We start from the raw sequence: 57671 nt of genomic DNA on the forward strand, positions 1-57671 counted from the left end.
AGGAAATTTATTCATGTTATCGGCAGGACGAATATTTTCTTAGCTATACAGCGCAGCAGAAAAAGAAAGGTTCTGAGGTGATGATTTATGGGCCTAAAATAATAGCGCCGGAAAATGGCTTGAGTCAAAAAGTTTCTTAGTTTTCTCTTCTTTAGAACTCTCGGCTGTTCGGTAATTAGTGCGATTCGAGGGTGCTGCGACTACAGTGTTTAAACTTTCTGTAGGGGCGTACTGCATACAGTGATAAATTAAAGGTCGCATGTAGCGTGAAAGTGCAATACATGATTTTCCGCGCACATTGCATTCAGTGAAGCGGCCGCCGTAATGACTGCTGTTATCAGCCACCTCCCGCGACCACTGTGTGGTTAAAGTCGCATAGCATTCGTTATGAAGCGATCCGCGTGCGACGCAGTTTCTGTCGTAATAACACTAAGCGTTATCCTCGCTTCTTGTGCTCAAAACCATGTTCGGCATGCGCTTACCAGCTAGCCAAGACTCGTAGGTAGGGTAAAAGCTCCAAGCTTTATCATCTGCCATTTTCTCGACAGGTATAATCCCACTTAAAAGCTCATGCGCTGCTAAAGCTTTTTTCCCAGCCTCTTCGAATGCAAATCTCACCTTCCCTGGTGCATCATCGAAACCGTGATCGTCCGGAACAAATACAACACGAGTCTCACCTGTGTCGACAAACGAGACGTCGCGCATCGTTTCCCCGTCAGTCCAAACTGCATGGCGCTCTCCCTCGATGTACTCTGGCTCGGCATACCAGATTCTGTATCCACAAAGCATCCTACCACCACGTTCACGGATGTATTCCTTAACGTTTAAGTCGCAACAGCTCTGTCGACTCCAAAGCTCAGGTTCGCAATCCAGATATATTGGAGCAGAGTCGCTGAGCTGTTTTGCAAACTGTGATACACGATCGTCAATAGTTTTTGGTGTTGTAAGTCTATCGAACAAAGGATTCAAGCTCTGCGAATCCATGAGTGCCTTCATCATCGCCGCCGGCGAGGCAGGTTGAGAGATAGGATCTTTCGTTGGTCGCTGTTTAGCCTGAGCTACTCGCTCTTCCTTACTACCTCGTTGCTTAGCTTGACCCATGTGAAGCATCTCCTTGTCTAGATTGCGAGTGGGACGACGTTGGGTGGCAGGTCCTGGTGATACAGCGAATCAGCGATGTGCTGAAATGGCACCAGTGCATGCGAATACAATCGACCAGCTTGCACATCATCTGTCAATAGTGATTGAGCATCGCTAAGCGACCTTCGCGGATTTTCCTCGATTCGTGGGGGCAATCTATTGGTTGTAGAGCAGTTCCATGTCTCGTTTCTCGATTAGGGTGCAGCCGCTTCGCAGATAAAACATCTCTTTCGTGCAAACGATGATGGCTTTATGATCCAGCAAAGTGAGGTGCTCATAATACTCATGGGAATTTGGCGTCTGTTTAATGGCAGCGCCTTTTGGAGCTAAACTCAGGGAGGGTCATATGCCAACAACTCGTATCAAGGCCATTCACATTAAAAAATTCAGGGCGCTTGAAACCATCGATTTCGATGTGGGTACACAAATTACCGTTGTTTGTGGGAAAAATGGAACGTCTAAATCTTCGATTCTTGGTATAGCTGCACAAATATTCAGCTTTGAAGAGAATCCCATAGATGACACGTCAATTAATTTCAAAACAATATCCGGACAGTCATTCAAGTCATTTCCAAGCGAACACTTTCGATTTTCAGAAAAGTTTGATCCGCCTGGCTCAATGGATATTTCAGTCGACATAATTGATGGGTATACTGGGAAAAATGCTTCTCCCGAGCTTAGGTTATACAGGCGTGGAAAAAAAATTGCTCGCCCTGTTGTTCGCAACAATGACACCATCCCTGAGAAACAAACCAGTCGCAACTTAACGCATCCCGTAATTTACTTGAGTTTGAAGCGTTTAATGCCTATCGCACTTAGGGAAGGATATAAAGCCGTAGATCTGGAGTATTTGAATACTCATCGACTAAAGTTTGTAAAGTTGAATAATGAGCTTTTGGGGAAGCGTTCGAGGCATGTAACGGCTACTGGGGGTATGATCAACTCCGCGGTAGCCTTCGGTGATAATTACGACCAGGATTCTGTTTCCGCAGGGGAAGATAATGCTGGGCAGATTGTTCTAGCCTTAATGTCTTTTAGGAAGCTAAAAGATGAGTACAAAGATTATAATGGAGGTTTGCTTCTTATAGATGAAGCGGACGCTGGACTATTCCCCGCTGCACAAGCAAATCTAATTCAACTTTTAGTGAAAGAGTGCGAAGAGCTAAATATTCAAGTAATAATGACATCTCATTCGCCAACTATTATCGAGAAGGTCCATGAGCTCAGTAAGATCTACCAAAGAAAATTCAAAACTATTTATCTTAGCAACGCGCATGGCGCTGTAGAGGTCAAAGAAGATTATTCATGGACTGATATTTATTCTGATCTTATGGTTCAGACTATCGATGTGGCGCCAAATCTCTCGCTGCCAAAAGTTAATGTGTACTTCGAAGATCGCGAGGGTTACGATCTATTTAATTTGATTTTTTATCGAAGCCCGATAAAGCAGCTTATAACAACATTGGATGAAATCTCTTTAGGGTGTGGGAATTATTTGCACCTCATAAAACATAAAATCCCCGAGTTTACAAAGAAAAGCTTAATTGTGCTTGATGGCGACGTCGAAAATGCTGAAGCGGTCGGTAGTGTAATACTACTCCCTAGTCCATTAGCGCCAGACAAGATAATCTTCGAATTCCTTTACAATCTTCCAGCAAACGATCCGCTGTGGGTGAACAGGATAAATTTTAATAAGCCTGTCTTCGACCGTATTTCCACTGCAATCGTCGATGCATTAGAAATAGAAGAAGATGAAATCGATTTGATGAAGTATCTAAAAAAATATTACGAAATGAAAAAGGCAGACAAACAAAGCAAAGAAAAGCTGCGTACGATATTCAAGGAATTTTACAAGCATAAGGAGCTGCAAAAACTACTGAAGATTAGTACAAAAATACATAATCCTTGGAAGCGTTGGATTTCCGAAAACGCTGCTCAAACAGAACTTTTTCGCAAAGCTTTTAAAAATAAGCTTGTCGCGACTTTAGAGCAAGGTTATGGCGTAGAAAGAGCAAAATTATCCTTCATTGTCGATCTTTAAAAAATCCAGTCCTGAACTTCATAGGGGTGTATGGGATTTATTGCATAGAAGACGGTGAGCACGATCCGCCGAGGCAATCCTAGAACCGTCGAAGCCTGGTGCTCATCACAGCGTTTGCGAGGGTCCAAAGAGGAAGGTAGGAGAAGGGATTTATGATGTGAGAATAGCTAAAAAGGGCCCGGATGGGCCCTTTTTCAGGTGACGCTATTTTACTTTTTTAACCAGCTCTCAACCTCGTCAGCACCGTGCTTGGTTTTCCACTCCTTCAGCGTCTTGTGATTGCCGCCTTTGGTTTCGACCACTTCGCCGGTGTGCGGGTTTTTGTAGACCTTCAGAGCGCGAGGCTTACGCTTGCCAGGTGCCGCCGCTGGTGTTGAAGCGCGCTTCGTGCTTTGCGGATCCAGCAGGTTGATGATGTGCTTGAGGCTGAAGCCGTATTGGTTGAGCAACTCGCGCAGCTTGGTTTCGAACTCGATCTCTTTTTTCAGCGCGCCATCGCTCTTCAGTGCTTCCAAAGCCTGAAGCTGTTCGGCGAGGTGCTTTTCGAGCTGGCGGTATTCGGCAAGTTTGGACATGTTTGATTCCTACATTTGTTTGATGACAGTTTGAATGTTCGTGCGGCTCACAAGTTCAGCGCTATTCTGACAGTTTAAGATACTCTCGGATGCTGATGATCTCGGCTTTTATCAATTTCACGGTGAGAATCTCGACTTTCGTTTTTATGCGAGGTTTGTCCACGAATTCCAGCATTTCCTTTAAGGAGACTATTCGTGCATTCAGTAGGTCTTTCCAGTTGGGGGTGTTTCTAAGGTCAAATTGAATGATCATTTTGTAACCTGTGGAGGTTAAACAGCCTACCTGCGTAGGCTGTTTCGGTGGCTAAGCGCATTACAACGTGAGAACGTCTTGGATTGAGTATTTGGAGGCACGCTGCCACAAATCGGAGCTGGTCCAGTTGCGGAAATTTTCACCTTCTTCAGGAAGTACCAATTTCCTTAGACTGATTTGGTCGCCACCAACAAGATTGATGGCAGACCAGAGCTTGCCACCCATCTCCAGTAACTCTTGAGCTTTCTCGTTCCATTGCTCCTCGAGAACCGTCCGCGCCAGGAGCAACGCCCTTCTTTCGATGGTTTTGTGCTCTTTCCGCGCCTCGTCGATGTGTTGTTCCACGATGACGAGTTCCTGCTCCAGCGCGGCAATGATCAGAAGCTGCCGGCGATGGTGTTCGCTCGCAGTCGCCAGATTCTTTGCAGCTTTCTGGGCGTCGGCGTTGGCGGTTTTCTCGCCCTCGGTGTCGCCCCAGGCCACGGCTTGTGCATAAGCGGTCGCTGCATCGGTTTCGGCTTGCCGAGCCTTGGCTATGTCCTCTTCTGCCTGCTGCTGGATCTGCGCCAAGCGGGTGCTGAGGCTGTCGCGTTTCTCGTTGAGCTCTTGTTCGTCGGCTTTCCAGTTCGTCATCGATTCGACGTAGCCCGCCATCAGGGTTTCATGATTGACCAGTTGCTCGCGTCGCCGAATTCGAGCGTCTGCGTGGCTAGCGCGTGTTTTGCAGGAGTCGTAAGGGATTTTGAGGGTGTTGTACTGTTTTCGAATTTCATACAGTCGATCTGCATCGAGTTCGTCCTCGTTTTCCAAGAGCGCTTCCAATGGAGCTATTTGCACGTAGTGCTCTGCTGCTTCCCTCAATAGGTTATCGCGGTGGGTCTCCAGCTCAGCGATTTTGTCCAGCAACACGCGCTTCTTTTCGCATACGGCTATCGCTTCGCCGTTGGCTGCTAGTGGTAGTGAAAACCCTGTATTTCCGTGGCCATTTGGATCGCTGGCCAGCAGCTCGTGTTGTTCGGTGGAGGTTTGGAATTCGTTCATCTGTCTTGTTCCTTCAAAAATGGGTGTGGGTTGAATGAGCGGCTGGCGAGGCCGGGAATCAGCCGGCGCTACCTCGATCAGCGGACGTGCCTTCAGGCAGCCCGAGCCTCGCTCTCATCCGTTCCCGGAATCCTCTTCACGATGTAGCAACGTTGGGGCCCAAGGCCGGGCAGGCGGACCAAGCTCGATGCCTTGCCATCGCTGGCCGGCTCCAGCACGCCGCGCTGCAACAGCTCCTTGTTCACGGCGTTGATGTTCATGCCCCGGAAAATCTCGGAGCGCCACGCCTCGGGCAGCACGTAGTAGGTGTTGGTGGTGTGCATGGTGTCGCCCATGCCGTGTTCCAACGTTTTGCGAAACCCGAGGCGGTCGATGGTGCGCGGGCCGTGTTCGTCGATCTTCGCTGCCGCCGACTCCCAGCGGGTGAAACGGCTTTCGCCGAAGCGTTCGATGACCTGGCGCAGCCGCGCCAAGATCGCATCGCCCTCGAAGTTACCGGCGCCGCCGCGCTCGTGGAGCCAGGCGTTCAAGCACACCCGAGCGGCGGTGGTGGCCGTACCGTCCGGCCAGCCGGTGATGCCCATCGCGGTGGCCAGCTCACCAGCGGCCGCCGCAAGACCGAAGCGCGCTGCGGCACGGTGTGCCTGTCCACTGGCGGAGGCGGGGAGCGCTTGGGCAATAAAGCCTTCCAGCGTGCGGCGCAGGATTGCCGCCCAGCCGTGGCGCTTGCCGGGTTCGCACAGCGCAGTCAGGAACGCGGTAAGCGGTGTGCCGTAATAGTTCGCTACGCGAGCCTTGAGTGCGTCGGACAGGGCGGCGGCATCTTCGAAACCGTTGAGCGTGTCGAACATGCCAAGACCTTTGCTGGCATCCGCCGGAACGGCGAGCATCCGTACCTCCATGCCGGCTTTCAGCTCTTTGTTGGCTTCGGCCATGTGCTGGGCCAAGGTCTTCTCGCCGGTGGAGAGAAACAGCAGGCGCCATTCCTGCACCTGCCGGCCTGCTTGGCCTCGATCATTGGCGCGGGCCTTGCCGGTGCCGTTGCCGAGCATGTACACCGTTTCGCCGATAATGCGGGCATCACACATGCCGATTTCATCGAGCACCAGAAGTCCGTCCGAATGCGCGGCAGCGATCGACTCCAGCGCGTTGTCGGTCGATCGCCATGAGCGCACCAGACGCGGTCCGCCGTAGATCGAGGCGGCGACTTGTAGGTGAGTGGTCTTGCCACCGGAGCTATCGCCATACAGGTGAAAGCCGCCCGATTCATGGCCGAGCATGTGCAGCAGGGGACCGGCGAAGGCCACGCCGACGACAAACGCCAAGCGATGATTGCCGATGCACAGCGCGCCGATTTGCTGCTGCCATTGCTCCAACGTGCCCGCTTCGCTGATCGGCGGAAGCTGCGCGCCGGCCTCATAGAAGTGCAGGTGTTCCGCGTGCGTGCCGACCTGCTGCTCCGGCAACAGAAAGGCGTTGTCGTGCCAGCCTAAACGGGTGACCAGACGTGCACGTTGCGCACTGTCGAAGCCGCCGAGGTAACTCTGCAAATCGTTGCGTGCGTTGCGCCCCGAACGGCTGCCGGCCAAACGCAACCCCATGTCCACCAACGGGCCGAGCACGTCTTTGCCAAAGTCGCCGGTCATCGTGCGTGCCGGGATGTTCCAGCGTTTCTTGGTGCCGTCGGGGTCATCGAACTCGACCAGCAAGCCCCAGTTGTGGCCCTTCTCGTCACGGGTACGCGCAAGGATTGCCAGCGGCGAACACACCGGGCGCGCTTCGCCGTCGTCGCCGGCATAAAACACACCTTCGGGCGTCAGGCGAAAACCACCGGGCATCAAGTCATTTTTCGATTTGGCCGAGCGCTTGGCTGCTGCTTTAGGCTTCGGTTCCGGTTCGGGTTCTACCGCAGTAGCAACCGCCCTTTGCTCGATCATGCCGAACAGCTCGCCGCTGCTTTCCAGCTCTACGAAGTGCGCAGCGGTCCAGCCTTTGCCGAGTGCATCGGCGGCATCGTCGCCGTCATCCCATTGACCACCCTTGGCAAATGCGGCGCGGTCGTTCTTCAGCGTCGGCTTGCGTTTGAACACCTCCAGCGCGATGACCCGGACCGAAGCGGCGCCGATTTCGCGCAGCTTTTCGGCAACGGTAGCCATGCAGGCTTTACCGCTGTCGTCGTTGTCCGACCACAACACCACGTCGCGTCCCTTGAGCGGCGTCAGGTCGGCTTTGTGCCAGGAGTTTGAGCCATTCGGCCAGCAGGTGGCGACGTAGGTCGGCAACAGCTCGGCGGCGGCATCGGCCGCTTTCTCGCCTTCGCACAGAACCACCGCTGCGTCAGCGCGCTGGGCCAGTTCATCTAGGCGCAGCAGCGGACGCGGATCCGGCAGACCCTGCCAGCGCCATTGTTTGGTTTGGCTATCGGCGCGCTGACACCATGTCAGGGGCGCAAATACCTTCTTTGGCTGGCCGTCTTCATCCGGGCCGAGGTCGAAGCGATACAGCGCCATGAGCGGCTGACCTTGCGCGTCACGGTAGATCCAGACCTTGGACGGCACACCGTGATCACGGTGCTTGGCCGGACACTTGTTCATGGCCTCGGTCGGGATCGGTTGGATCGCATTCCATGTTGCTGCCTTGGGCTTACTCAGGGCAGCCTCGATCTTGGCGGCGCCGGGTGCAACGTTCAGCCAAGCCGCCAGTTTGTGGCAGGCCTCAACGTCGGTGCCGCCGTCCAGATAGCGCATCAGATCGATCAGGTCGCCGCCTTTGTCGCCGGTGGCAAAATCTGCCCAGGTGCCCTTGCTCAAATTGACCTTGAGCGAACCGGCGCGCTTGTCGCTGCGGGTTGGATTCGGAGCGGTGTATTCCTTGCCGCCGTCCACGCGCTTGCCGTTGGGCAGCCAATGCGACAAGACACGATCAATGTCTTTCAGCGCGGCGGCTTTCACGTCGGCAAAGCTCGGGCGTTTAGCGTTGTTCGGTCGTTGGCTCATGTGTCTGCCCTCGGCAGAAACAGCGCATCGTTGATGTCGTCAATCAGCGCTTTGGCCATCTCGCCCAGGTACAAGGCGGGCCAACTGAAACGCTCGCCTTGGTCACTCATGGCCGCGTCGAAAGTGAGCTGGTTCGCGTGATGTTGAAGCAACGACACCATCTCCAGTGCGTCTTCGACTGGCACACCGGCATTGACGCGAAACAGCTTGAGGTCAGTAGCGTTAACGCGGGAAAAGGTGGCGTGACTCAGCGTGGTGGAGGTGGTCATAGGGCACCGCCTTTCTGCACCGCAGGGGCCGAAGTGTTGTCACCGTGCATGGCCAGTGTTTTGATCAGGCCGAGGGTGCCGCGCACGTCCCAGAGGACGGCGGCGATGACGTGGTTGGCAAGGCGCGAGGATTCGTTCTCGAAGTGATCCTCCAGCAGCGTCAGCACTGAGTCAGCACGGTCAATCGCGCAGGTGATGGCGTCGATGGGCACGCCGGCTTCTGCGCTCGGATTCACGCAGAGCAGATCTTCGGGCAGGGCAAAACTCAGGGCGTTGTTCATTGAGCACCGCCTGCGGTTTCGAGCGCGCGGGCTTTGGCCATGTGAGCGTTGTAGCGGGAGAGGCGTGTAGCGAGGCTTGAGTTGGCGTGTAAAGCGGCGAGAGCCATTGCACGATGTGCTGCGGCGCGAATTTTGGACGGATTGAGGGCGTGTTGCATTTGTGAAGGCTCCTTGTACTGAGGAACCGCCACCGTCTGCCGCCAAGCAGATTAGGGTGACGGATTGCGCAGGATTGGCGGACCGGCGTACAAGGAGACCGGCGCACCCGAGGGTGCTCCTACGCAACCCGCCATAACACGGGAATGCGGGCACAAAAAAAGCGCCTGCAATCGTAATGGGGGCGCTGTTGCGCCTTGTACTGTAAGGGCCGCCAAGCCCAATCGCTGAATTTGCAGCGACGGCCAGAGAGTAACGTCCGTTTTTCCAAAGTGCAACTGCGCTGATGGCTTGCGGTTTTTTCAGGTGCGGCATAAATTGTTCGTGCATGTAGATTTACCTCAACGCCTCCGGATCGCCCCCGGAGGCGTTTTCGTTTCAGGCGTGGGCTTCCCAGCGCAGGGAGAGAAGGGGCAGAAATCCGCCGCTGAGCATGGAGCGGGCGTCTTCGTAGGCATCGATTTGCTGACCCTCGTCGACGACTACGGCCCCGATCTTTTCGCAGTGGAGGGAGAGGGCGCACCAGGTGCCGTCGGCCCAGCTGAGCACGCTTACAACGCGACCTTGCTTGTCCTGTTGGCTGCGGTAGCGTTCTAGACGCTGCATAACACGAGGCGAAAAGCCGATCTGACGTAGTACGGAGAAGGGGTGCATTAAGGCGTTGTTTGCAGTTTTGTGGCTCATGCAGCCACCTGGTCGCGCGCCTCAATGCGGCTCCGTGCCCACGCTTGAACCTCGGCAAGAACCCAGGCGACAGGGGCACCGCGTGCGTTGCTGTTGCTCAGTTTGACGGGCTGTGGAAAGCCGCAGTCGGTGCGCTGCATTAGTTTGTAGATGGTCGAACGTTTCATGCCCACGATGCCCTCAACTTCGGGCATGCGGATCAAAGTTGAAGTGGCATCGAAAAGTGGGCTGTGAGTCGTAGTGTTGGCGCGGAAAAGATCGGTGTTAGAAGCTTTCATAGGTCTTGCTCTCAACAGGTTAGGACTGAGAGCAATGATCTAGAAGCGACTCTGCTGTGAGCAGTTCACTTCCATTTGAAATGACATTGAAATTTCGGTCACACCACAAAATTGCGCTTGAGGATCTCCTCTACGCTTTTGCGGGTTAGAGCTTTTTCGGTTTCCGGTGTAACCCACTTGGCGCGCTGTTGGAGTGGTTTAGCTACCTCCCGTTCAAGCCAGGCATGCACCGCCGTGGTCACGTTTCGCCGTGACATTCCGCTAGACACGTAGTGTCGGCCTTGCCTAATAATTGCTGTATCCCGTGCGCCGATTTCTTCTTTGCGCTCCAATCCGCTGATGATGCCGCCCTTAGTGCGGATAGCCTTCTCGATTGCTCTGTAAGCGATAGGGGTCAGCTCGTCACTGATCAAGCAGGGTAGGGACGTTATGGGCTCCAGAAACAGCACGTACTGGTCCAGTACTTCTATACGTTCGTTAGGATCGACCTGTCTTTCCACAACCTGACAATAAAGATCCCACGGCCAATCCGTCGGCGGCTCGGCAACATGTGACCAAGCCTCTTGTTCGGTGGAGCGCATCCAATCAGCTAAGACGCTCAGCGCTTTTACTGCGCAGGCCATGACGTAGGCTGCATATGCCTCGCGTTCCGAGGCTGAATGGCACCTGCTGTATTGGCGAACCCAATGTGCAAGACGGTTTTTTTTGTCGGTTGAGGCGTACTGAAAAATAGCCTCCTCATGCAACGTTGTCTGGATGCACATGCTGCTCTGATCGCTGCTGATATCGCCGGTCTGAATGCGAATACAGCACTGATTGATAAGCTCGCAAGCGTCAGTAATCTGTTCATTGCAGAACTCGTAGAGCGGCTGTTCTGAGAGATATTGAATCAAGCCAGCGGTTAGCGCCGAGTGCAAGATTGGGTGGGTATCAATCATGCCAATGGCTCTCGAAGTGCGTTGCGTTGTCCCACGCCCTGCGAGTAGGAGGCGTAGCCAGCGAGATTGGCGCCATGGTCAAGTGTGAATGTCGGCCCGCAGCCGGCAATAGGCTTGATGTGGCGTTACACAATCGGTGTGCGTTACATCGAGTGTACGGAATGGCGTGCTGGAGTGTAACGGGGTTGAAAGCCAATGAATCCGGGCGTTTGGCCGGCGGCGTTACACGAGTAACACTCGTTACATGGATTTTGAGGGTGGTATGGATAGATGCATTCATACCGCTTTTCCAAAGTGTCCTTTGATCACCTTTTCGCTTGCTAACGCATCAAGGTGATCTGCATACCACTGCATCATTTTCACCCTGTGCTCAAAGTATTGGGCCTTGTTGTATACCCCTGATATTCCCTCTTCTTTGTGAGCAAGCTGCGCTTCGACATGCTCTTTCGGCCATCCGTGTTCCCTGAGTAGGGTGCTTGCTGTGTGACGAGTCCCATGACCAACCAACCGGCCTTTGTAACCAATCGTCGCGAAGACCTTGTTGATGGTGTTTTCACTGATCGTTGGATTCTTAGCGCCAACTCCAGGGAATAGCCAGCGACTGCGGCCGGTAAGGCAATGGAGCTCTTTGAGTGCGGAAAGAGCTTGCCTAGGGAGTGGGCACACAAAGTCCCTGCGCATTTTCATCTTGGCGGCAGGCGTCGTCCATATTGCTCTGTCAAGGTCGAACTCTTTCCACTCAGCTAACCGGACCATGCCAGGTCTGGATGCGGTCCAGATGCAGAGCCATGCCGCAGTTCGAGCCGTCAGCCTGCTTGGGGTATTTTTGAGTGCTTGGAGGAACTCTGCCAACTCAGGCTCCAGCAAATGCGGATGCTGCTGGGTTTTCGGGGCTTGAGCTGCAATATCTCGTAGACGGCTACCTGGATCGTTTTCCGTGAGGCCTAGACCGATGGCTCGTCCGAATATCTGATTGATCCACGTGCGGCATTTCTCTGCCACGTTGTGTGCATCCCGGGCTTCGAGAGATGCTTGGAGTTCTGCACAGTCAGTACGAGTGATTTCGTCAAGGGGCTTATCTCCCAGCGCTGGGAGTATGTCCTTGTCGAGGTAGGTGCGGATTTTGTTAAGCGTGGACGGGGCGAGTCCCTTTTCTTCCTTGGCCTTGAGCCAAGCTTCAGCTGCGGCTCGGAAAGTCCGGGTCTTGGCAGCATCAATCGCCGCTTTGGCAGAGCGCTTCTGTTCGAGAGGATCGGCCCCGCTACTTACGACCTTGCGCAGTTCAGCAGCTTTTTCCCGTGCCAACGCACCACTTACTTCTGGGTAACCCCCTAGCCCCATCCAAGCCCAATTGCCCGCCGGACGTTTGTAGCGGAGCTGCCAGGATTTGCCACCATCAGGCTTAACCCTGAAGTAGAGGCCGTTTCCGTCCAGCTCCCTGTATTCCTTTGATTCCGGCTCCAATCCCGCAAGTGTCGTGTCGGCGAGAGGTCGGCGCTTGATGTCTGCGCGCTTCATCCTTGTATCCCAAAGTTCGGTATTTTTCTCAGGATACAAGCAGGGATACAGGGATACAACGAATAAGGGGAGGCAGCGGTAGACAGACAGGCACAAAAAAACCGGCCAAGTGGCCGGTTTCTCTGGGTCTGAGAGGCTGGTAGAGACTCTCAGATACTGCTATGTGGTGCCCCGAGGGAGACTCGAACTCCCACTCCTTTCGAAAACGGATTTTGAATCCGCCGCGTCTACCAATTCCGCCATCAGGGCTCAATGGCGGCGAAGTATAGAGATGAGATTACCGTCGGTCAATCAGGTACATAGAGAATTTTCGATATTTCCGCTAGACTTTCCGGCCCTGCTAGACGAACCCCATCATGCGCGTTGCTGACTTTACTTTCGAGCTCCCTGATTCGCTGATCGCCCGCCACCCTTTGGCCGAGCGTCGCGGTAGTCGCCTGCTGACCCTTGACGGGCCGAGCGGCGCCCTCGCACACCGTCAATTCACTGATTTGCTTGAGCATTTGCGCCCGGGCGATTTGATGGTGTTCAACAATACCCGGGTGATTCCGGCGCGGCTGTTCGGGCAGAAAGCCTCGGGCGGCAAGCTGGAAATCCTCGTTGAGCGGGTGCTCGATTCGCACCGCGTGCTGGCCCATGTGCGTTCCAGCAAGTCGCCGAAGCCGGGTTCGAAGATTCTCATCGACGGCGGTGGCGAAGCCGAGATGCTCGCGCGTCATGACGCGTTGTTCGAGCTGGGCTTTGATGAAGAAGTGTTGCCGCTGCTCGATCGCGTCGGGCACATGCCGTTGCCTCCTTATATAGACCGCCCGGACGAAGGCTCGGATCGCGAGCGTTATCAGACCGTGTACGCCGAGCGTCTGGGCGCGGTGGCGGCGCCGACCGCCGGGCTGCATTTCGATCAGTCGCTGATGGAAGCGATTGCCGCCAAGGGCGTCGAGACCGCGTTTGTCACGTTGCACGTGGGCGCGGGGACGTTCCAGCCGGTGCGCGTCGAGAAGCTTGAAGATCACCACATGCACACCGAGTGGCTGGAAGTCGGCCAGGACGTGGTCGATGCAGTCGCAGCGTGCCGTGCGCGCGGTGGTCGAGTGATTGCGGTCGGCACCACCAGTGTGCGTTCGCTGGAAAGTGCGGCGCGCGATGGTGTGCTCAAGCCGTTCAGCGGCGACACCGACATCTTTATCTACCCGGGCCGGCCGTTCCATGTGGTCGACGCCCTGGTGACCAATTTCCATTTGCCGGAATCCACGCTGCTGATGCTGGTTTCGGCGTTTGCCGGTTATCCCGAAACCATGGCGGCCTACAAGGCTGCCGTCGACAACGGTTACCGCTTTTTCAGCTACGGTGATGCCATGTTCATCACCCGCAATCCCGCACCGACGGCCCCTAAAGACACAGGCCCAGAGGAAACAGAATGAGTCGCGAATGTCGAATGTCCTTTGAGCTCCTTGCCACCGATGGCAAGGCCCGTCGCGGTCGTCTGACCTTCCCGCGTGGCACCGTCGAGACCCCGGCGTTCATGCCGGTGGGTACCTACGGCACGGTCAAGGGCATGTTGCCGCGTGACATCGTTGCCACTGGCGCAGAAATCATTCTGGGCAACACCTTCCACCTGTGGCTGCGCCCTGGCACCCAAGTGATCAAGGAACACGGCGACCTGCACGATTTCATGCAGTGGAAAGGCCCGATCCTCACCGACTCCGGTGGTTTTCAGGTGTTCAGCCTCGGCGCGATGCGCAAGATCAAGGAGGAGGGCGTGACCTTCGCCTCTCCGGTCGACGGCGCCAAAGTGTTCATGGGCCCGGAAGAATCGATGCAGGTGCAGCGCGATCTCGGCTCTGACATCGTGATGATCTTCGACGAATGCACGCCATATCCGGCTGACGAAGACGTCGCGCGCGTATCGATGGAATTGTCGCTGCGCTGGGCTCAGCGTTCGAAAAATGCTCACGGTGACAACACCGCAGCGTTGTTCGGCATCGTGCAGGGCGGCATGCACCAGGATCTGCGCATGCGTTCGCTCGAAGGCCTCGACAAGATCGGCTTCGATGGCCTCGCTATCGGCGGTCTGTCGGTAGGCGAGCCTAAGCACGAGATGATCAAAGTCCTGGATTATCTGCCGGGCATGATGCCGGCTGACAAACCTCGTTACCTTATGGGCGTTGGCAAACCGGAAGATCTGGTTGAGGGTGTGCGCCGCGGTGTGGACATGTTCGATTGCGTGATGCCAACCCGTAATGCCCGCAATGGGCATCTGTTCATTGATACAGGCGTGCTGAAGATCCGTAACGCGTTCCATCGCCATGATGAATCGCCGCTGGATCCGACCTGCGATTGCTATACCTGCCAGAACTTCTCCCGCGCTTATCTGCATCACCTGGACAAGTGCGGCGAAATGCTGGGAAGCATGCTCAATACCATCCATAACTTGCGCCATTATCAGGTGCTGATGGCTGGTTTGCGCGAGGCTATTCAACAGGGTACATTGGCCGCCTTTGTCGATGCCTTCTACGCCAAACGCGGGCTCCCCGTTCCGCCTTTGGACTGAGTTTTCTGACCCCAAGATTCAACATTTGCAACTGGAGTGCTAAATGAGCTTTTTTATCTCTAACGCCATGGCTGACGCGGCTGCACCGGCTGCTGCCGGCCCAATGGGCGGCGGTTTCGAGTGGATTTTCCTGGTCGGCTTCCTGGTCATCTTCTACCTGATGATCTGGCGTCCACAGGCCAAGCGCGCCAAAGAGCAGAAGAACCTGCTGAGCAGCCTGCAGAAGGGCGACGAAGTGGTCACCACCGGCGGCATCGCCGGCAAGATCACCAAAGTGGCCGATGACTTCGTGGTTCTGGAAGTTTCCGACACCGTGGAAATGAAGTTCCAGAAAGGCGCCATCGCCGCCACGCTGCCAAAAGGCACGCTGAAAGCGATCTAAGGTTCCAACTTCTACTCAATCGACGGGGCGCGCAAGGCGCCCCGCGTTCATAACGGGCGGCGTGATGCTGAACAAATATCCTCTGTGGAAATACATTCTGATCCTGGCGGTGCTGGCGATCGGTCTGATTTATTCCGCTCCCAATCTATACCCCGATGACCCGGCCATTCAGATCAGCGGCGCCAGCACGGCCCTGCAGGTCAATCAGGCCGATCTGGATCGCGTAAGCACCGCGCTTAAAGAGTCCGGGATCAACGTCAAGGCAGCCACGCTGGCCGCCAACGGCAAGGGCGGTCTGATCCGTCTGAGCAAGGCTGAAGATCAGTTGCCGGCCAAAGACGTTGTGCGCAAGGCATTGGGTGATGACTACGTCGTCGCGCTGAACCTGGCACAGACCACCCCGCAATGGCTGCGCAATCTGGGCGCGCACCCGATGAAGCTGGGTCTGGACTTGTCCGGTGGTGTGCACTTCCTGCTGGAAGTGGACATGGACAAAGCCCTCGATGCACGCCTGAAAGTCTACGAAGGCGACGTCAAGAGCCTGCTGCGCAAAGAGAAGCTGCGCTATCGCAGTCTGCCGCAACTGGGCGGTGCCATTCAGTTGGGCTTCAGCGATGAAGACTCCCGCGAACAGGCCCGTGCACTGATCCGCAAGAATTTCAACGATTTCGACATTGTTCCGGCCGACCTCAACGGTCAACCGGTGCTGCGTCTGGCGATGACCCCGGCCAAGCTGGCGGAAATCCGTGAATACTCCATCAAGCAGAACTTGACCACGGTACGTAACCGCGTCAACGAGCTGGGTGTTGCCGAACCGATCGTTCAGCGTCAGGGCGCCAACCGCATCGTGGTTGAGCTGCCGGGCGTGCAGGACACTGCCGAAGCCAAGCGTATTCTCGGCAAGACGGCCAACCTTGAATTCCGTCTGGCTGCAGAGCCTGGCGCTTCGAAAGCCACTTCCGAAACCTTCGAGTTCCGTGAGGGCAATCGTCCGCCAGCGCAGATCGAGCGTGGCTTGATCATCACCGGTGACCAGGTTACCGACGCCAAGGCCGGTTTCGGCGAGCACGGCACACCTGAAGTGAACATCCGTCTGGATGGTCACGGCGGCGAGCTGATGAGCCGCGCGACCCGTTCGAACGTCGGTCGCAGCATGGCGGTGATCTTCATCGAGCAGCGTCCGGTCACCACTTACACCAAGCAAGTGGTTGATGGCGTCGAGAAAGACGTTGCCGTTCAAACGTTCAAAGAAGAGAAGAAGATCATCAGCCTGGCGACCATTCAGTCGCCGCTGGGTGCTCAGTTCCGCATCACTGGCCTGAACGGTCAGGGCGAATCGTCCGAACTGGCGCTGCTGCTGCGTGCCGGTGGTCTGGCTGCTCCGATGTACTTCGCTGAAGAGCGCACCATCGGCCCGAGCCTGGGTGCTGACAACATCACCAAAGGTATCGATGCGTCGCTGTGGGGCATGCTGTTCGTGTCGCTGTTCATCATCGCCATCTACCGCTTCTTCGGCATCATCGCCACCGTCGCACTGGCGGTGAACATGGTGTTGCTGCTGGCCCTGATGTCGCTGCTGGGGGCAACGCTGACCCTGCCGGGTATCGCCGGTATCGTGCTGACCATGGGTATGGCGGTCGACGCCAACGTGCTGATCTTCTCGCGGATCCGTGAAGAGATCGCCGCCGGCATGACCGTGCAGCGCGCAATCAACGAAGGCTTCGGCCGGGCATTCACCGCGATTCTCGACGCCAACCTGACCACGTTGTTGGTCGGCGGGATTCTCTTTGCCATGGGCACCGGCCCGGTCAAAGGTTTCGCAGTGACCATGTCCCTCGGGATCTTTACCTCGATGTTCACGGCCATCATGGTGACCCGCGCAATGGTCAACCTGATCTTCGGCGGACGTGACTTCAAGAAGTTGTGGATTTAAGGGGCTGCCATGTTACGTACAATCAACTTCATGGGCGTTCGCAACTTCGCGTTCGGCGTCACAGTGTTTCTCACGTTGCTGGCTATATTCAGTGTCGTGACCAAGGGTATGAACTGGGGTCTGGACTTCACCGGCGGTACGCTCATCGAGCTGACCTACGAGCGTCCGGCCGATGTGACCAAGGTGCGTGAAGAGCTGGTGACTTCGGGTTACCACGAAGCCATCGTGCAGAGCTTTGGTGCAACCACCGATCTGCTGGTGCGCATGCCGGGTGAAGACCCGCAGTTGGGCCATCAGGTCGCGGAGGCGCTGCAGAAGCTTGGCGGCGACAACCCGGCGACGGTCAAGCGTGTCGAGTTCGTCGGCCCGCAGGTCGGTGAAGAGCTGCGCGACCAGGGCGGCCTCGGCATGCTGCTGGCGCTCGGCGGCATCCTGATCTACCTGGCTTTCCGCTTTCAGTGGAAGTTTGCGGTCGGCGCCATCGTTTCGCTGATTCACGACGTGATCGTGACCATTGGTATCCTGTCGTTCTTCCAGATCACCTTCGATCTGACCGTACTGGCGGCGGTGCTGGCGATCATCGGTTACTCGCTGAACGACACCATCGTGGTATTCGACCGGGTTCGTGAGAACTTCCGTGTGCTGCGCAAGGCAACGCTGATCGAGAACATCAACATCTCGACCACGCAGACCCTGCTGCGCACCATGGCGACGTCGATCTCCACCTTGCTGGCGATCGCAGCGCTGCTGTTCTTCGGTGGCGATAACCTGTTCGGCTTCTCGATCGCGCTGTTTATTGGTGTTCTGGCGGGTACTTACTCGTCGATCTACATCGCTAACGTGGTGCTGATCTGGCTGAACCTGAGCACCGAGGATCTGATTCCTCCGGCGAACACCGAGAAGGAAGTCGACGACCGTCCATAACGGCCATCGTTTTCCCGGCTGTCAGCCCAAGAAAGGCGCGAGTTGAACTCGCGCCTTTTTTTATGCTCCAAGGCTGGGAGAAGCGCGGGCGCGTCCCGCATGTGATGGTCAGGAGGTTCATGTGAACAAGTCGTTGCTGGTTGGTGCGGTATTGGGTGCTGTCGGTGTGACTGCCGGGGGTGCTGTTGCCACCTACAGCCTGGTTAAAAGCGGCCCTGAGTATGCGCAAGTATTGGCCGTCGAACCGGTTAAAACACAGATCAAGACTCCACGTGAAGTGTGCAAGGACGTGACAGTGACGCGTCAGGCACCGGTAAAAGATCAACACCAGATTGCCGGTACCGTTGTCGGTGCGCTGGCAGGTGGTTTGCTGGGTAATCAGATTGGCGGCGGCACCGGCAAGAAAATTGCCACGGTGGCCGGTGCGGTCGGTGGCGGTTATGCGGGCAACAAGGTGCAGGAAGGCATGCAAGAGCGTGACACCTACACCACCACGCAAACCCGTTGTAATACGGTTAATGACATCAGTGACAAGGTTGTCGGGTACGACGTGCGTTACTCGCTCGATGGCAAGGAAGGCAAAGTGCGGATGGATCGCGATCCGGGCAATCAGATTCCGGTCGACAAGGAAGGCAAGCTGATTCTGTCGCAGAATGAGCCGGCTCAGTAAGGTCTGACTGTTTTAACAAGAAGCACCCTGCGGGGTGCTTTTTTTGTGCCCGCCATTTCTGGCTGTGCCGTGATCCCTTGTGGGGGGCGAGCCCGCTCGCGAATGCATTCTGACAGTCAACATTGATGTCGGCTGGCATACCGCATTCGCGAGCAGGCTCGCTCCCACATGAAGATTTTGGTGATCTGAAGATCGAATTCCAGGCATAAAAAAAGCACCCCGAAGGGTGCTTTTTGCGTTTCGCGAAAAGCTTAGCGCTTCAGCGAAGCCGGCAGGTGCGGCTGGATTGCCGTCAGAACTGCCTTGAAGCATTTGGTGTTGCCGGCAACGATGTGGCCTTTTTCAAGGAAGTCGTGACCGCCGGTGAAGTCGCTCACCAGGCCGCCGGCCTCTTGAATCAGCAGGGCGCCTGCAGCCATGTCCCACTCGGACAGGCCCGATTCCCAGAACGCGTCGAAACGACCGGCAGCGACGTAAGCCAGGTCCAGGCTGGCGGAACCGGCGCGGCGGATGCCGGCGGTCTGGCCAACCAGGGCGCGGAACATGCCCAGGTAGTTGTCGAGGTTGTCCATCTGGTCGTCACGGAACGGGAAGCCAGTACCCAGCAGAGCGCCGTCGAGGCTGGTGCGACCGCTGACGCGCAGACGGCGACCGTTCAGTTGAGCGCCGCGACCACGGCTGGCGGTGAATTCTTCCTGGCGAACCGGGTCCAGAACCACTGCGTGTTCCAGGCGGCCACGGTACTTACAGGCAATGCTGACAGCGAAGTGCGGAATGCCACGCAGGAAGTTGGTGGTGCCGTCCAGTGGATCGATGATCCACAGGTACTCTTCGCCTTCGATGCCGGTGCCGGCGTGCAGGCCAGTCTCTTCACCCTGGATCGAGTGATTCGGGTAAGCCTTGCGCAGGGCATCGATGATTTTCTGTTCAGCGGCGCGATCGACCTCGGATACATAATCCTTGGCGTCTTTTTCGTCGACCTTGATGGTATCCAGGCGCTCGATGGAGCGGAAGATCAGTTCACTGGCGCTGCGGGCGGCGCGCAGCGCGATATTCAGCATGGGCTGCATGGATGTGTCACCTAAGGTTGTTAAAGAAAGCCGCGCATTCTATCAGAACTTTTCTTCAGGTGAAGGACGCTGTTCGCTTTCATAGCTTAACGGTAGGCTGTTCTGTAAGATTTGCACCCCTTTCCTGTGTCCGAGAGCGCCTCCCTTGCTGCAGAACATTCGTGTCGTCCTGGTCAATACCAGCCACCCCGGCAACATCGGCGGGGCCGCGCGCGCCATGAAAAACATGGGTCTGTCGCGATTGGTGCTGGTCGAACCGCGGGTCTTCCCGCATCACGAAGCCGACGCTCGTGCTTCCGGTGCCGGTGACATCCTTGAAAATGCGCAAGTCGTCGCCACTTTGGAAGACGCCTTGGTCGGCTGCAATCTGGTGCTTGGCACCAGCGCCCGTGACCGGCGTATTCCCTGGCCGCTGCTGGATCCGCGCGAGTGCGGCACCAAAGTGGTCGAGGAAGCCGGGCAGGGCGCTGAAATCGCCCTGGTGTTCGGTCGTGAAGATTCCGGCCTGACCAATGAGGAGCTGCAGCGATGTCACTTTCACGTGCACATCCCTTCCGACCCTGAGTTCAGTTCGCTGAACCTTGGCGCGGCGGTGCAGGTGTTGAGCTACGAAGTGCGCATGGCCTGGCTGGCCGCCCAAGGTCAGCCGAGCAAGATCGAGAAAGAAGAAGTGGCTTCGGTGAAAAGTGCCGAGCTGGCGACCATGGATGAGCTGGAGCGATTCTATGAGCATCTGGAGCAGACGCTGGTCGCCATCGAATTCCTCGATCCGGAAAAGCCGCGGCACTTGATGGCGCGCCTGCGCCGGTTGTACGGACGCAGCTCGGTCAGCCGGGCGGAAATGAATATTTTGCGTGGCATCCTCACGGAAACCCAGAAAGCGGCCCGTGGTGAGCTTCTTAAGCGGAAGGACTAAATGATGTTTGAGCGTTTGCGTGAAGATATCCAGAGCGTATTCCATCGAGACCCGGCGGCGCGTAACGCTTTTGAAGTCCTGACCTGCTACCCCGGCATGCATGCGATCTGGATTCATCGATTGGCCGGCATGCTGTGGCGCAACGAGCTGAAATGGCTGGCGCGGCTGGTGTCGAATTTCGGTCGCTGGTTGACCGGGATCGAGATTCATCCGGGGGCCAAGGTCGGTCGTCGTTTCTTTATCGACCATGGCATGGGCATTGTCATCGGTGAGACCGCCGAGATTGGCGATGACGTGACCATTTATCAGGGTGTGACCCTGGGTGGCACCAGTTGGAACAAAGGCAAGCGTCATCCGACGCTGGGTGACGGTGTGGTCGTGGGGGCGGGCGCCAAGGTGCTTGGCCCGTTCACGGTCGGCGCCGGCGCCAAGGTTGGTTCCAACGCCGTGGTGACCAAAGAAGTGCCGCCGGGCGCCACTGTTGTCGGTATTCCGGGGCGCATCATCGTCAAATCCGACGAAGAGCAGGACGCCAAGCGCAAGGCCATGGCCGAGAAGATCGGCTTCGATGCCTACGGCGTCAGCGAAGACATGCCTGATCCGGTGGCGCGCGCCATTGGTCAGTTGCTCGATCACTTGCAAGCGGTGGACGGGCGGCTGGAGGGGATGTGCGGCGCTCTGAAGGATCTGGGCAGCAATTACTGTGCGAAAGATCTGCCTGAGCTGCGTGAAGAAGACTTCGCCTGCGTCAAAGGCAAAGACGAGTCCAAGGCCAGCTAGAGCCCCCTGTAGGAGCTGCCGAAGGCTGCGATCCCTTGATCTTCTAAAGAGCAAAATCAAAAGATCGCAGCCTGCGGCAGCTCCTAGAAAGGCTTGCGCCAGCCGGTGTGCCATTAAGCCGCAGACCCTGCTATCATTCGCGCGCTCTTTTGCGGGTAAACCTGACTAAAGTACTAGGTCTTAAAGTTGACTTAAATACTCGGGAATTGCATACTCGCCCCATTCTGAACTCCGTGGTAACTGTCCATGCGACTGACTACAAAAGGCCGATACGCCGTGACCGCCATGCTTGACCTGGCGTTGCACGCGCAGCACGGGCCCGTGTCCCTGGCCGATATCTCCGAGCGCCAAGGCATCTCCCTGTCCTACCTCGAACAGCTGTTCGCCAAGCTGCGCCGCAGCAACCTGGTTTCCAGCGTCCGCGGCCCGGGTGGTGGCTACCAGTTGTCCCGCGACATGCAGGGCATCCAGGTCGCTCAGGTGATCGATGCGGTAAACGAATCGGTTGATGCCACCAAATGCCAGGGCCAGGGCGATTGCCATTCCGGCGACACGTGCCTGACCCATCATCTGTGGTGCGATTTGAGCCTGCAGATTCACGAATTTCTAAGTGGTATCAGCTTGGCTGATCTTGTGACTCGCCGTGAGGTGCAAGAAGTAGCCCAGCGTCAGGACCAGCGTCGTTGCAACAGCAAGGCGCCACGCCTGGACAAGATTGAAGCGTCCGCCGTCGAATGACAGCCAAAGAGCTAGCGGCACGCCAGCCCTGATTTAGGAGATAGTCCATGAAATTGCCGATTTACCTTGATTACTCTGCGACCACCCCGGTTGATCCGCGTGTTGCGCAAAAAATGAGTGAATGCCTGCTGGTCGACGGAAACTTCGGTAACCCGGCGTCCCGTTCCCACGTGTTCGGCTGGAAGGCTGAAGAGTCCGTTGAAAACGCCCGTCGTCAGGTGGCCGATCTGGTCAACGCCGACCCGCGTGAAATCGTCTGGACTTCCGGTGCCACCGAGTCCGACAACCTGGCAATCAAGGGTGCGGCACATTTCTACGGCTCCAAGGGCAAGCACCTGATCACCTCCAAGATCGAGCACAAGGCTGTCCTCGACACCATGCGCCAACTGGAGCGTGAAGGTTTCGAGGTTACTTACCTCGAGCCGACCGAAGACGGTCTGATCACCCCGGCCATGATTGAAGCTGCACTGCGCGAAGACACCATTCTGGTCTCCGTAATGCACGTGAACAACGAAATCGGCACCATCAACGACATCGCCGCGATCGGCGAAATGCTGCGCGCCAAGGGCGTTCTGTTCCACGTCGACGCCGCTCAGTCCACTGGCAAGGTCGAAATCGACCTGCAGAAGCTGAAAGTCGACATGATGTCGTTCTCCGCCCACAAAACCTACGGCCCTAAAGGCATCGGCGCGCTGTACGTCAGCCGCAAGCCGCGTGTGCGCATCGAAGCGACCATGCACGGCGGCGGTCACGAGCGTGGCATGCGTTCCGGCACCCTGGCGACCCACCAGATCGTCGGCATGGGTGAAGCGTTCCGCGTAGCCAAGGAAGACATGGCTGCAGAGAACGTCCGTATCAAAGCCTTGAGCGACCGTTTCTACAAACAGGTCGAGCATCTGGAAGAGCTGTACGTCAACGGCAGCCTGACCGCCCGCGTTCCGCACAACCTGAACCTGAGCTTCAACTACGTTGAAGGCGAGTCGCTGATCATGGCGCTCAAGGATCTGGCGGTATCGTCCGGTTCGGCCTGCACCTCGGCATCGTTGGAGCCGTCGTACGTACTGCGCGCCCTGGGCCGCAACGACGAGCTGGCACACAGCTCGATCCGCTTCACCTTCGGCCGATTCACCACTGAAGAAGAAATCGACTACGCCGCGCAGAAAGTCTGCGAGGCCGTTACCAAGCTGCGCGCTTTGTCGCCGCTGTGGGACATGTACAAAGACGGCGTCGATATCTCGAAAATCGAGTGGGCGGCACACTAAATATAGAAGCCGCCAGATACAGATCCTGTAGCGACGCGGCGGTTTACGCAGCGCAGTTGCAGGGTCGCAAGAGCGGCCCTGATGAGTGAGGATTAGAATCATGGCTTACAGCGAAAAGGTCATCGACCACTACGAAAACCCGCGCAACGTCGGCAAGATGAACGCGGAAGATCCTGATGTCGGCACCGGCATGGTCGGCGCTCCGGCGTGCGGCGACGTGATGCGTCTGCAAATCAAGGTCAACGATCAGGGCGTTATCGAAGACGCCAAGTTCAAGACCTACGGTTGCGGTTCGGCCATCGCTTCCAGCTCCCTCGCCACCGAGTGGATGAAGGGCAAGACCCTGGACGAAGCCGAAACCATCAAGAACACCCAGCTGGCCGAAGAACTGGCCCTGCCGCCAGTGAAGATTCACTGCTCGGTACTGGCTGAAGACGCTATCAAAGCGGCTGTTCGCGATTACAAGCAGAAGAAAGGCTTGATCTGACTTTCTGGATTTGGCGACGAGTAAGGAGTCACCGATGGCTATCAGCATGACAGAAGCGGCTGCTCGACACGTGCGGCGCTCCCTCGACGGGCGCGGCAAAGGTGAAGGGATTCGTCTGGGTGTTCGCACCACAGGCTGTTCCGGCCTTGCCTACGTGCTGGAGTTTGTCGACGAGGTGGTTGCAGAGGATCAGGTGTTCGAAAGTCACGGCGAAAAAGTGATCATCGACCCCAAAAGCCTGGCCTACCTGGACGGCACCGAACTCGATTTCGTCAAGGAAGGGTTGAACGAAGGCTTCAAGTTCAACAACCCCAACGTACGCGGTGAATGTGGCTGCGGCGAAAGCTTCAACATCTGAGGCTTGTCGTGGGTATTCCTTGTCATTTCGCTTTATTCGAGCTGCAACCGGGTTTCCGTCTGGATCTCGAGCAGTTGGCCACGCGCTATCGTGAGTTGGCGCGCGGCGTTCATCCTGACCGCTTTGCCGACGCTTCCGAGCGTGAGCAGCGGTCGGCACTCGAGCAGTCTGCGCGGCTCAACGACGCCTATCAGACGCTCAAGAGTCCGGCCCAGCGCGCACGCTACCTGCTGACCATCAGCGGGCATGAAGTGCCGATGGAAGTCACGGTCCACGACCCCGAGTTTCTTCTGCAGCAGATGCAATGGCGCGAAGAACTTGAAGACCTCCAGGACAGTGCCGACCTCGACGGCGTCGCCGTTTTCAAGCGGCGCTTGAAGGTGGCTCAGGAAGAACTCAACGAAAGTTTCGCAGCTTGCTGGGATGACGCGGCGCAACGCGAACAGGCCGAACGCCTGATGCGGCGCATGCAGTTTCTCGACAAGCTCACCTACGAAGTGCGCCAGTTAGAAGAGCGCCTCGACGATTAACCCAGTGCCGCTCCGGTCGCACGCCTGATATACAGATAAGTCCTGATCACGATGGCCCTACTGCAGATCGCCGAACCCGGCCAAAGTCCTCAACCGCACCAGCGTCGTCTGGCTGTGGGGATCGACTTGGGCACTACCAATTCGCTGGTCGCTGCGTTGCGCAGTGGTCTTTCCGAGCCGCTGGCTGACGCAAACGGGCAGGTCATCCTGCCGTCCGCCGTGCGTTACCACGCCGATCATATCGAAGTCGGCGAGTCGGCCAAGCTGGCCGCCGCTTCCGATCCTTTGAACACCGTGCTGTCGGTCAAGCGCTTGATGGGTCGTGGTCTGTCCGACGTCAAGCAATTGGGCGAACAACTGCCATACCGCTTTGTCGGTGGCGAATCGCACATGCCGTTCATCGACACCGTGCAAGGCCCGAAAAGCCCGGTCGAAGTCTCCGCCGACATCCTCAAGGTGCTGCGTCAACGCGCTGAAGCGACCTTGGGTGGCGAGCTGGTTGGCGCGGTAATTACCGTTCCGGCGTACTTCGATGATGCTCAGCGCCAAGCCACCAAGGATGCGGCGAAACTCGCCGGTCTGAACGTGCTGCGTCTGCTCAACGAGCCGACCGCAGCCGCCGTGGCTTATGGTCTGGATCAACACGCCGAAGGCCTGGTGGCGATTTATGACTTGGGCGGCGGCACCTTCGATATTTCCATTCTGCGTCTGACTGGCGGCGTTTTCGAAGTGCTGGCAACCGGCGGCGACAGCGCGCTGGGTGGCGATGACTTCGATCACGCGATTGCTGGCTGGATCATCGAGAGCGCTGGTCTGTCCGCCGATCTCGACCCGGGCGCACAACGCAATCTGCTGCAAACTGCTTGTGCGGCCAAAGAAGCCCTGACCGATGCGGCCAGCGTTGAAGTGGCCTATGGCGACTGGAAAGCACAGCTGACCCGCGAAGCATTCGATGCGCTGATTGAGCCGATGGTCGCTCGTAGCCTGAAAGCCTGCCGTCGCGCCGTTCGTGACTCCGGTGTCGAGCTGGAAGACGTGCACGCCGTGGTCATGGTCGGCGGTTCGACTCGCGTTCCGCGTGTTCGCGAAGCCGTTGCCGAAGCCTTCGGTCGTCAGCCTCTGACTGAAATCGACCCGGATCAAGTGGTGGCCATCGGTGCCGCGATCCAGGCTGATACGCTGGCTGGCAACAAGCGCGATGGCGGCGAACTGTTGCTGCTCGACGTGATTCCGCTGTCCCTGGGGCTGGAAACCATGGGCGGCCTGATGGAGAAGGTGATTCCGCGCAACACCACCATCCCCGTCGCTCGCGCACAAGATTTTACGACGTATAAAGACGGCCAGTCGGCCATGGCGATCCACGTCCTGCAAGGTGAGCGCGAGCTGATCAGCGACTGCCGCTCGCTGGCGCGCTTCGAATTGCGCGGCATTCCGGCGATGGTGGCCGGTGCAGCGAAGATTCGCGTGACCTTCCAGGTCGATGCCGACGGTCTGCTCAGCGTTTCTGCCCGTGAACTGGGTTCGGGCGTTGAGGCGAGCATTCAGGTCAAACCGTCCTACGGTCTGACCGACGGCGAAATCGCCAAGATGCTGAAAGATTCGTTCCAGCACGCCAATGACGACAAAGTCGCCCGCGTCCTGCGTGAGCAGCAAGTCGATGCCCAGCGCCTGATCGAAGCGGTGCAGGGCGCTCTAGAGGCGGATGGCGAGCGTTTGCTCGACGCCGAAGAGCGCATGGTCATCGATCTGCAGTTGCAGGAACTGGCCGAACTGATGAAAGGCACTGATGGTTACGCCATCGAGCAGCAGACCAAGCGTCTGTCGCAAGTGACCGATGCTTTTGCTGCCCGCCGCATGGATCTGACGGTGAAAGCCGCTCTGTCGGGGCGCAATCTGAATGAAATCGAGGATATCTGATGCCGCAGGTCATTTTTCTGCCCCACGAGAAGTTCTGCCCGGAAGGCATGGTGGTCGAGGCTGAGCCCGGCACATCGATTCTCGAACTGGCCCACGAACACCACATCGAGATGGAAAGCGCCTGCGGCGGCGTGTGTGCTTGCACCACTTGCCACTGCATCATCCGCGAGGGTTTCGACTCGCTGGAAGAGGCTGACGAGCTGGAAGAAGACTTCCTCGATCGTGCCTGGGGCCTGGAAGCGCAATCGCGTCTGGCTTGCCAGGCGATCGTCGGTGAAGAAGATCTCACCGTCGAAATTCCGAAATATTCGCTTAACCATGCGGCTGAAGCGCCGCACTGACTGGTAAGACTGTCATGAGCTACGGTTGGAATGATGTTCAACGTATTGCAGAAGAATTGGCCGAGGCCAAGCCGGGCGTAGATCCGTTTTCTGTCAATTTCGTCGATCTGCAGCAATGGATCAAAGAGCTGCCGGATTTCGACAACACCTCTGGTCGCGTAGGCGAGAAGGTGTTGGAAGCGGTTCAGACGCTCTGGGCTGAAGAATTGGACTGATCGTCCTCGCAGGTTAGGCAATACCCAAGAACCCGCGTATAATTCGCGGGTTTAATTTTTCGCAAATTACCGTTTCTGGAGTTACACCATGGCTGTTCAACGCACTTTCTCCATCATCAAGCCTGACGCTGTTGCAAAAAACGTCATCGGCGAAATCACCACTCGTTTCGAAAAAGCCGGCCTGCGCGTTGTAGCTTCGAAACTGAAGCAACTGTCCAAAGCTGAAGCTGAAGGCTTCTACGCTGAGCACAAAGAGCGCGGTTTCTTCGGCGACCTGGTTGCTTTCATGATCTCCGGTCCTGTTGTTGTTCAGGTTCTGGAAGGCGAAAACGCTATCGCTCTGAACCGTGAGCTGATGGGCGCTACCAACCCTAAAGAAGCTGCTGCCGGCACCATCCGCGCTGACTTCGCTGATTCCATCGACGCCAACGCTGTTCACGGTTCGGACTCCGAAGCCGCAGCTGCTCGTGAAATCTCGTACTTCTTCGCAGCTACTGAAGTAACCACTCGCTAAGCATTGGCTTAAGAGTGAAGGTGAATCCATGACTACATCGACTGTAAAAACCAACCTGCTGGGTCTGACTCAACAGGAAATGGAAAAATTCTTCGACTCAATCGGGGAGAAGCGTTTCCGTGCCGGTCAGGTAATGAAATGGATTCACCACTTTGGCGTCGATGATTTCGACGCCATGACGAACGTCAGCAAGGCCTTGCGCGACAAGCTCAAGGCGATTGCTGAAGTCCGTGGTCCGGAAGTGGTCAGCGAGGACATCTCCAGCGACGGCACCCGTAAGTGGGTGGTGCGCGTGGCGTCCGGCAGCTGCGTCGAGACCGTGTACATTCCCCAGGGCAAACGCGGCACTCTGTGCGTTTCGTCCCAGGCAGGCTGTGCCCTGGATTGCAGTTTCTGCTCCACCGGCAAGCAAGGCTTCAATAGCAACCTCACCGCCGCCGAAGTCATCGGCCAGGTGTGGATTGCCAACAAATCTTTCGGCAGCGTCCCGGCAACCGTCGACCGTGCCATCACCAATGTGGTGATGATGGGCATGGGTGAGCCGCTGCTGAACTTCGACAACGTCGTCGCCGCCATGCACCTGATGATGGACGACCTCGGCTACGGGATCTCCAAGCGCCGCGTGACCCTGTCCACCTCGGGTGTGGTGCCGATGATCGATGAGCTGGCCAAGCACATTGACGTATCCCTGGCGTTGTCGCTGCACGCACCGAATGACGCATTGCGTAACCAATTGGTGCCGATCAACAAGAAGTATCCGCTTAAGATGCTGCTCGAGTCGTGCCAGCGCTACATGTCCGCCCTTGGCGAGAAACGTGTGCTGACCATCGAGTACACCTTGCTCAAGGACATCAACGACAAGGTCGAGCACGCGGTGGAAATGATCGCGCTGTTGAAAGATATCCCGTGCAAGATCAACCTGATTCCGTTCAACCCGTTCCCGCATTCCGGGTACGAGCGGCCAAGCAACAACGCGATCCGTCGTTTCCAGGATCAGTTGCATCAGGCCGGTTTCAACGTCACTGTCCGCACCACCCGTGGTGAAGACATCGACGCTGCATGTGGTCAATTGGTAGGGCAGGTGCTGGATCGCACCCGTCGCAGCGAACGTTACATCGCCGTGCGCGAGTTGAGCGCCGACAGCGATCTGGCACAGAACGCCGCGAACACAAATTAAGAGAGGATCTCTATGTCCCTGCGCTTTGCGCTGCTGTTGCTGTTGGCCAGCCTGTGTGCTGGTTGTGTCCTGTCGGGTGACTACAACCCGATGAAGACCAGCAAGGGCCGCGATGAAGCGCGGGCTGCCTACGTGCAACTGGGGCTGGGCTATTTGCAGCAGGGCATGACCGAGCGGGCCAAGGTGCCGCTGAAAAAGGCGCTGGAAATCGACGGTTCCGATCCTGACGCCAACGCTGCCCTCGGCCTGGTGTTTCAGTCCGAAATGGAGCCTGAGCTGGCCGACGAACACTTCCGCAAGGCTTTGTCCTCCCGTCCCGCCGATGCGCGCATCCTCAACAACTACGGCAGTTTTCTCTACGAACAACAGCGTTATAAAGAAGCCTACGAGCGTTTTGAACAGGCCGCCGCCGATACCCTGTATCCTGAGCGTTCGCGGGTGTTCGAAAACCTCGGCATGACGGCGGCAAAACTCGGTCAGCGTGATCTGGCGCAGCAGCAGCTGGAAAAGGCGCTGCGTTTGAACCGCCAACAGCCCCGCGCATTGCTGGAAATGGCTGAGTTGTCCTTCGAAGACAGGCATTATGTGCCCGCGCGAGATTATTACGACCGATTCAGCCTGCTGACCGAACAAAATGCACGTAGTCTATTGCTCGGCGTTCGGCTGGCAAAAGTGTTTGAAGATCGCGACAAGGCCGCCAGTTATGGCCTGCAATTAAAACGACTCTATCCCGGTACGCCGGAATATCAGCAATACCTGTCGGAGCAATGATGAAAGCGGCGCATCCCGAAGTTGTAGCAGCGAATCGCGTTAACCCCGGTGAGACCCTGCGCCAGGCCCGCGAAAGCAATGGCTGGTCGCTGGCCGAAGTGGCCCTCAAGCTCAACCTCACCGTGACTTCCCTGAGCAATCTTGAAGCCGGCGCTTTCGACAAGCTGCCGGGGCATACCTTCGCTCGCGGTTACATTCGCGCCTATGCCAAATTGCTCGGCATGGACCAGACCGTGCTGGTTCAGCAATTCGACCAGTCCACCGGCACCGATTCCCAGGGCAGCAACGTGCATGCCCTCGGCCGTATCGAAGAGCCTGTGCGGGTCTCTCACACCATTTTGCGTATTGTCAGCCTGCTGTTGCTGATCGCGGTCATCGGCGGCGGTTTCGTCTGGTGGCAGGATCAGACGTCGCAGCGCACCAAGGACCTGACGTCTCTGGCGCCTGAGCACGTTGAAGTCGAAGGTGCTGACGGCACCACCCAGATTCACCCGATCGACGAGCCGGAAGACCAGGCTGTCGAGGAAAACCAGGCCGACAGTTCGACGGCACTGGCGCTGCCTCAGTCTGAAACCACCGCTGAGTCCACCGGTGCCGAAGCTGCCGTGCCAGCGACTGCTCCGGCAGCACCGGTTGCTCCGGGTGCAACGCCGACCGCCCCGGTTCATACGCCAGCGCCGGTTGTCGCTACTCCGGCCACCCCGGCGCCAAACGTTCCAGCCACGCCAGCCCCGACCGTTACCGCTCCGGTAGTACCTGCAACGCCCGCGCCAACCGCTGAAGCGGCTGCTCCTGTTGCTGGCGACGGTCAGGTACAACTGCAGTTCAGCGCCGACTGCTGGGCACAGGTCACCGATGGCCGTGGCAAAGTATTGTTCAGTGGTCTGAAGCACAAAGGCGATAGCGTCTCTGTTTCCGGTAAGCCACCGCTTGCCGTGCGTCTGGGTGTTGCCCGTGCCGCACAGGTCAGCTACAACGGCCAGCCGGTCGATATCGCTCCGTTCACCAGTGGCGAGACTGCTCGCCTGAAGTTGGGTCAATAAGTCATGCACGGCGAATCTCCAATCAAACGTCGCGTTTCGCGCAAGATCTGGGTCGGTAATGTGCCGGTGGGTGGCGATGCGCCTATCGCTGTGCAGAGCATGACCAACAGCGACACCAATGACGTTGCCGCCACTGTTGCGCAGATCAACCGTCTGGAAGCCGCTGGCGTCGACATCGTCCGCGTTTCGGTGCCGGACATGGACGCCGCCGAGGCGTTCGGCAAGATCAAGCAATTGGTCAAGGTGCCGCTGGTTGCCGACATTCACTTCGACTACAAGATCGCCTTGCGCGTCGCCGAGCTGGGTGTCGATTGCCTGCGCATCAACCCGGGCAACATCGGTCGTGAAGACCGGGTTCGCGCTGTCGTTGATGCTGCCCGTGATCGCGGCATTCCGATCCGCATCGGCGTCAACGCCGGTTCCCTGGAAAAAGACCTGCAAAAGAAATACGGCGAGCCGACCCCGGCTGCACTGGTCGAATCCGCTCTGCGTCACGTTGAACACCTGGAGCGCCTGAATTTTCAGGACTTCAAGGTCAGCGTGAAGGCCTCTGACGTGTTCATGGCCGTCGAAGCCTACCGCTTGCTGGCGAAAGAAATCGTTCAGCCACTGCACCTGGGCATCACCGAAGCCGGTGGATTGCGTTCGGGCACAGTGAAATCCGCCGTGGGCCTAGGTATGCTGCTCGCCGAGGGGATTGGCGATACTATCCGCATCTCGCTGGCGGCCGACCCGGTCGAGGAAGTGAAGGTCGGTTACGACATTCTCAAGTCTTTGCATCTGCGTTCCCGTGGCATCAACTTCATCGCCTGCCCGAGCTGCTCGCGGCAGAACTTCGATGTGGTGAAAACCATGAACGAGCTGGAAGGGCGCCTTGAAGACCTGCTGGTGCCGCTGGATGTCGCGGTGATCGGTTGTGTGGTCAACGGCCCGGGCGAAGCCAAGGAAGCCCATATCGGCTTGACCGGCGGCACGCCAAACCTGATTTACATCGACGGCAAGCCGTCGCAGAAACTGACGAATGACAATCTGGTGGACGAGCTGGAAAAGCTGATCCGCGAGAAAGCGGCCGAAAAGGTCGAAGCTGACGCTGCGGTTATCGCGCGCGGCTGAGCCTGACTGAAGCGCCGAACGAATTTAAGGATTTAAAGTGAGCAAGTCTCTGCAAGCCATTCGTGGCATGAACGACATCCTGCCCGAGCAGACCCCACTGTGGCGTTATTTCGAGGGCACTGTCGCGCGTCTGCTGGATAACTACGGTTACAAGCAGATCCGCATGCCGATCGTTGAATTCACCGAGCTGTTCAAGCGCTCGATCGGTGAAGTGACCGACATCGTCGAAAAAGAGATGTACACCTTCGAAGACCGCAACGGTGACTCCCTGACCCTGCGTCCGGAAGGCACCGCGGCGTGCGTGCGTGCTGTGCTCGAACACGGCATCACCGGCGGTGGCCAGGTGCAGAAACTCTGGTACATCGGCCCGATGTTCCGCCACGAGCGTCCGCAGAAAGGCCGTTATCGCCAGTTCCACCAGATCGGTCTGGAAGTCTTCAACCTCGACGGTCCGGACATCGACGCCGAGCTGATCACCATGACCTGGCGCCTGTGGGGCGAGCTGGGCATTCGTGATGCGGTCAAGCTCGAACTCAACAGCCTGGGCACCAGCGAGTCCCGTGGTCGCTATCGTGAAGCGCTGGTCGAGTACCTCTCGGCGCACCACGACAAGCTCGATGAAGACAGCCAGCGTCGCCTGAAAACCAACCCGCTGCGCGTGCTCGACACGAAAAATGCCGACACTCAAGCGGTGCTGGTCGATGCGCCGAAAATGGCCGATTACCTCGATGACGAATCCCGTGCCCACTTCGAAGGCCTGAAGGCCCGTCTGGATGCCGTCGGCATTCCTTACGTGCTCAACCCGAAACTGGTACGTGGCCTCGATTACTACAGCAAAACCGTATTCGAATGGGTCACCGACAAGCTCGGCGCTCAGGGCACTGTCTGCGCGGGCGGCCGTTACGACGGTCTGGTCGAGCAGATGGGCGGCAAGCCGACCACTGGTGTGGGTTTCGCCATGGGCATCGAACGTCTGGTGTTGATGCTCGAAACCCTGGAGCAGATCCCGGAAGAAATCTCCCGTCAGGTTGATGTCTATCTGTGCGCCTTCGGCGAAGAAGCCGAGCTGGCCGGTCTGGCTCTGGCTGAACGTGTTCGCGATCAACTTCCAAACCTGCGCCTGCAAGTCAATGCCGGCGCCGGCAGCTTCAAAAGCCAGTTCAAGAAGGCCGACAAGAGCGGTGCGCTGTACGCACTGATCCTCGGCGACGACGAAATGGCCCAGCAAGTGGTAGGTTTCAAACCCCTGCGTGGCCAGGGCGAACAACAAAGCATTGCCTGGGACGCGCTCGCCGCTCACCTGGCCACCTGCGTCGTGCAGGGTTGAAGCTGTCCAAACAGCCGATTTAGCGATTAAGGAGTATTGGGGTGTCGAGTACCGAAGACGAACAGTTGGCGGATTTGAAGGACTGGTGGACACGCAACGGCAAACCTCTGGTCACCGGCGGCCTGTTGGCGCTGGTCATCGTGTTCGGCTGGCAGGCATATCACAAATACCAGAGCAACCAGTCGCAAGGCGCCTCGGTGCTCTATCAGCAACTGCTGGAAACCACGCTGACGCCTGACGGCAAGCCTGATGCGGCCCGCGTTGCGGATCTGGCCGGCAAGCTCAACAGCGAGTTCGGCGGTTCTGCCTACGCGCAGTACGGCAGCCTGTTCGTGGCCAAAGTGGCGGTCGACAGCGGCAAGCTGGATGACGCCGCGACCGAACTCAAAGCCATTGTCGACAAACCGGCCAACCCGGCGCTGGGCGAAATCGCCCGTCAGCGTCTGGCGCAGGTGCTCGGCGCGCAGAACAAGGCTGAAGATGCCCTGAAACTGCTCGACGGCGATGCCGACAAAGCGTTCCTGGCCACTCGCGAAGAACTCAAGGGCGACCTGCTGGTGCAGCTGGGCCGTACCGATGACGCAAACAAGGCGTATCAAAAAGCCAAGGCGGCACTGTCGGATGAAGCGGCGGTCGGTGGCCTTCAAATCAAGCTCGACGACCTGGCCAAAGGGGATGCGTGACGTGATCCGTTGGAAGCATGCAGCATTGCTGGCTCTGGCCCTTCTGGCCGCGGGTTGCAGCAGCAACAGCAAGAAAGAATTGCCACCGGCTGAACTGACCGACTTCAAAGAAGAAGTGGTTCTGCACAAGCAGTGGAGTCGTTCGATCGGTGACGGTCAGGGCGAAACCTACAACATGCTCGTACCGGCGATCGACGGTGACACCATCTACGCCGCTGATGTGACCGGCGTGGTAATGGCCATGGATCGCAGCAATGGCGACGTGAAGTGGAAGCAGGATCTTGATCTGCCTGTCTCCGGCGCCGTGGGCGTGGGTTACGGTCTGGTTCTGATCGGTACACTGCGTGGCGAAGTCGTCGCTCTGGACACCAGCAATGGTGAAGAGAAGTGGCGTGCTCGTGTAAACAGCGAAGTTCTCGCGCCGCCGGCCAACAACGGTGACGTGGTAGTGGTACAGACTCAGGACGATCGTCTGATCGGTCTGGATGCTTCCACCGGTACCCAGCGCTGGGTGTATGACAGCACGCCAGCCGTACTGACCCTGCGTGGCACCAGTGCTCCGCTCGTAACCAACCGCCTCGCAGTGGCTGGCCTGTCGACCGGTAAAGTGGTCGCTCTGGATATTTCCAACGGCGTGCCGGTGTGGGAACAACGGATTGCGATCCCGCAAGGCCGTTCGGAACTGGAGCGCGTGGTCGACATCGACGGCGGTCTGCTGTTGTCCGGCGGTACGCTGTACGTCGCCAGCTACCAGGGTCGCGTTGCGGCACTGGATCTGGAAAGCGGTCGTCAACTCTGGCAGCGCGATGCGTCGAGCTACGCCGGTATTGCTCAGGGTTTCGGCAGCGTTTACGTGAGCCTGTCCTCGGGCACTGTTGAAGGCGTCGACGAGCGTTCCACCACAGCACTGTGGAGCAACGACTCGCTGGCTCGCCGTCAACTGTCGGCTCCGGAAGTGTTCTCCAGCTATGTTGCAGTGGGTGACCTGGAAGGTTATCTGCACCTGCTGAGTCAGGTTGACGGTCGTTTCGTCGGCCGTGAGCGCATCGACAGCGACGGCCTGCGTGCCCGTCCGCTGGTGGTGGGTGACACGATTTATGTCTATGGCAACAGCGGCAAACTGGAAGCCCTGACCATCAAGTAACAACTATGCTTGGGGATAACACCCCAGGCAGCTTCACTTGTGGAAGTGGACCTGTTCACTTCCGCAGTGTTGCCCCGAGCACCAGCCGCTGCCTCGCAGCGGCTTTTGTATTTTCTGAAATAACGAAGTGGAGAGCCGCATGGTTCCCGTAATCGCCCTGGTGGGCCGACCGAACGTCGGCAAGTCCACCTTGTTCAACCGCCTGACCAGGACTCGTGACGCCATCGTCGGCGACTTGTCCGGTCTGACCCGTGATCGCCAGTACGGTGAGGCCAAGTGGCAAGGGCGTTCCTACATTCTGGTCGACACCGGCGGTATCTCCGGTGACGAACATGGTATGGACGAAAAAATGGCCGAGCAGTCGCTGCTGGCCATTGAAGAAGCGGATGTTGTGCTGTTCCTGGTAGATGCCAAGGCCGGTTTCACCGCCGCCGACCAGATGATCGCCGAACACCTGCGCAAACGTAACAAGCGTTCCCACGTGGTCGCCAACAAGGTCGACAACATCGACCCGGAAATGGCCCGCGCTGAATTCGCTCCGCTGGGCATGGGCCACGCGATCCCGATCGCCGGTGCCCACGGTCGCGGTATCACCCAGTTGCTGGAAATCGCCCTGGGTGATTTCCCCAGAGACGAAGAAGAGCCGGAAGAAGGCGAGGAAGAGATCGTTGCCGAAGGCGAGGAAGCCAAGCGCATTCCTGGCCCGAGCGAAAAAGACGGGATCAAGATCGCTATCATCGGCCGTCCGAACGTCGGCAAGTCGACCCTGGTCAACCGCATGCTCGGTGAAGATCGGGTTATCGTCTATGACCAGCCCGGCACCACCCGCGACAGTATCTACATCCCGTTCGAGCGGAATGAAGAGAAGTACACGCTGATCGACACCGCCGGTGTGCGCAAGCGCGGCAAGATCCACGAAGAAGTCGAAAAATTCTCCGTGGTCAAAACCCTGCAGGCGATCAAAGACGCCAACGTGGTGATCTTCGTGATGGACGCCCGCGAAGGCGTGGTCGATCACGACCTCAACCTGCTGGGCTTCGCGATCGAATCCGGTCGTGCACTGGTGATCGCGATCAACAAGTGGGACGGCATGACGCCGAGCGAGCGCGACTTCGTCAAGGTCGAGCTGCAACGTCGGCTGTTCTTCGTTGACTACGCCGACATCCACTTCATCTCGGCCCTGCACGGCACTGGCGTGGGTAACCTCTACGCGTCCGTACAGAACTCGTTCAAATCGGCGGTCACCCGCTGGCCGACCAACCGTCTGACCCAGATTCTGGAAGATGCGGTGGGCGAGCACGCGCCACCGATGGTCAACAACCGCCGGATCAAGCTGCGTTACGCTCACTTGGGTGGTGCGAACCCGCCGATCATCGTGATCCACGGTAACCAGATCGAGAAAGTGCCGAAGTCGTACGTGCGCTATCTGGAAAACACTTACCGTCGTGTGCTGAAGCTGGTCGGTACGCCGATCCGCATCGAGTTCAAGGGCGGCGAGAACCCGTACGAAGGCAACAAGAACACGCTGACCGACCGCCAGGTCAACAAGAAGCGTCGCTTGATGTCGCACAACAAGAAAGCCAGCAAGAAGCGCCGCGACAAGAAGTGATTTATCACTTCGTGTAGGAGCTGCCGCAGGCTGCGATCTTTTGATTTTGCTTCAAAGACAAGATCAAAGGATCGCAGCCTTCGGCAGCTCCTACATGGGTTCGGCGATAAGAAGGGCGCTCACTAGAGCGCCCTTTTTTTATGGGCGCCGGATGGGCTATCCTCGGGCTCTCCCGCGCCGTCGTCAGAGCCGGGTGTTGAGCAGGGAACCCCCGATGATCACCAGTAAGCTGCCGAATGTCGGCATCACTATTTTCACGCAGATGTCTCAGCTCGCGGCGCAAACCGGAGCGATCAACCTGTCCCAGGGTTTTCCTGACTTCGACGGCCCGCAGTCCCTGCGTGACGCGGTCGCTCGGCACATCGCCAGTGGTCATAACCAGTATTCACCGATGACCGGCCTGCCGGCCTTGCGCGAGCAGATTGCGGCGAAAATCGCTCGTAGTTACGGCGTCAACGTCGATGCTGATAACGAAGTGACCGTAACCCCGGGCGCCACCCAGGCGATCTTCTGTGCGATTCAGGCGGTTATCCACAGCGGCGACGAAGTCATCGTGTTTGATCCGTGCTACGACAGCTACGAACCGGCGACGGAGTTGGCGGGCGGTCGTTGCGTGCATGTGCAGCTGAACCCGGACGACTTCTCCATCGATTTCGACCAGCTCGCCGCGGCCCTGAGCCCGCGCACGAAAATGATCGTCATCAACACCCCGCACAACCCGAGCGGCGCGCTGATCAGTCGTGCCGAGCTTGATCACTTGGCGGACTTGATCCGAGGCCGGGACATCTATCTGATCAGCGACGAAGTCTACGAACACCTGGTATTCGACGGCGTGCCGCATGTCAGCGTGCTGGCCCATGAAGAGCTGTATCAGCGCGCCTTCGTGGTCAGCTCGTTCGGCAAGACCTATCACGTCACCGGCTGGAAAACCGGTTACGTCGTCGCGCCCCCCGCGCTGACTACCGAACTGCGCAAGGTGCACCAGTACGTCAGTTTCTGCGGCGTCACGCCGTTGCAGTACGCGCTGGCCGATTACATGGTCGAGCACCCGGAACACGTCGAAGAACTGCCGAGCTTCTATCAGGCCAAGCGCGATCTGTTCTGCGATCTGCTGGCGCCGTCGCGCTTCAGTTTTACCCGGGTCACCGGCACCTATTTCCAACTGGTCGATTACTCGCAGATTCGTCCTGATCTCAATGACGTCGAGATGGCCATGTGGATGACCCGCGAACACGGCGTGGCGAGTATCCCGGTGTCGGTGTTCTACCAGACCCCACCGCAAGGCCAGCGCCTGGTGCGCCTGTGCTTTGCCAAACGCGAGGAGACGCTGCGCGAAGCAGCGGCAAAACTATGCGTGATTTGAGTGCGTTGCCCGATCTGAATCTTGCGCTGATCCAGACCAGCCTGGCCTGGCATGACCGCCAGGCCAACTTTGAGCATTTCGAGGTGTTGCTGGAGCAGGCGCAGGGGGCGGATTTAATCATCCTGCCGGAAATGTTCACCACCGGATTCTCCATGGAGTCCGAAACCCTCGCCGAAGCCGAGAATGGCCCGACCAGCAAATGGTTGCGGGTTCAGGCGGCGAAGCTCAATGCAGTGATTACCGGCAGCGTGATCATTCAGGCCGCCGACGGCAGCCATCGCAACCGCCTGCTGTGGGCGCGGCCGGACGGCGAAGTGCTGCATTACGACAAGCGTCACCTGTTCCGCATGGCCGGTGAGCACAACCACTACACACCCGGCGAGCGTCAGGTGCAGTTCGAACTCAAGGGCTGGCGGATTCGCCCGCTGATCTGCTACGACCTGCGTTTCCCCGTGTGGAGCCGCGATGCCCAGGACACCGATCTGCTGCTGTACACCGCCAACTGGCCGGGTGCGCGGCGTCTGCACTGGAATCGCCTGTTGCCGGCACGCGCTATCGAAAACCTTTGCTATGTGGCGGCGGTGAATCGCGTCGGCACCGATGGCAAGGGCTTCGCTTACACCGGTGACAGTCAGGTGCTGGATTTCCAGGGTGAAACCTTGCTGGCGGCGGGGGAGGCGGACGGCGTGTTCAAGGTGGTTCTGGAAGCCGCACCATTGGCGGCTTATCGTGAACGCTTTCCAGCGAATCTGGATGCCGACACATTTGAGTTCACCTGAAAAGCAAAAGATCGCAGCCTTCGGCAGCTCCTACATGGCGTACGACATCACAATGTAGGAGCTGCCGAAGGCTGCGATCTTTTGATCTTCAACAAAAAGGCCCCGGAGTTCGCACTCCGGGGCCTTTTGCATTTCAGCGATCGATTACGCCGCTTTCGCCTCAGGCTGGCTCAGCGAGCGGTTCAGCGCGCTGAACAGCGCCTTGAAGCTGGCAGTGGTGATGTTTTCATCGATGCCCACACCGTGTACCGCACGTTCGCCGTTCACCCGCAGTTCGATGTAAGCCGCTGCTTTGGCGTTGGTGCCCGCGCCGATCGCGTGTTCGTTGTAGTCCATGATCTCCACCGGAATCGGCAGGCCGGCGACCAGTGCTTCCAGCGCACCGTTGCCCTTGCCACGCCAGTGCAGGTTGGTTTCGCCCTGACCTTTGCTCGCCACTTCCACTTCGACGGCGCTGTTGCCGTTTTCTTCCTGCAGGCGATGGCTGACCAGCGCATACGGGGTGTTGGCTTGCAGGTATTCGCTGATCAACAGTGAGTGGATCTGCTTGGCGGTCATCTCCAGACCCAAACGGTCGGTCTCACGCTGCACGACCTGGCTGAATTCGATCTGCATGCGACGTGGCAGGCTGATGCCGTATTCCTGCTCCAGCAAGTAAGCGATGCCGCCCTTGCCCGACTGGCTGTTGACGCGAATCACCGCCTCGTAGCTGCGACCGATATCGGCCGGGTCGATCGGCAAGTACGGCACTTCCCACAGGGTGTCCGGTTTCTGCTGGGAGAAGCCCTTGCGGATCGCATCCTGGTGCGAGCCGGAGAACGCGGTGTGGACCAGGTCGCCAACGTACGGGTGACGCGGGTGAACCTGAATCTGGTTGCACTCCTCAACGACTTTGCGCACGCCGTCGATGTCGGAGAAGTCCAGCTGCGGGTCGAGACCCTGGGTGTACATGTTCAGTGCGACGGTGACGAGGTCGACGTTACCGGTACGCTCGCCGTTGCCGAACAGGCAGCCTTCGACGCGATCCGCGCCGGCCATCAGGCCCAGCTCGGTAGCGGCGACGCCGGTGCCACGGTCGTTGTGGGTGTGCAGGCTGATGATCACGCTGTCACGACGGTTGATGTTGCGCCCGAACCACTCGATCTGGTCGGCGTAGACGTTCGGCGTCGCGCATTCAACGGTGGCGGGCAGGTTGAGGATCATCTTGTGCTCAGGCGTCGGGTTCCACACCTCGATCACCGCGTCACAGACTTCCTTGGCGAATTCCAGTTCGGTGGCGCTGAAGGTTTCCGGCGAGTATTCGAACGTCCACTCGGTGTCCGGCTGCATCGCCGCGTATTTGACGAACAGCTTGGCGGCGTTGACCGCGATGGCCTTGATGCCGTCCTTGTCCTGGTTGAAGACAATGCGACGGAAAGAAGGCGAAGTGGCGTTGTACAGGTGAACGATGGCTTTCTTCGCCCCGCGCAGGGATTCGAAGGTGCGCTCGATCAGGTCTTCACGGCCCTGGGTCAGCACCTGAATGGTGGTGTCGTCCGGGATGTGGCCTTCTTCGATCAGCGTACGCACGAAGTCGAAGTCGGTTTGCGAAGCAGCCGGGAACGACGCTTCGATTTCCTTCACGCCCACCTGCACCAGAGTCTTCCAGAAGCGCAGCTTTTTCGCCGCGTCCATCGGCTCGATCAGCGACTGGTTGCCGTCACGCAGGTCGGAGCTGCACCAGATCGGCGCGGCGTCGATGGTTTTCGACGGCCAGGTACGATCCGGCAGGTTGATGACGGGAAACGCGCGGTATTTCGAAGACGGATCTTTGAGCATGCTCATCGGGAAATTCCTTATTGTCTGGGCCGAAAAGAGGCGGCCTGCCGGTGTTACGAATGTTCTTGGAAAAGCGTGGGACGAGGCGCAGCGATTCAGCCTGGCAGTCGTGCGCTGACGAGGCACAGGCTGCGGTGCTGGCGAAGCTGAATGAGGGTGTGAGAGGTTTTCATGCCTTCAACCCTAACCGCGAGGGGAGAGGATGGCAAGCAGTCGGAAAAAATTGAGAGGAATACTCGGAAAGCGGGTTTTTGCAGGATTTTATTGCGCTGGAGATCGCTGATCGTTGTGATGTTTGCGCAAGGTTTGATTGGGGCGCAATCGAGGTTTATAGCAATTCAGTAAGTATTGATGTGCTGTACAGGCCGCCTTCGCGAGCAGGCTCGTTCCCACAGGGGATCTTTGTTGTGAACAAGATCCAGAGTGGGAGCGAGCCTGCTCGCGAAGAGGCCGGTCGCCTCAATACATATTCAAGGTTGAAATGCGCCAATGAAAATCGCCGGGTCCACCCGCGCATCATTCAGGCTGACATTCCAGTGCATGTGCGGCCCGGTCGCCCGGCCAGTCGAGCCGACTTTGCCGACAACCGCTCCGCGTGCCAGTTGATCGCCGACCTTCACGTCAATCTTCGACATATGGCAGAACATGCTGATAAAGCCCTGCCCATGGTCGACAAACACCGTGTTGCCATTGAAGAAGTAGTTGCCGGTGAGGATCACCTTGCCCGCCGCCGGAGTCTTGATCGGCGTGCCCGCCGGCACCGCGAAGTCGAGGCCTGCGTGGGGATTGCGTTCTTCACCATTGAAGAAACGCCGTACGCCAAACTTGCTCGACAGCGGCCCGTTTACCGGCTTGTCCAGCAACAGATTGCTCGGCGTGTTCGGGCTGAAGCTGCGATACGCCTTGATCTGCTCGGCCAGTTCACCCTCGATGCGTTTGAGGTTCGACTGATCCGGGTTGACTTGCTGTTTGTTCTTCAGGGTGATGCGTTGTTCCGGGTAGTTCTTGTTGCCCACGGTGAACGGCAGATTGCGCCCGCCACTGCTGATCTGTTGTGCACCCGGCTTGACGGTCAGCGGCACGCCGACAATCGCCAGCCAGTTGTTCTGTTCTTTCACCACCAGCACCGGTTTGCCTTGATAAGTGGCTTTTGGCGCCTGCGCGGCGGTGCCCAGATCAACCACCGCCACACCGCCCGGCACCGGTTTGTTGAGTAGCCGGGTGATGTAACTGTCGGCGTGGGCATTGAAGGTCAGGCAAAGCAAAAGCAGTGGAGCCAGAAAACGCGGCATGGATCAGTCCAGTAAAGAGAGGGTGACAGGCGTCAGGTGATTGTCCTCGACGCGCACTTGCAGTTCGCCTTCGCCGAGTTTGGCTTTGAGGCGCTGGCCGGTGTGGGTCTGCGCGGCGTTGCGGATCGCCTGGCCGCGCTCATCGAGCAGAATGCTGTAACCACGGCCGAGCGTTGCCAGCGGGCTGACCACGTGCAATGTCTGCATCTGACTGTGCAGTTGCAGACGACGGTTTTTCAGGCCTTCGCGCATGGCCCGGGGCAAGCGTTCGGCGAGGCTGTCGAGGCGCTGACGCAACATCGCCAGTTGCCGTCCCGGATGTTGCCCGGCGAGGCGGGTTTCGAGGCGGATCAGGCGTTCGCGGCGGGTATTGAGATGGCGTTCGAAGGCCCGGCGCATGCGCATGTCCAGATCATCCAGACGCTGAGCCTGCTGACGCAGACGCTCGCCGGGATGGCGCAAGCGACGGGCCATTCCTTCCAGGCGCAGGCGATCACGCATCAAGCGATCACGCATGCGCATCACCAGACGGCGATGCAGGCTTTCGACCTGACGGATCAGATGACTCGAATCGGGAGCAAGCAGTTCGGCAGCCGCCGACGGCGTGGGGGCGCGCACGTCGGCGACAAAGTCGCTGATCGACACATCGGTTTCGTGGCCGACGGCGCTGACAATCGGCGTCACGCAGGCATCGACGGCGCGGGCCACGGCTTCTTCGTTGAAGCACCAGAGGTCTTCCAGCGAGCCGCCGCCACGGGCGAGGATCAGTGCATCGAAACCACGGGCATCGGCCATTTTCAGCGCTCGGACGATTTGCGCGGTAGCTTCGCGGCCCTGCACGGCAGTCGGAATCAGCGTCAGTTGCACCTGCGGCGCACGCCGGCGGAATACGCTGATGATGTCGCGAATCACCGCGCCGGTTGGCGAACTGATGATGCCGATGCGTTGCGGATGCGCGGGCAACGGCACTTTGCGTTCGGCACTGAACAGGCCTTCGGCGCTGAGCTTTTCTTTCAATGCATCGAACGCCAGGCGCAGCGCACCGTCACCGGCAGGTTCGACGGTGTCGAGAATCAACTGATAGTCGCCACGGCCTTCGAACAGTGAAACCTTGCCGCGCACCTTGACCGCCAGGCCATCCTTCAGCGCCTGACGCACCCGCGCCGCGTTCTGCCGGAACAACGCGCATCGAACCTGAGCGCCGCTGTCCTTGAGGGTGAAATAGATGTGGCCGGACGCCGGGCGGGCGAGGTTGGAGATTTCGCCTTCGACCCAGATGTTGCTGAACACGTCTTCGAGCAACACCCGCGCGCGGCCGTTGAGCTGGCTGACGGTCAGGACTTCACGGTCCAGGCCAAGTCTTGCAAAGGGATCTTTAATCATGGGGCGCAGTTTAAAGCTAATTTCCAATGCAATACACGCTCCCCTGTAGGAGCTGCCGAAGGCTGCGATCTTTTGATCTTTCTTTTGGCGGTCAGGATCAAAAGATCGCAGCCTCGTTTCACTCGTCAGCTCCTACAGGGGATTGGTGAAGGTCTGGAGGAAGTGTTGGATCAGCGGAGTGGGATTCTGGCGGTAGGCGAGGGCGACGGTGCTGTGGCAATCGGGATCGGTCAGCGGCAGGAATCGTACGCCGCTCGGGGCGATGTCCTGCATCGATTCCGGCAGCAGGGCGATGCCGAACCCGGCCTGAATCAGCTGGAGCTGGGTGGTCTTGCGCGACATGACCCGCGCGGCTTTCGGGAAGAAACCCTGACGCATGCACAAGTCTGCACATAGATAACTCAGGCCGCCGCGGTGCGGATGCGGGATCGAGATGAACGCTTCGTCCTTCAGTTGGGCCAGGTCAACACGCTCAGCCTCGGCCAATCGATGATTCATCGGAACTGCCAGCAGCAAGCGCTCAGTAAACAGCGGCACAATCTGAACACCTTCGCGCTGACGCAACACGGGCAGACGCAGCAGGCCGACGTCGAGGCGTCCTTCGGCCAACTCTTCCAATTGCGCCTCGGAAGACAACTTGCCGATGTCCAGCGACACGCCGTGCTGTTGTTGCAGGTAAGCGCCAATATCACTGAGCAAACGGCCGCTGATCGACACGGTACTGGAATGGCTGAGGCGCAATGTGCCGAGCTGACCATTACCGACCTCAGTGGCCATGGCGCTGGCCTTGCTCAATTCATTGAGCAGATTTCGTGCTCGCGGTAAAAACACTTCGCCTGCTGCCGTGAGTCGAGGCTGGCGCGCCGTACGCTCGAACAGCGGGGTTTGCAGGCGTGTCTCCATGTCCTTGATCTGCCGGCTCAGCGCCGATTGCGCAACGAACAAACGTTCAGCCGCAGCACTGAAACTGCCGCATTCGGCGATTTCCACGAAGTAACGCAATTGACGGGTAGAAAGCACAGGTATGCCTTTTCGAGATGGGTAAGCGGCCTGGAAGATATTAGTCGCAACCCTCGGCGCTGGCTAAAGTCATCTCAGGCTTATTAAGGAAGCGCATCGATGAGCGTGGCGGGGTTGTTGACTGAGTGGTCGTGGGGGGCCGGTGGTTGGGCGGTGATCGGGCTGGGCATCGCCCTGGCTTACATCGTGTTCGGTATTGCCGGATTTGGCACGGCGCTGGTGGCGGGGCCGATTCTGATTCTGTTCATGCCGCTGTCGAAGATCGTGCCGTTGCTGGTGCTGCTGGATTTTGTCGCGGCGTTCGGCAATCTGCTGCCGTCGCGGCGGGATGTGGCTAAACCGGAGCTGTTGCGGCTGCTGCCGTGCATGGCAGTCGGCTGCACGTTGGGGGTGATCTTTCTACTTAATCTGAAATCCGATCTGTTGCTGCTGTTGATGGGGCTGTTTATCAGCGCTTATGCGATTTACAGCCTGTGGGTGAAAGTGCGGCCAGCGCAATTGTCGGCGGCGTGGGCAGTGCCGATGGGGACGGTGGGCGGGTTGTTCGGCGCGCTGTTTGGCAGTGGCGGCTTTCTCTATGCGATTTATCTCAACAGTCGGCTGCCGAAAGACGCCGCGCGGGCGACGCAAAGTGCGCTGATCAGTTGCAGCACAGTGGTGCGTTTGAGTCTGTTTGCCATCGCCGGTGTGTATGCCGAGCTACCCTTGTTGATGCTGGCATTGTGTCTGTTGCCGGCCATGGCGCTGGGGTTGTGGATCGGGCGGCACTTGACCATGAAGTTGTCGCGCGAAGCGTTTGTGCGGCTGGTGACATGGCTGGTGCTGGCGAGCGGGATTGCGTTGATCGGGCGCTACCTCAGCACTTGACCGGATTTTGTCAGGGATTAAGCTGCCGGCCGCCATTCCCTGTGGGAGCCAGCTTGCTGGCGATCGCGCAGTGTCAGTCAACATGTGTATTGCTGACCCACCGCAATCGCCAGCAGGCTAGCTCCCACAATGGACATCCTCAGTATTTGCAGCAGGCTTGCACCATGAACTCGCAAAGCATCATCGTCCCGAAAATCTCCACCCTGCCGGTCCACGAACCCCGGGCCCGGGCGATCGTGCGCTGGCTGGTGCGCAAGAACATCATCAAAGAAGAGCTGACAACCTGTGGCCGCACCGGCAACCGCATGGCGTACGCGATTGCCGATGGTGCGCGGGCCGTGGTGCTGCACCCGCAAGCGTTGCCGTTCGGTGAGCCGATCAACGGGCTGGAGATCGTCACCAAGCGCTGCATCTACACCCCGGCCAAAGGTTTTCTCGAAGAAGCCGGCTGCGCCGAGTGCCGTCGCGAGGTCGGCGAAGCGCTGTTCGATAGCCTGGAGGACTGGATGCCCGGGCGCACCGACAACTTCACCTGCCCCGAATGCGGGCATGAAGACGACATCAACGGCTTTCTGTATTTGCAGGAATGTGCGTTTTCCAACCTCGGCTTCATCTTCAACAACTGGCTTGAAGCCGGTTTCAAGCAGAGCTTTATCGATGAGTTTGCTGACTGGCTCGATCAACCTGTCTCTTGGGTCAAGGTGGAGCTGTAACGGCGGGGGTCTCCGTATATCAGCAACATTGATATTAAGCTGAGTTTTACATTGAACAGCGGGGGGTGGATGACTATAATGGCGCGCTTCCATTTTCCCGCTCGGGAGCCCCCGCGATGCTGCGTATCAGCCAAGAAGCTCTGACATTCGACGACATTCTCTTAGTGCCTGGTTATTCCGAGGTACTTCCTAACGAAGTCAGTCTCAAGACCCGCCTTACCCGTGGCATCGAGCTGAACATTCCTCTGGTTTCTGCTGCAATGGACACCGTGACTGAAGCCCGTCTGGCAATCGCCATGGCTCAGGAAGGTGGCATCGGCATTATCCACAAGAACATGACCATCGAGCAGCAAGCTGCCGAAGTGCGTAAGGTCAAGAAGTTCGAAGCCGGCGTCGTCAAGGATCCGATCACCATCGAGGCTGATGCCACGGTGCGTGACCTGTTCGAATTGACCCGCATGCACAACATTTCCGGCGTTCCGGTGCTGCACGATGGCGACCTGGTCGGCATCGTCACTTCCCGTGACGTGCGTTTCGAAACCCGTCTGGAAGCCACCGTACGTGAAGTGATGACGCCTAAAGAGCGTCTGGTCACCGTGCGTGAAGGCGCCGACAAGAACGAAGTCCGCGAGTTGCTGCACAAGCACCGTCTGGAAAAAGTTCTGATCGTCGATGACAAGTTTGCCCTCAAAGGCATGATGACCGTCAAAGACATCGAAAAAGCCAAAGCCTACCCGCTGGCCAGCAAGGACGATCAAGGTCGTCTGCGCGTTGGCGCCGCTGTCGGTACCGGTAAAGACACCGGTGACCGTGTAGCCGCGCTGGTCAATGCCGGTGTGGACGTCGTGGTAGTCGATACCGCGCACGGCCACTCCAAAGGCGTGATCGACCGCGTTCGCTGGGTCAAAGAGAATTTCCCTGAAGTGCAGGTGATCGGCGGCAATATCGCCACCGGCGCCGCTGCCAAGGCTCTGGCCGAAGCAGGCGCTGACGCAGTCAAGGTCGGTATCGGCCCTGGCTCGATCTGCACCACCCGTATCGTCGCCGGTGTCGGCGTCCCGCAAATCAGTGCCATCGCCAACGTCGCCGCTGCCCTTGAAGGCACCGGCGTACCGTTGATCGCCGACGGCGGCATCCGTTTCTCCGGTGACCTGTCCAAGGCCATCGTAGCCGGTGCTTCCTGCGTGATGATGGGCTCGATGTTCGCCGGTACTGAAGAAGCACCGGGCGAGATCGAACTGTTCCAGGGCCGTTCGTACAAGGCGTATCGCGGCATGGGTTCGCTGGGCGCCATGTCCCAGGCTCAAGGCTCCTCCGACCGTTACTTCCAGGACTCCTCGGCAGGCGCCGAGAAGCTCGTTCCGGAAGGCATCGAAGGCCGTGTGCCGTACAAAGGCACCCTGAGCGCGATCATTCACCAGTTGATGGGCGGTCTGCGTTCCTCGATGGGCTACACCGGCAGCGCCAACATCGAAGAAATGCGCACCAAGCCTGAATTCGTGCGGATCACCGGCGCTGGCATGGCCGAATCCCACGTTCACGACGTGCAGATCACCAAAGAAGCGCCAAACTACCGCGTAGGTTGAGCCTTCAAGCAACAAGCAAAGCAACCGGGGCTGTTTGATTCAGCCCCGAGTTGTTTCTGAATCACGACTGTTTCTGAACGACTTAGACGAGACTGAATCATGGCCCTCGATATTCACGCTCACCGCATCCTGATCCTCGACTTCGGCTCGCAATACACCCAACTGATCGCCCGCCGCGTGCGCGAAATCGGTGTGTACTGCGAACTGCACCCGTTCGACATGGACGAAGATGCGATCCGCGAATTCGCTCCTAAAGGCGTCATCCTCGCCGGCGGCCCCGAGTCCGTGCACGTCGCCGACAGCCCGCGCTGCCCACAGGCAGTGTTTGATCTGGGCGTACCGGTCTTCGGTATCTGCTACGGCATGCAGACCATGGCCGAGCAACTGGGCGGCAAGGTTGAAGGTTCCGAACTGCGTGAGTTCGGTTACGCCCGCGTTGACGTGGTCGGCAAGAGCCGCCTGCTCGACGGCATCGAAGACCATATCGACGCTGACGGCCTGTTCGGCCTCGATGTATGGATGAGCCACGGTGACAAAGTCACCAAGATGCCGGAAGACTTCCACATTCTGGCCAGCACCCCTAGCTGCCCGATCGCCGGCATGTTCAACGACGACCGTGGCTACTACGGCGTGCAGTTCCACCCGGAAGTGACCCACACCAAACAGGGCGGTCGCATCCTCTCGCGCTTCGTGCTGGACATCTGCAGCTGTGAAGCCCTGTGGACCCCATCGAAAATCGCTGAAGACGCCATCGCCAACATCCGCGCACAAGTCGGTACCGACAACGTGCTGCTGGGCCTGTCCGGCGGCGTTGACTCCTCGGTGGTTGCCGCACTGCTGCACAAAGCCATCGGCGACCAGCTGACCTGCGTCTTCGTCGACAACGGCCTGTTGCGTCTGCACGAAGGCGAGCAAGTGATGGCCATGTTCGCCGAGAACATGGGCGTCAAGGTGATCCGCGCCAACGCTGAAGAGCAGTTCCTCAACAACCTGGCCGGCGAAGCCGATCCGGAGAAGAAGCGCAAGATCATCGGTCGCACTTTCATCGACGTGTTCGATGCCGAATCCTGCAAGCTGGACAACATCAAGTACCTGGCTCAGGGCACCATCTACCCGGACGTGATCGAATCGGCTGGCGCGAAAAGCGGCAAGGCCCACGTGATCAAGTCGCACCACAACGTGGGCGGCCTGCCGGAAGAGATGAACCTGAAACTGGTCGAGCCTTTGCGCGAACTGTTCAAGGACGAAGTCCGTCGTCTGGGTCTGGAACTGGGCCTGCCGTACGACATGGTCTACCGTCACCCGTTCCCGGGCCCGGGCCTGGGCGTGCGCATCCTTGGTGAAGTGAAGAAGGAGTACGCCGACCTGTTGCGTCGCGCCGACCACATCTTCATCGAAGAACTGCGCAAAGCCGACTGGTACCACAAGGTCAGCCAGGCGTTCGTGGTGTTCCAGCCAGTGAAATCGGTTGGTGTGGTCGGCGATGGCCGTCGTTACGCCTGGGTCGTGGCCCTGCGTGCCGTAGAAACCATCGACTTCATGACCGCGCGTTGGGCTCACCTGCCTTACGAACTGCTGGAAACCGTATCCGGCCGCATCATCAATGAAATCGAAGGCATCTCCCGCGTCACTTACGACGTGTCGAGCAAGCCGCCTGCGACGATTGAGTGGGAGTGATCCCACTCACGCCTTGAAGGCGTGAGAGCAGGCAAAACAAGAGGCCGCGTGAAGCATTGATTCACGCGGCCTCTGCGTTTGTAGCGTTCATCGGTAACCGATCAGCCTCAATCAGGAATCCGGCTGCGCAATATCAATCCTGTATCGGACAACCGTTGTGACATGTCCTTCAGACTGGCGAACGCAATGTCATTCACGCGCTGCCATGCAGGTCGGTGAAGGGAGACTTTGCCGTCACTCGATCGAGTGATCGGTGTGCGTTGCAGCATGCCTTGTTTGCTGCGGTGGATCAGCGTGTAGCTGTCGCCCGCTTTTTCGAACAGATACATGCCGCGCCTGTACAACAGATTCTCCAGCGTATCTTCGGTCCAGGTCACCTCGGGTGCCTGAACTTTCAAGCGCAAGTCGGCGCGCAGGAGGTCTGGATTTCCTTGTCTGACAGTGCCACCGGGCGAGCTGCCGCGTGGGACTTCAATACCCGGATCGACATCCACGCCCAGCTCTTCACCGGCGCCGACTTCATCGATTCGCAAGCCGATTCCCCCCTTCAGTTCACTGATGCCCAGCAGTCCTCTGAAGGTGTTGGTGTTGTGAGCATCGGTCACTACGATCCATTTTCCGGGGCTGTTGAGGTAGACGTCACCGGTCATGATGTCGTTGGTCAGGTAGGTGTTCATCATTTGCTCGTCGACGGAGGGCAGCGGTGTTTTCATTTTGTAGCTGGCGGCGCAATCGATCGCCTGAATCCGAACCCCGTTCGCTCGTGCAACCTGAACCAGTTCCAGTGGGTTGAGTCGACCGGCGGGATCGGTGCCCAGGCTGTTCAAGTAAGTGTGTAAATCCGCAGTCATGTTGCCGCTGGTGAAGTAGCGGTTCAGTTCCACTTGAGCGAAGTCACTGAGCAGGCCGCGCAGGTAGAGGGTTTTCACGTGTCGGGCCAGAGCGGGCATGTTTTCGATCAGAAAACCCATGCTGGCAATGCGATCAAGGGTTTCTCCGACCACCAGCCCGGAGGCACTTTCAAAAACGCCATCGACAAGATCGGCCAGTGGCATCAGCCGGTTGATCTCGGGTATCACCGGACGCGCAGGCTGGATGACCCACGGCAGGTTCTTGAAAAAGCCTCGGGCTGAACTTTGCAGAAGTTGGCGTTTGCCAGCGGCATACAACTCGAACGGATCGTCCATGGCAAAACCGCCGGCACCGTCGGGCTGCAACCGGGCATGGGTTTCGTTGAGGTTCAACGCCCAGGCTTTTATCGAACGGCGTACCGACGGTTCGATGTCGAAGGCACTGGTCACCGGGCGTGGGGGGCGCGATGTCGAGGGTTGTGGTTCTTCTGCCGGTTGCACGGGCGTCTCGGCTGATGCAGGTTCGAAGGTGTCGAGTTCGAGATCCGGAGTGCATTGTTTGCCCATGCACTGGCCGCCACCCTTGAGGCCCAAGGCTGGCATGCGCTCCCATTCTCCTTCGCCATTGAGGCGCACCGGCAGCGCGTGGACAAGCTGGTTGGGGCGCTCCGGGTCGACGATGGCCCAGTCGCCAGTGCCGCGTACGTTGGCGAAGTAGCGCACATAGTACGGCGCATCGTTCATCAGAATGGCATAGGGCGGATCCGAGTCGAGACGGTAGATGCCGTGAAACTTCCCGGACTCTTCGCCGAGTGCTGTGCCATCAAGCAACTCGTTGCATTGGTACCGTTCGGGCACCGGAGGCGATAGGGCGTTTTGCGCCGGAATCAGCGTCGTTTCATCGACAGTTGGCAGGGTGATGTCGGCATCGTCCGGCACCATGATCGGTGGGTTGTCGGCTTCGGCGGAGGCGTTCAAGGCTTCGCTGTATTCAGCCATTTCGGCGGCTTCTGCCGCCTCGACCTCGGCGCCAACTTCCAGCATCGGCCCGGTGCCGATCAGCAATGGAAGGTTGAATAACAGGTTGATGCCACTCAGAACCGCACCCAGCACACCGGCTTTGCGTTCGGCCCTTGTCTTGCCGTTTTGCGCCTGTTCAATATTCAGACCCATGCTGGCGAGGGTGGCGCCAATCACCGGCAACGCCAGCGGCCAACCGACAGTGGCCATCGGACCAAATACCTTGAGGCCCGCACTCAGATAGCCGATCCACAGTTTCTTGCGCAGATCGCCATTGGATGTCAGGGACAGGTGGGTTTCAGCAAACATCGCCTGGCGTGTCGAGTCGCGCAGCCAACTGAATGCATCGTCGCTCAGCACCTGGTTCGTGCGGTTGATCAGGTGATGATCTGAGCGGCCCCAGGTGCCCACCAGGCGATTCATCAGATCGGTGATGTTCTCGCTCATGTGTTGACGATCGGCGAGGGCAAAATGCTCGAGGAAGGCCGCGCGGCGTTTCGCGTCGTTCAGTTGATCCAGCACCCACCAATGCAGGTCCGCCGGCGTTTCCTTGACCACGAACGCCTCGGTCTCACCGGGCAGATAGATAATCTGCCGACCGGCAGAGTCGACGATGCGCAGCAATTGCGTGGAGATATGCCCGTCAATGTCGAAGGCGAACACATTCCCCGTTGGCGTGTGGCTCGCTTGCAGCATGCTCAGGGTGACCGGCCAGCTGACGGGACCCACCACGGAGTCCAGCAGCCATTGAAAGTCGCTGCCGCTGAGCTGCCCGAGGTCCAGCGCCTGCACTGCGCGGCTGAGGAGGTTGCATTTTGCCAATGTGCGGAAATCCTCACCGTGGCTGTTCCAGAAGTCCGTCAGCGTGGCGCTGTAGTGCCCACTGAAATCGAGACTCCAGAACGCCTTCAAGACCTCGTTGCCGTGCAGGCACACCTGGTTCTTTTCGTCGAAATTCTCGCCCTGCGGACCTTCGCTGTAGAAGCCACCGTACAGATCGAGCAGGTCGGCGTTGTCTTGGTCGGTGGCGCGAAAACGATGAATGACCAGTTGTGTCAGGGTCATCGATTCGTAGGGTTTTTCGCGGATGTGCTCCCAGCCGGTAAACGAGCGGGTGCTGCTCTGGGCCGTCTTGAAGCGATGGAAATAAACCTGATCCGGTTCGAGGCTCGACAAGCCTTTTGCTTCCAGCAGGTCACCCGCGGCTTGATGGGCGGCGTCCTGCAGGCCGGGGCAGTTCTGCACGACGGTATAGGCGATTCGCTTCAGCGCTGCTTTGTCTGCCGCGTTCGGCAGAGGGCTTTGTTGGGTGGCGTACATGCTTTCTCCATCCTTGAGAAATGAAGACCGAGCATGGCCGATTCGTTCAAGGGGAGTGCACTACATATGTACCGCACATGATCGTTCGAAAGGTGTCGGGGTCAGCGCCGCGCCACGTCGGAAAAGTAGAACTTGTCGAGGGTGTGCCGCGATTCGGTGTACTCGAACTGACGGCCGTCCTGGAGGAAGGTCTGGTTGCTGACCACGATCACATGGCTCTGGCCGTCGAGGTCCAGGTGCAGTTGATCGTCCTTGCTGCGCGGCACCGCTTCGATGGTGCGTTGGGCGTAGGCAATCTGTAGCTGCAGGGTCTGCTCGATATGGGCGTAGATCGATTGCTCGGCGATATCGAGCGACAGGCCGGGAATCACTTCGCTGACGAAGTGGTTGATGTCGAGGATCACCCGTTTGCCGTCGATCCGCCGCACACGCTTGATCCGGGTGATGAGGCTGCCGGGTTCGGCATGGATGTGTTCGAGCAGTGCGCCTTCGAGCGGGATCTGGCTCAGTTCGACCACTTCGGTGCTGACATCGTTGCCCAGGCGCGGGTAGGTCTCCTGGAAACTGACGATGCCGCCGAGCTGAAATTCGATCGGGTTGGTTGAAAGCACAAAGGTGCCTTTGCCATGGATTTTCTGCGCAAAGCCGCGTTCCTGAAGCAGTTCGATGGCTTTGCGTACCGTGCCTCGGCTGGCCTGATAGCTGTCCATCAGTTCGGTTTCGGAAGGCAGGCGGGCGCCGCGCTCCAGGCGTTCAGTCGTAATGCTGGCCAGCAGATCGCTATAGATCTGGTTGTATTTGCTCATGGGTAGGCTCGGTGCCGACTGTACTCAAAGCTTCGAACCTTAAGGCCAGGGTAGGGCTTTGTCCATGTGGACGATGGAAATCACCCTAAGGCAGGGTAGGAAAATTCGCCTTCGGTCTGGCAGGAACATACTAAAACAAACTCGTCTGTACGAGTTGTTGCATTAACTCGTACAGACGAGTATTTTTCGCTTCGGCGTGCTGCCAATAACAACAATCCATAGCGGAAGAACTAGCATGAGCCACGACTATCCGAACATCGCCAGGCAATTGCTGCAAAGCCTCGGCGGCAGCGACAACCTCGAACAGGCCGCCCATTGCGTCACGCGGTTGCGGCTGGCCCTAAAGGATCCGGGCCTGGTCGATAGCGCCACGCTCAACCAGATCGACCTGGTCAAAGGCTCGTTCTTCACCGGTGGCCTGTATCAGGTCGTCATCGGTCCGGGCGAGGTGGAAAAGGTCTATGCCGAACTGCGTCGGCAGACCGGCCTCGCAGCGTCGACCATTGCTGACGTCAAACAGAAAAGTACCGAGAAGATCAACGCCATGCAGCGTCTGGTGCGGGTGTTTTCCGACGTGTTCATGCCGATCCTGCCGGCGCTGATCATTGCCGGCCTGCTGATGGGCATCAACAATCTGCTCGGTGCCAAAGGCATGTTCATCGACGGGCAGACCTTGCTCGATGCCTACCCGAAACTCGACGGGCTGTGGAGCCTGATCAATCTGATGGCCAACACCTCGTTCGTGTTTCTGCCAGCGCTGGTGGGCTGGTCGGCGGCCAAGCGCTTTGGCGGCAGCGAGATTCTCGGCATCGTGCTCGGTCTGATGCTGGTGCACCCGGATCTGCTCAACGCCTGGAACTACGGCAAGGCCGTCGCCGGGCTGGACGGGCAGCATCTGCCGTACTTCGACATTCTCGGGTTGTTTCAGGTGGAGAAGGTCGGTTATCAGGGGCAGATCCTGCCGATTCTGCTCGCCGCCTACGTGATGAGCGTCATCGAAAAATGGCTGCGGGCGCGCGTGCCCAATGCCATTCAATTGCTCGTGGTGCCGATCACCACCATCGTCGTCACAGGCGTGCTGGCGCTGGCGGTGATCGGCCCGGTGACCCGCCACCTCGGCATCTTCATCACCGAAGGGCTGGTCATGCTGTTTGATCTGGCGCCGATGGTGGGCGGCGCGATTTTCGGTTTGCTGTATGCGCCGCTGGTCATCACCGGCATGCACCACATGTTTCTCGCGGTCGACCTGCAGTTGATCTCGACCCAGGGCGGCACCTTCATCTGGCCGATGATCGTCATGTCCAACCTCGCTCAGGGCAGTGCCGCCCTGGCGGTGTTCTGGATGACCCGTAATGCACGGGACAAGAGCATGGCGTCGACTTCGGCGATTTCCGCCTACTTCGGTATCACCGAGCCGGCGATGTTCGGCGTCAACCTGCGCTACAAGTTTCCGTTCTATGCCGCGCTGACCGGTTCGGCGCTGGGCTGCGTGTTCCTGTCGCTGAACAGGATTCAGGCCTCGGCCATCGGCGTCGGTGGTCTGCCGGGGTTCATCTCGATCATTCCGCAGTACATCCCGATGTTTGTGCTGGGGATGCTGATTGCCATGCTCGTGCCGTTTGTTCTGACCTGTGCACTGAGCATGAAGATTGTCCGGCCCGGTTATCGGGTTGCCTGAACAATCGCTTTCGCTAGCAGGCTCGCTCCCACAGTTGATTGCATTTCAATCTGGGCGCGAGCCGCACGGACTTATTGAAGGAGTTGTGCCATGCAAGACTGGCAGCGTTCGGTGATCTACCAGATCTATCCGAAGAGTTTTCATAGTCACGCCGGCAACCCGACGGGGGATCTGCTCGGTATCGTTGCCAAGCTCGACTACCTGCAGTGGCTGGGTGTCGACTGCTTGTGGATCACGCCATTCCTGCGTTCGCCGCAACGTGATAACGGCTATGACATCAGCGATTACTACGCCATCGACCCGAGCTACGGCAGCATGGCCGACTGCGAGTTACTGATCGCCGAGGCGGGCAAGCGCGGGATCAAGCTGATGCTCGACATCGTGGTCAATCACACCTCGATCGAGCACGTGTGGTTTCAACAGGCGCGCAGCAGCCTCGACAACCCTTACCGTGATTTCTACATCTGGCGAGATCAGCCGAACAACTGGGAATCCAAGTTTGGCGGTTCCGCCTGGGAGTACGAAGCCCAGACAGGCCAGTATTACCTGCACCTGTTCGACCACACCCAGGCCGACCTGAATTGGGACAACCCCAAGGTGCGCGCCGAAGTGTTCCGGATGATGCAGTTCTGGCGGGACAAGGGCGTGGGTGGTTTTCGTCTGGATGTGATCAATCTGATCTCCAAGCCTGCAGACTTTCCCGAAGACAACAGCGATGGCCGACGCTTCTATACCGACGGGCCGAATGTCCATGCGTACTTGCAGCAGATGCACCGCGAAGTCTTCGAAGGACACGACCTGATCAATGTCGGCGAGATGTCATCGACCAGCCTCGAACACTGCATTCGTTATTCGAATCCGCAGTCGAAAGAACTGTCGATGACCTTCAACTTTCATCACCTGAAAGTCGATTATCCGAACCTGCAAAAGTGGGTACGTGCCGATTTCGATTTCCTTCAGCTCAAGGGGATTCTGTCCGACTGGCAGACCGGCATGCAGGCCGGTGGCGGCTGGAACGCGCTGTTCTGGTGTAACCACGATCAACCGCGCGTGGTCTCGCGTTTCGGCAATGACGGCGAACACCGCGAACGCTCGGCGAAGATGCTTGGCACAGCGCTGCATTTTCTGCAGGGCACGCCGTTCGTGTATCAGGGCGAAGAGTTGGGCATGACCAATCCGGGGTTCGAATCGATCGAGCATTACCGCGATGTCGAGACGCTGAACATCTTTCGCCTCAAGCGCGAAGCCGGTAGCAGCGATGCCGACAACATGGCGGCAATCAAGCAGAAATCCCGTGATAACGGGCGCACACCGATGCATTGGGACGCTGGACCGAACGCCGGTTTCAGCAGCGTTGAACCGTGGATCGGAGTGCCGGCCAATGCCGCGCAGATCAACGTCGCCCATCAGCTCGACGACCCGGACTCGGTGCTGCATCACTACCGCCGTCTGATCGCGCTGCGCCGCAGCGAATCGTTGATCACCGATGGGCTGTACCGACAATTGCTGTCCGAACATCCGCAGGTCTGGGCGTATGTGCGTGAAGGCAGCGCCGAGCGTTTGTTGGTGGTGAACAACTTCTACGGGACTACCTGTGAAGTGGAGTTGCCATCGACGGTCATCAGCGAGTCGATGAGCCAGCGCCAGTTGATCAGCAATTATCCGGACGGGCCGTTGCGCAAGCGCCAGGTGACATTGCGACCTTACGAGTCATTCGTCGTGCACCTGATCGACCCTTGACCTTTAACTAAAAAAACCAGCTTTCAAAAAAACACGCAGAGCAATGCGCGGGGGATTTCTGCGCGCCGAATTTATGCAACCAGACAATAAAAACAATGGGGTGGCTTATGAAAACAACAATAAATCGCAGCCTTGCAGTTGCAGGTTTTTGCCTGGCTTTACCGCCAACGTCACAGGCGCTGGAGTTTGGCGGGTACTTGCGCAGCGGTGTCGGCACGTCGGTCAACAGCAGCGGTCAGTCGTGCTTCCAGTTACCGGGTGCGCAGACCAAATATCGCTTGGGTAACGAATGCGAGCAGTACGGCGAGCTTGAGTTGCGCCAGGACTTGTACACCCTCGACGATGGTTCGGTACTGAGTGTCGACGGCATGGCCTCGCTGTATAACCGCTACGACCGCAGCCCCACCTTCAAAGACAACAATGGTTCGATTCGCGTGCCGCAGGCTTATGCACAGTGGTCGGCGATGCCCGCACTCAACGGTGGCTCACTGTGGGCCGGGCGCCGTTACTACAAGCGCAATGACATCCATATTTCCGACTTCTATTACTGGAATCAGAGTGCCACGGGGGGCGGGGTCGAGGACGTGTTGATCGGCGATCTGAAATACAGCTACGCCTTCTCGCGCAAGGACAACCTGTACCAGAAGGACTACATCAATCGGCACGACTTCAACGTCGCCGGGTTCAAGACCAATCCGGGCGGCGAGCTGGAATTCGGCTTGAGCTATATCGACAAGCCCGACAGCCGCGATGCCCACCGGGGCTGGGCGATCACCACGCAACATGTGCAAACGGATTTTTTGGGCGGCAAGAACAAACTGGCGCTGCAATACGGTGAAGGGCCGGGCACCGGGCTGGGTTATACCGGCAACGTCAAACTGGACGACAGCAACAAGAGTTACCGGATCGTCGAGTTTTTCGACTGGCAGGTGACGCCGCGTTTCGGTGGCCAGATTGCGGCGGTGTATCAGAAAGACATTCGCCCGGACGGTGCAGATCAGAACTGGATCTCTTTGGGTGTGCGTCCGACTTACGCGCTCAGCGAACACTTCAAACTGGTCACCGAGCTGGGCCATGATCAAGTCGAAGCTCCGGGCGGCACGCGCAAACTGAGCAAGTTCACATTTGCCCCG

53 protein-coding genes and 1 tRNA gene (2 of these 54 running past the window's edge) are annotated in these 57671 nt (G+C 58.2%); 36 read left to right on the forward strand and 18 right to left on the reverse strand.

All coding sequences use genetic code 11. From position 1 onward, the window contains the following. Nucleotides 1-140 carry the final stretch of a DNA adenine methylase gene (locus QZR14_RS10975; protein WP_311996539.1) on the forward strand. 727 nt of this gene lie to the left of the window's left edge, so the window shows 140 of its 867 coding nt (coding positions 728-867); its start codon lies off the left edge, out of view; its stop codon occupies nt 138-140. Between the two features lie 289 nt (nt 141-429). Here the strand turns inward: QZR14_RS10975 and QZR14_RS10980 are convergent, their stop codons facing one another. Beyond that, nucleotides 430-1101 (reverse strand): hypothetical protein, encoded by a 672-nt coding sequence (locus tag QZR14_RS10980; protein WP_311996540.1) that lies wholly within the window; start codon nt 1099-1101, stop codon nt 430-432. A gap of 385 nt (nt 1102-1486) precedes the next feature. On the opposite strand from QZR14_RS10980, the gene QZR14_RS10985 reads away from it, so the two are divergent. After that, nucleotides 1487-3181, forward strand: a complete 1695-nt coding sequence (locus QZR14_RS10985; protein WP_311996541.1) for an AAA family ATPase — start codon at nt 1487-1489, stop codon at nt 3179-3181. A 209-nt stretch (nt 3182-3390) separates the two neighbouring features. On the opposite strand, the gene QZR14_RS10990 is transcribed toward QZR14_RS10985, so the two are convergent. The 10 genes from QZR14_RS10990 to QZR14_RS11035 form a co-directional block, all read right to left on the reverse strand. Further along, nucleotides 3391-3756 (reverse strand): histone-like nucleoid-structuring protein, MvaT/MvaU family, encoded by a 366-nt coding sequence (locus QZR14_RS10990; RefSeq protein WP_311996542.1) that lies wholly within the window; start codon nt 3754-3756, stop codon nt 3391-3393. 313 nt (nt 3757-4069) lie between these two features. Next, nucleotides 4070-4912, reverse strand: a complete 843-nt coding sequence (locus QZR14_RS10995) for a chromosome segregation protein SMC (protein WP_311996594.1) — start codon at nt 4910-4912, stop codon at nt 4070-4072. A 230-nt stretch (nt 4913-5142) separates the two neighbouring features. Next, nucleotides 5143-8046 carry a DUF927 domain-containing protein gene (locus tag QZR14_RS11000; RefSeq protein ID WP_311996543.1) on the reverse strand — a complete coding sequence of 968 codons (2904 nt, stop codon included), beginning with the start codon at nt 8044-8046 and terminating at the stop codon, nt 5143-5145. Continuing rightward, nucleotides 8043-8315, reverse strand: a complete 273-nt coding sequence (locus tag QZR14_RS11005) for a DUF3077 domain-containing protein (RefSeq protein WP_311996544.1) — start codon at nt 8313-8315, stop codon at nt 8043-8045. The genes QZR14_RS11000 and QZR14_RS11005 overlap by 4 nt, the downstream gene beginning before the upstream one ends. Next, nucleotides 8312-8596, reverse strand: a complete 285-nt coding sequence (locus tag QZR14_RS11010) for a hypothetical protein (RefSeq protein ID WP_192562312.1) — start codon at nt 8594-8596, stop codon at nt 8312-8314. Before QZR14_RS11010 ends, QZR14_RS11005 begins: the two co-directional genes overlap by 4 nt. Before the next feature lie 534 nt (nt 8597-9130). Further along, nucleotides 9131-9436, reverse strand: coding sequence for a hypothetical protein (locus QZR14_RS11015; RefSeq protein WP_311996545.1), 306 nt, complete (start codon nt 9434-9436; stop codon nt 9131-9133). Further along, the gene (locus QZR14_RS11020; protein WP_311996546.1) at nt 9433-9714 is read right to left on the reverse strand and encodes a helix-turn-helix transcriptional regulator; all 282 of its coding nucleotides are present in this window, start codon (nt 9712-9714) and stop codon (nt 9433-9435) included. The genes QZR14_RS11015 and QZR14_RS11020 overlap by 4 nt, the downstream gene beginning before the upstream one ends. A gap of 98 nt (nt 9715-9812) precedes the next feature. Beyond that, a complete protein-coding gene (locus tag QZR14_RS11025; protein ID WP_311996547.1) occupies nt 9813-10652 on the reverse strand; it encodes a hypothetical protein in 840 nt (279 codons plus the stop codon). Nucleotides 10653-10928: 276 nt separating this feature from the next. Further along, a complete protein-coding gene (locus QZR14_RS11030; protein WP_311996548.1) occupies nt 10929-12170 on the reverse strand; it encodes a tyrosine-type recombinase/integrase in 1242 nt (413 codons plus the stop codon). 164 nt (nt 12171-12334) lie between these two features. Continuing rightward, nucleotides 12335-12419, reverse strand: a tRNA-Leu gene (locus tag QZR14_RS11035). 107 nt (nt 12420-12526) lie between these two features. Here QZR14_RS11035 and queA point away from each other — a divergent pair. The 6 genes from queA (at nt 12527) to QZR14_RS11065 (ending at nt 18630) form a co-directional block, all read left to right on the forward strand. Further along, the gene (gene queA, locus QZR14_RS11040) at nt 12527-13591 is read left to right on the forward strand and encodes a tRNA preQ1(34) S-adenosylmethionine ribosyltransferase-isomerase QueA (RefSeq protein WP_311996549.1); all 1065 of its coding nucleotides are present in this window, start codon (nt 12527-12529) and stop codon (nt 13589-13591) included. Between the two features lie 14 nt (nt 13592-13605). After that, the gene (gene tgt / locus QZR14_RS11045; protein ID WP_162130185.1) at nt 13606-14721 is read left to right on the forward strand and encodes a tRNA guanosine(34) transglycosylase Tgt; all 1116 of its coding nucleotides are present in this window, start codon (nt 13606-13608) and stop codon (nt 14719-14721) included. 43 nt (nt 14722-14764) lie between these two features. After that, complete coding sequence (gene yajC / locus QZR14_RS11050; RefSeq protein ID WP_007916913.1) at nt 14765-15103, forward strand: preprotein translocase subunit YajC; 339 nt, start codon at nt 14765-14767, stop codon at nt 15101-15103. Between the two features lie 64 nt (nt 15104-15167). Then, nucleotides 15168-17036, forward strand: a complete 1869-nt coding sequence (gene secD / locus QZR14_RS11055) for a protein translocase subunit SecD (protein ID WP_123453936.1) — start codon at nt 15168-15170, stop codon at nt 17034-17036. Between the two features lie 9 nt (nt 17037-17045). Further along, complete coding sequence (secF, locus tag QZR14_RS11060; RefSeq protein WP_250606270.1) at nt 17046-17960, forward strand: protein translocase subunit SecF; 915 nt, start codon at nt 17046-17048, stop codon at nt 17958-17960. A gap of 121 nt (nt 17961-18081) precedes the next feature. Continuing rightward, the gene (locus QZR14_RS11065) at nt 18082-18630 is read left to right on the forward strand and encodes a glycine zipper 2TM domain-containing protein (protein ID WP_007916907.1); all 549 of its coding nucleotides are present in this window, start codon (nt 18082-18084) and stop codon (nt 18628-18630) included. Nucleotides 18631-18881: 251 nt separating this feature from the next. Here the strand turns inward: QZR14_RS11065 and suhB are convergent, their stop codons facing one another. Continuing rightward, nucleotides 18882-19700 carry a type III secretion system regulator SuhB gene (gene suhB / locus QZR14_RS11070; RefSeq protein ID WP_016773320.1) on the reverse strand — a complete coding sequence of 273 codons (819 nt, stop codon included), beginning with the start codon at nt 19698-19700 and terminating at the stop codon, nt 18882-18884. 145 nt (nt 19701-19845) lie between these two features. Here suhB and trmJ point away from each other — a divergent pair, with 145 nt between their 5' ends. From trmJ to QZR14_RS11175, 21 genes are all read left to right on the forward strand, one after another. After that, on the forward strand, nt 19846-20616 hold the full coding sequence (gene trmJ / locus QZR14_RS11075) for a tRNA (cytosine(32)/uridine(32)-2'-O)-methyltransferase TrmJ (RefSeq protein ID WP_007916903.1): 771 nt from the start codon (nt 19846-19848) through the stop codon (nt 20614-20616). Between the two features lie 3 nt (nt 20617-20619). Further along, nucleotides 20620-21396, forward strand: coding sequence for a serine O-acetyltransferase (gene cysE, locus QZR14_RS11080; RefSeq protein WP_007916901.1), 777 nt, complete (start codon nt 20620-20622; stop codon nt 21394-21396). Between the two features lie 246 nt (nt 21397-21642). Next, entirely contained in the window at nt 21643-22134 is a 492-nt protein-coding gene (iscR, locus tag QZR14_RS11085) for a Fe-S cluster assembly transcriptional regulator IscR (protein ID WP_003227911.1), read from the forward strand. Nucleotides 22135-22181: 47 nt separating this feature from the next. After that, nucleotides 22182-23396: an IscS subfamily cysteine desulfurase gene (locus QZR14_RS11090; protein WP_311996550.1), complete on the forward strand. Its 1215-nt coding sequence runs from the start codon at nt 22182-22184 to the stop codon at nt 23394-23396. A gap of 100 nt (nt 23397-23496) precedes the next feature. After that, nucleotides 23497-23883: a Fe-S cluster assembly scaffold IscU gene (gene iscU / locus QZR14_RS11095; protein ID WP_003227907.1), complete on the forward strand. Its 387-nt coding sequence runs from the start codon at nt 23497-23499 to the stop codon at nt 23881-23883. Nucleotides 23884-23917: 34 nt separating this feature from the next. After that, nucleotides 23918-24241: an iron-sulfur cluster assembly protein IscA gene (gene iscA, locus QZR14_RS11100; RefSeq protein ID WP_003227904.1), complete on the forward strand. Its 324-nt coding sequence runs from the start codon at nt 23918-23920 to the stop codon at nt 24239-24241. Between the two features lie 8 nt (nt 24242-24249). Next, entirely contained in the window at nt 24250-24771 is a 522-nt protein-coding gene (hscB, locus tag QZR14_RS11105; protein WP_007916889.1) for a co-chaperone HscB, read from the forward strand. A 51-nt stretch (nt 24772-24822) separates the two neighbouring features. Next, a complete protein-coding gene (hscA, locus tag QZR14_RS11110; RefSeq protein ID WP_311996551.1) occupies nt 24823-26688 on the forward strand; it encodes a Fe-S protein assembly chaperone HscA in 1866 nt (621 codons plus the stop codon). Beyond that, on the forward strand, nt 26688-27029 hold the full coding sequence (gene fdx / locus QZR14_RS11115; RefSeq protein WP_041071821.1) for an ISC system 2Fe-2S type ferredoxin: 342 nt from the start codon (nt 26688-26690) through the stop codon (nt 27027-27029). The genes hscA and fdx overlap by 1 nt, the downstream gene beginning before the upstream one ends. 14 nt (nt 27030-27043) lie before the next feature. Then, the gene (gene iscX / locus QZR14_RS11120) at nt 27044-27244 is read left to right on the forward strand and encodes a Fe-S cluster assembly protein IscX (RefSeq protein WP_008084655.1); all 201 of its coding nucleotides are present in this window, start codon (nt 27044-27046) and stop codon (nt 27242-27244) included. Between the two features lie 88 nt (nt 27245-27332). After that, nucleotides 27333-27758 carry a nucleoside-diphosphate kinase gene (gene ndk, locus QZR14_RS11125; protein ID WP_250606273.1) on the forward strand — a complete coding sequence of 142 codons (426 nt, stop codon included), beginning with the start codon at nt 27333-27335 and terminating at the stop codon, nt 27756-27758. Between the two features lie 28 nt (nt 27759-27786). Next, a complete protein-coding gene (rlmN, locus tag QZR14_RS11130; protein WP_025109218.1) occupies nt 27787-28935 on the forward strand; it encodes a 23S rRNA (adenine(2503)-C(2))-methyltransferase RlmN in 1149 nt (382 codons plus the stop codon). A 12-nt stretch (nt 28936-28947) separates the two neighbouring features. Further along, on the forward strand, nt 28948-29706 hold the full coding sequence (gene pilW / locus QZR14_RS11135; RefSeq protein WP_007916880.1) for a type IV pilus biogenesis/stability protein PilW: 759 nt from the start codon (nt 28948-28950) through the stop codon (nt 29704-29706). Next, nucleotides 29706-30749 carry a helix-turn-helix domain-containing protein gene (locus QZR14_RS11140; protein WP_311996552.1) on the forward strand — a complete coding sequence of 348 codons (1044 nt, stop codon included), beginning with the start codon at nt 29706-29708 and terminating at the stop codon, nt 30747-30749. Before pilW ends, QZR14_RS11140 begins: the two co-directional genes overlap by 1 nt. Nucleotides 30750-30752: 3 nt before the next feature. Next, nucleotides 30753-31862, forward strand: coding sequence for a flavodoxin-dependent (E)-4-hydroxy-3-methylbut-2-enyl-diphosphate synthase (gene ispG, locus QZR14_RS11145; protein WP_025109215.1), 1110 nt, complete (start codon nt 30753-30755; stop codon nt 31860-31862). Between the two features lie 37 nt (nt 31863-31899). Next, complete coding sequence (gene hisS, locus QZR14_RS11150; protein WP_016984369.1) at nt 31900-33189, forward strand: histidine--tRNA ligase; 1290 nt, start codon at nt 31900-31902, stop codon at nt 33187-33189. 41 nt (nt 33190-33230) lie between these two features. Then, nucleotides 33231-33872, forward strand: coding sequence for a YfgM family protein (locus tag QZR14_RS11155; RefSeq protein ID WP_038362971.1), 642 nt, complete (start codon nt 33231-33233; stop codon nt 33870-33872). Continuing rightward, nucleotides 33865-35016, forward strand: a complete 1152-nt coding sequence (bamB, locus tag QZR14_RS11160) for an outer membrane protein assembly factor BamB (protein WP_108226539.1) — start codon at nt 33865-33867, stop codon at nt 35014-35016. Before QZR14_RS11155 ends, bamB begins: the two co-directional genes overlap by 8 nt. A gap of 139 nt (nt 35017-35155) precedes the next feature. Further along, nucleotides 35156-36625, forward strand: coding sequence for a ribosome biogenesis GTPase Der (gene der / locus QZR14_RS11165; RefSeq protein WP_250606275.1), 1470 nt, complete (start codon nt 35156-35158; stop codon nt 36623-36625). A 214-nt stretch (nt 36626-36839) separates the two neighbouring features. Further along, complete coding sequence (locus QZR14_RS11170; RefSeq protein ID WP_311996553.1) at nt 36840-37988, forward strand: pyridoxal phosphate-dependent aminotransferase; 1149 nt, start codon at nt 36840-36842, stop codon at nt 37986-37988. Then, nucleotides 37976-38767 (forward strand): amidohydrolase, encoded by a 792-nt coding sequence (locus QZR14_RS11175; protein WP_250606277.1) that lies wholly within the window; start codon nt 37976-37978, stop codon nt 38765-38767. Before QZR14_RS11170 ends, QZR14_RS11175 begins: the two co-directional genes overlap by 13 nt. 144 nt (nt 38768-38911) lie before the next feature. Here the strand turns inward: QZR14_RS11175 and leuA are convergent, their stop codons facing one another. The 4 genes from leuA to QZR14_RS11195 all read right to left on the reverse strand — a co-directional run bounded on the left by leuA (nt 38912) and on the right by QZR14_RS11195 (nt 44280). Then, on the reverse strand, nt 38912-40591 hold the full coding sequence (gene leuA, locus QZR14_RS11180; protein ID WP_250606278.1) for a 2-isopropylmalate synthase: 1680 nt from the start codon (nt 40589-40591) through the stop codon (nt 38912-38914). Between the two features lie 464 nt (nt 40592-41055). Next, nucleotides 41056-41877: a peptidoglycan DD-metalloendopeptidase family protein gene (locus QZR14_RS11185; protein ID WP_311996554.1), complete on the reverse strand. Its 822-nt coding sequence runs from the start codon at nt 41875-41877 to the stop codon at nt 41056-41058. A gap of 3 nt (nt 41878-41880) precedes the next feature. After that, entirely contained in the window at nt 41881-43260 is a 1380-nt protein-coding gene (xseA, locus tag QZR14_RS11190) for an exodeoxyribonuclease VII large subunit (protein WP_042704978.1), read from the reverse strand. A gap of 132 nt (nt 43261-43392) precedes the next feature. Further along, nucleotides 43393-44280 carry a LysR family transcriptional regulator gene (locus QZR14_RS11195; protein WP_311996555.1) on the reverse strand — a complete coding sequence of 296 codons (888 nt, stop codon included), beginning with the start codon at nt 44278-44280 and terminating at the stop codon, nt 43393-43395. 99 nt (nt 44281-44379) lie between these two features. On the opposite strand from QZR14_RS11195, the gene QZR14_RS11200 reads away from it, so the two are divergent. From QZR14_RS11200 to guaA, 4 genes are all read left to right on the forward strand, one after another. Next, a complete protein-coding gene (locus tag QZR14_RS11200; RefSeq protein ID WP_311996556.1) occupies nt 44380-45147 on the forward strand; it encodes a sulfite exporter TauE/SafE family protein in 768 nt (255 codons plus the stop codon). 164 nt (nt 45148-45311) lie between these two features. Beyond that, a complete protein-coding gene (locus QZR14_RS11205) occupies nt 45312-45860 on the forward strand; it encodes a sugar ABC transporter ATPase (RefSeq protein WP_201228387.1) in 549 nt (182 codons plus the stop codon). Between the two features lie 116 nt (nt 45861-45976). Further along, entirely contained in the window at nt 45977-47446 is a 1470-nt protein-coding gene (gene guaB / locus QZR14_RS11210) for an IMP dehydrogenase (RefSeq protein WP_034156270.1), read from the forward strand. A 99-nt stretch (nt 47447-47545) separates the two neighbouring features. Then, nucleotides 47546-49123 carry a glutamine-hydrolyzing GMP synthase gene (gene guaA / locus QZR14_RS11215; protein ID WP_311996557.1) on the forward strand — a complete coding sequence of 526 codons (1578 nt, stop codon included), beginning with the start codon at nt 47546-47548 and terminating at the stop codon, nt 49121-49123. 107 nt (nt 49124-49230) lie between these two features. Here the strand turns inward: guaA and QZR14_RS11220 are convergent, their stop codons facing one another. Further along, entirely contained in the window at nt 49231-52314 is a 3084-nt protein-coding gene (locus QZR14_RS11220) for a membrane-targeted effector domain-containing toxin (protein WP_311996558.1), read from the reverse strand. Between the two features lie 101 nt (nt 52315-52415). Continuing rightward, nucleotides 52416-53120 carry a trehalose operon repressor gene (gene treR / locus QZR14_RS11225; protein WP_034156275.1) on the reverse strand — a complete coding sequence of 235 codons (705 nt, stop codon included), beginning with the start codon at nt 53118-53120 and terminating at the stop codon, nt 52416-52418. A 235-nt stretch (nt 53121-53355) separates the two neighbouring features. Here treR and treP point away from each other — a divergent pair, with 235 nt between their 5' ends. From treP to QZR14_RS11240, 3 genes are all read left to right on the forward strand, one after another. Further along, nucleotides 53356-54798, forward strand: a complete 1443-nt coding sequence (treP, locus tag QZR14_RS11230; protein WP_250606284.1) for a PTS system trehalose-specific EIIBC component — start codon at nt 53356-53358, stop codon at nt 54796-54798. A gap of 90 nt (nt 54799-54888) precedes the next feature. Then, entirely contained in the window at nt 54889-56538 is a 1650-nt protein-coding gene (gene treC / locus QZR14_RS11235) for an alpha,alpha-phosphotrehalase (RefSeq protein WP_311996559.1), read from the forward strand. Nucleotides 56539-56645: 107 nt separating this feature from the next. Then, a protein-coding gene (locus QZR14_RS11240) for a maltoporin (RefSeq protein WP_311996560.1) crosses the window boundary here: on the forward strand, nt 56646-57671 show its 5' portion. The gene runs 198 nt beyond the window's last position; the window shows 1026 of its 1224 coding nt (coding positions 1-1026); the start codon lies at nt 56646-56648; the stop codon falls past the right edge of the window.

Origin of the sequence: Pseudomonas sp. rhizo66, from assembly GCF_031931925.1 — a bacterium.
Lineage (GTDB): Bacteria > Pseudomonadota > Gammaproteobacteria > Pseudomonadales > Pseudomonadaceae > Aquipseudomonas.

Bases quoted from the DNA above. Each gene is read 5' to 3' on its own strand.
- QZR14_RS10980 (WP_311996540.1), bottom strand. From the start codon at position 1,101: ATGGGTCAAGCTAAGCAACGAGGTAGTAAGGAAGAGCGAGTAGCTCAG.
- QZR14_RS10985 (WP_311996541.1), top strand. From the start codon at position 1,487: ATGCCAACAACTCGTATCAAGGCCATTCACATTAAAAAATTCAGGGCG.
- QZR14_RS10990 (WP_311996542.1), bottom strand. From the start codon at position 3,756: ATGTCCAAACTTGCCGAATACCGCCAGCTCGAAAAGCACCTCGCCGAA.
- QZR14_RS11000 (WP_311996543.1), bottom strand. From the start codon at position 8,046: ATGAGCCAACGACCGAACAACGCTAAACGCCCGAGCTTTGCCGACGTG.
- QZR14_RS11005 (WP_311996544.1), bottom strand. From the start codon at position 8,315: ATGACCACCTCCACCACGCTGAGTCACGCCACCTTTTCCCGCGTTAAC.
- QZR14_RS11010 (WP_192562312.1), bottom strand. From the start codon at position 8,596: ATGAACAACGCCCTGAGTTTTGCCCTGCCCGAAGATCTGCTCTGCGTG.
- QZR14_RS11015 (WP_311996545.1), bottom strand. From the start codon at position 9,436: ATGAGCCACAAAACTGCAAACAACGCCTTAATGCACCCCTTCTCCGTA.
- QZR14_RS11020 (WP_311996546.1), bottom strand. From the start codon at position 9,714: ATGAAAGCTTCTAACACCGATCTTTTCCGCGCCAACACTACGACTCAC.
- QZR14_RS11025 (WP_311996547.1), bottom strand. From the start codon at position 10,652: ATGATTGATACCCACCCAATCTTGCACTCGGCGCTAACCGCTGGCTTG.
- QZR14_RS11030 (WP_311996548.1), bottom strand. From the start codon at position 12,170: ATGAAGCGCGCAGACATCAAGCGCCGACCTCTCGCCGACACGACACTT.
- queA (WP_311996549.1), top strand. From the start codon at position 12,527: ATGCGCGTTGCTGACTTTACTTTCGAGCTCCCTGATTCGCTGATCGCC.
- tgt (WP_162130185.1), top strand. From the start codon at position 13,606: ATGTCCTTTGAGCTCCTTGCCACCGATGGCAAGGCCCGTCGCGGTCGT.
- yajC (WP_007916913.1), top strand. From the start codon at position 14,765: ATGAGCTTTTTTATCTCTAACGCCATGGCTGACGCGGCTGCACCGGCT.
- secD (WP_123453936.1), top strand. From the start codon at position 15,168: ATGCTGAACAAATATCCTCTGTGGAAATACATTCTGATCCTGGCGGTG.
- secF (WP_250606270.1), top strand. From the start codon at position 17,046: ATGTTACGTACAATCAACTTCATGGGCGTTCGCAACTTCGCGTTCGGC.
- suhB (WP_016773320.1), bottom strand. From the start codon at position 19,700: ATGCAGCCCATGCTGAATATCGCGCTGCGCGCCGCCCGCAGCGCCAGT.
- cysE (WP_007916901.1), top strand. From the start codon at position 20,620: ATGTTTGAGCGTTTGCGTGAAGATATCCAGAGCGTATTCCATCGAGAC.
- iscR (WP_003227911.1), top strand. From the start codon at position 21,643: ATGCGACTGACTACAAAAGGCCGATACGCCGTGACCGCCATGCTTGAC.
- QZR14_RS11090 (WP_311996550.1), top strand. From the start codon at position 22,182: ATGAAATTGCCGATTTACCTTGATTACTCTGCGACCACCCCGGTTGAT.
- iscU (WP_003227907.1), top strand. From the start codon at position 23,497: ATGGCTTACAGCGAAAAGGTCATCGACCACTACGAAAACCCGCGCAAC.
- iscA (WP_003227904.1), top strand. From the start codon at position 23,918: ATGGCTATCAGCATGACAGAAGCGGCTGCTCGACACGTGCGGCGCTCC.
- hscA (WP_311996551.1), top strand. From the start codon at position 24,823: ATGGCCCTACTGCAGATCGCCGAACCCGGCCAAAGTCCTCAACCGCAC.
- fdx (WP_041071821.1), top strand. From the start codon at position 26,688: ATGCCGCAGGTCATTTTTCTGCCCCACGAGAAGTTCTGCCCGGAAGGC.
- iscX (WP_008084655.1), top strand. From the start codon at position 27,044: ATGAGCTACGGTTGGAATGATGTTCAACGTATTGCAGAAGAATTGGCC.
- ndk (WP_250606273.1), top strand. From the start codon at position 27,333: ATGGCTGTTCAACGCACTTTCTCCATCATCAAGCCTGACGCTGTTGCA.
- rlmN (WP_025109218.1), top strand. From the start codon at position 27,787: ATGACTACATCGACTGTAAAAACCAACCTGCTGGGTCTGACTCAACAG.
- pilW (WP_007916880.1), top strand. From the start codon at position 28,948: ATGTCCCTGCGCTTTGCGCTGCTGTTGCTGTTGGCCAGCCTGTGTGCT.
- QZR14_RS11140 (WP_311996552.1), top strand. From the start codon at position 29,706: ATGAAAGCGGCGCATCCCGAAGTTGTAGCAGCGAATCGCGTTAACCCC.
- ispG (WP_025109215.1), top strand. From the start codon at position 30,753: ATGCACGGCGAATCTCCAATCAAACGTCGCGTTTCGCGCAAGATCTGG.
- bamB (WP_108226539.1), top strand. From the start codon at position 33,865: ATGCGTGACGTGATCCGTTGGAAGCATGCAGCATTGCTGGCTCTGGCC.
- der (WP_250606275.1), top strand. From the start codon at position 35,156: ATGGTTCCCGTAATCGCCCTGGTGGGCCGACCGAACGTCGGCAAGTCC.
- QZR14_RS11170 (WP_311996553.1), top strand. From the start codon at position 36,840: ATGATCACCAGTAAGCTGCCGAATGTCGGCATCACTATTTTCACGCAG.
- QZR14_RS11175 (WP_250606277.1), top strand. From the start codon at position 37,976: ATGCGTGATTTGAGTGCGTTGCCCGATCTGAATCTTGCGCTGATCCAG.
- leuA (WP_250606278.1), bottom strand. From the start codon at position 40,591: ATGAGCATGCTCAAAGATCCGTCTTCGAAATACCGCGCGTTTCCCGTC.
- QZR14_RS11185 (WP_311996554.1), bottom strand. From the start codon at position 41,877: ATGCCGCGTTTTCTGGCTCCACTGCTTTTGCTTTGCCTGACCTTCAAT.
- xseA (WP_042704978.1), bottom strand. From the start codon at position 43,260: ATGATTAAAGATCCCTTTGCAAGACTTGGCCTGGACCGTGAAGTCCTG.
- QZR14_RS11200 (WP_311996556.1), top strand. From the start codon at position 44,380: ATGAGCGTGGCGGGGTTGTTGACTGAGTGGTCGTGGGGGGCCGGTGGT.
- QZR14_RS11205 (WP_201228387.1), top strand. From the start codon at position 45,312: ATGAACTCGCAAAGCATCATCGTCCCGAAAATCTCCACCCTGCCGGTC.
- guaB (WP_034156270.1), top strand. From the start codon at position 45,977: ATGCTGCGTATCAGCCAAGAAGCTCTGACATTCGACGACATTCTCTTA.
- guaA (WP_311996557.1), top strand. From the start codon at position 47,546: ATGGCCCTCGATATTCACGCTCACCGCATCCTGATCCTCGACTTCGGC.
- QZR14_RS11220 (WP_311996558.1), bottom strand. From the start codon at position 52,314: ATGTACGCCACCCAACAAAGCCCTCTGCCGAACGCGGCAGACAAAGCA.
- treR (WP_034156275.1), bottom strand. From the start codon at position 53,120: ATGAGCAAATACAACCAGATCTATAGCGATCTGCTGGCCAGCATTACG.
- treP (WP_250606284.1), top strand. From the start codon at position 53,356: ATGAGCCACGACTATCCGAACATCGCCAGGCAATTGCTGCAAAGCCTC.
- treC (WP_311996559.1), top strand. From the start codon at position 54,889: ATGCAAGACTGGCAGCGTTCGGTGATCTACCAGATCTATCCGAAGAGT.